Raw genomic sequence first — 57671 nt, 5'->3', positions numbered from 1 at the left:
GGATTTAAGCTGAGCGTAGCTGGCCGGCTCAATTCCTAACACCGGGGTCGAGAACTCGCTTGATCGGCGATCGTGCATAAGACCAGTTTCGGATTTGGGTGCTCCAGTCATGTTGATGGGAATCACGATAGGCCATTCGAGACCTTTCGCCGCATGAACGGTAATCAAAGCAACGGATTGCTCTTCGGCGTCCGGGCGCCCTTCAACCTGGAGAACCTGCTCCTCCCAATTTGCACGCATGTCTCTCGTGAAAGCACGCAATCCGCGTACATCGTACGGGCGCGACATCTCGAGGAATAAATCCAGATTCGCGAGAACACGATCAGCGCTGGCGGGGAACCGGTGACGGAAATGGGCGCGGACGTTAAGCAAGCTGACCGCATCCGAAAGCAGTGCGTAGGGTGTGGTCGAACGCGCTCTTCGCGCGAGAGATTGTAAGACCTTGATTACGTCGCGCGCCAACTCGTGATTGATGTTGTCGGGCTCGGTCCAAAGCGAGAGATTTGGAAGGCGGTCGGAGCGATTGGGGTCGGTGGGAAGACCGTCGGCGATATCGAGCAGCTCAGTTTCCGATAATCCAACCAACGGACCGCGCAATAGCGCCCCTAGGGCGAGGGTATCGCGTGCATCCGCGATCGCGCGAGTGAACGCGATGAGATCCTGAATTTCTTGTCGTCGAAAGAACCCTTTTCCAGCTTGTGTTGAGACTGGAATTCCACATTGTTCTAACGCTTCTTCAAACCGCCAGAGATCGGTTCCTACCGGGGCGAGAAGCGCAATATCTCCGAATCGGCAAGGCCGTAACTCCCCTTTATCTCTGATCTTGAGCTTGCCAACTATTCTTGAGCAGAGCTCCGCGACCCGGTCCGCCTCTGCATCACGCAATTGCTCGGCACTATCCTCGCCAGCCTCGACCGCAATATCGAGTGCCGCGACCGTCAGCGTATTCTTTTCTGGAAGGCGGGTAGCTGCCAGAGCTGTAAAACCGGGCTGCCCTGCTGCCGTGGAGAGTGGGCTTGCGAACGCTTTGTTGACGAATGAGAGAATTGGCTCAACCGAGCGAAAGTTCGCAACGATGTTGACCACCGATGGATTGCCGATTGCCTCTCGTGCCCGAAGATAGGCGTTTACGTCCGCGCCGCGGAATCGATAAATGGCCTGCTTCGGGTCGCCGACAAGAAAAAGGGAGCCCGGGCGAAGGGTTCTGGTCAGAGGATCCCCGTCTTCATCAATTGCGGGATCGCCACACAGGCGCCACAGGATCTCGAGTTGTAGCGGATCTGTGTCCTGAAATTCATCTACCAGGACGTGCCGATAACGCCTCCCAAGCGCCGTCCGCACATCTTCGTTAGCGACCAGAAGGTCCTTGGCCGTGTTCAACAGATCGTCGAAATCAAGCAGCGCGGCAGAGCGCTTGTACTCGCGCCACTCAGCGGAGAGCCGGTCCATCGTGCTGACAACACGAGCCAGAAGCTCGCCGGCCACCATAGCCATCAATTCACTGAGCGCCTGGTGACAGGCGTCATACCTGGCTGCACAGGCCTGAAAGGCCATTGTCCCGTGAGCCTTGCTCTTGCCTGCAGCAGCTGCAGCTTTTTCCCAAGCGCCCTTTGTTCTCAGCTGTCTTTTTCCGCCGCTCTGCGTGAAACAGGCAACATGCCGAGGAATGATCGCGGCTTGAACAAGGGCACGACTGTGAGGCTTGGTGACTAGTAGATCAGTGCCGCCGAGCGCATCTACCATTTCGATGAATGCTGCGCACGCTAGGCCGGTTTGTTCTTCCTGAAACTCGAGCTGAGCCATCTCCCTCTCAAAAGCCGCGGCTGCCGCTGACAGCTTTTTGGCACGGGAGGTTGACCAAGCGTGATTTGGGAGCCTGGCATCACGATTCTTTCTCAGGAAATCTGCAATGCTCCGAATAACGCGTAGGCCGCGAGACTCGTCAGCAATCACGAGTTCGGCGACTATATCGTCGTCGCGTTCGCCTGAGAGGTGCTCTTTAAGCCAATTTAGATATCGCTCGTTGAAGGCGAGGTCTCCCTCGGTCGGATCGACGATCTCGGCGCCAGGATCTATTCCTGACTCTGCCGGGTAGGGCTTAATCAGAACTTGCGCGAACCCGTGTATGGTGGTGCAGAGAAGCTCATCGAGGGATTGCTTCGCGCAGATCAGATTCCGACGTTGACTATCTGATACCCCGCTGGGGAAGGCCCTCGCAATGTCGTCTGGAACCTCGCCGATCGAAAGCGAGCTAACGAACCTTTCAATGCGGATTCGCAATTCGCTTGCAGCGAACTCGGTAAATGTGATCGCCGCTACGTTCTTGGGGCTCACGCCCTGAGCGAACAAGTACGCTACGCGCCCGGCCATGATCGACGTCTTACCTGAGCCCGCGCCGGCCTCCACCAACATGGACCTGTCGATGTGCGTCAGGGCCTCAGTACGGACAGCTAAATCCGGAAGTTCGCGTCCCTTCATCATGGCGCCTCCCAGATCTTGATGGCGTCACCGAGCCGCTTATCGGCAATAGGGCGCTTGCGGGCCAAATAGCTCGGGTTGGCAGGTAGGGCGAAAGAGTAGTCGTTAAAGCTGTCGTCCGCGTCGATACCAGGAAGCGCCAGCCCCTTTTCAAGACTGGCCCGCGCACACGCTATGGCCGTAGCCAGCGTATCCAGAGCTCCATTGATATCGCTAAGCGGAAACAATGCCTGCTCCCCGTCGGCTGCTTTCGGATAGAGCAGAGCTGCTTCGACCTTTACTTTCGGATTAAGCAGCGTTCGGACGGCAAAGGCGTACAGGCAGCGCTGCAGCTCAGTGCCGCCTTTGAGCACCACATCCGCCATGTCCCGGGCCAGACGCCCAGTTTTGTAGTCGATGACCCTTGCCTGGCGCTTGTCGCCCGACAAGTCCAGCCGATCGATCTGACCTTGGATGATGATTCCCGTTCCTGGGATTTCAACAGATAGCGATGGGTCCCACGGGAGCTGACTGCGGCTGCGGCCATCTGCCATTCCGAATGGAATTTCGGTCCAGCTCTTTTGATCTGGCAAGCTATCCAGACGATAAGTTAGAGCCGCTGTCGCTACCTTGCGGGTTGCCTCCGTGGCATTCCGCCAGATTATTGGAGGCGGAACAGGTTGCTCGGTTTCCCATTTCGCGGCCGTCGCACTAACCGCTTCCTCAATGGCTTTGGTGACATCGTCGAGTTTGGCTTTTCCAAACCCGCCATTCGTCTCGAGCGTGCCGACGGCGATCTGGAGGGTTTCGTGAACAAGAAGGCCGAACGTCAGGGGATTCACGCTGAACGGTTCGTCGGTCTCCTCCGGTTGACGCCATCCCAGAGCGTATCGCCAGACAAAGCGAATAGGATCTCGCAATAACATCCGCAACGAAGTCGCGGACATGGGCTGCTGAAATACCTTATAGAGACGCGGGTGCTTTGGGCGAACAAGGCCGTCGTGCGAGTTGATTTGGCGCCTATACCAATCTTGCCACGCAGCTAACCCGGACCGCGCCGTCGGTGTAGCTCGGAATTCCGTCGGCCGAGCGGTTAAACGGTCTGGCTCGCTTGCGGCATGTTCCGGGACCCTGCCGTAACTTAGGTAGGCCTCCTCGAACTCGCCGACTAAAGGCGAACGCCCCAACAGGCGTCCCTCGACGTCACGCCGGCTGAAGGAGATCGTTGCTTGGGTAGCGCTGGCGACAATGGTCGCGAAATCACTGCGGTCCGCTTGTGACACGGGTAGTGGGTCCAGATCCTCGATCGGAATGATGTGATCGGGGATGAGGCGATCCTCTGAAATTCGACGCGGCCACCGACCGGCATTCAGTGCGAGCAAGCGAACGAAAGGTCGGGGGGAGGCCGCAAGTGAAATCGCCGGTGTCCAAATTGGGTGCGAAGCTGGTTCGAGATCGTCGGCAATGCGAAGCCGAGTAAGGGTAACGGGAAGTGCTGTGGCCGGCCCATCCTCAAGTGCGAGCTGCCAGAGCTTCAAAGGCAATTTTGGGAGCAGATTTTCTCCGGCTTCCCGGGCTCCCGCGGGGCCTTTTTCAAGAATCTGCAACACGTCAAGCACCGTCTTGGACCGGTCGACCCCACCCGGCCAAGCGGCAGGCTCAACTGAGGAGAACGCCTGCTTCCAGCGTTCGAGAGTTGAAAGAGGGGCATCGGCAGGAAGAACGCGGGTCCAGTCCCGTGGTAATCCGGCAAGACATTCGGTGCCATCCAGCCGGCGAAGCAAACGCTGAACACGCGCTTGGGAAATCCCGTTCACGAGAACGTCAGCCAACGCTGCAGCGGTTTGACCTGACGGGGTTGCGACGGCTTGGATGCCTCGCACGAAGTGAATCGGAATGTTCGTATCGTGAGATAGCGCCGAGACGTAGTCGTCGTAGTCGGCGGGGCTCGCGGCTGCTATGGCAATATCTTCCGGCTTTGCCTTGCCGTCAGCAAGGAGCGATCGCATCCATCGAAAGGCTTCCAAAACCTCGTGCTGCGGCGTGGCGCAAGAGTAAACATCTGGCGCAATTCCGGATGGCGGACTTTGTCGGATTTCGATGTTCTTGCCGATGACCCAATCCGGAACCAACCGCGGACCAGCTACCCAAACCACGGGCACGCAATTCGCAACCGCGAGAAGCAATCGGCGCCAGCAAGCCGGCATTTCACTATGGCTGTGAATTTCGACTGGGCCCAAGACAGCGTGGGCATGGATAAGCCGGTTGAGCGCGAGATCAACCAATGCCCGCGGTGTCCTCATCGAAGATGGCAGCCGCTGCAAGACTTCGGATTCTAGAGCGGCCAACGCCTGTAGGCGAGGGTGCTCGGAGGCGGAGAGATCGATATCCGCCCGCCAGATCTTGTCGAGAGTGCCGACGGCGGCTCGGACCATCCCGGGCAGGCTCTTTATTGGCTCAAGCTCACCGAGAGAGATGGTGGGCAACGCGTTTCGGACAGCTTCACGCAATGCATCGATATCGATAGGCCCAAGGAAGCCGCCCGCAAGCCGTCCGGCAACTTGCCCCATGCTCATGATCTGCAGCCCGATTTCTCCCCGCCGCGCGGCCGCCACCCGGGCCATGTGGGCTGCAAAATTTGTGTGGACGACAATGGTACGGCGCGTTGGCAATATTGCGCTCACAAGAGCCCCACCCGGCAAAGAAGTCATAGAAAATCAATTGTTCGAAGCACTATTCCTCATCCTAGAAGCCCTGCCAATAGGAAGCCTCAGGTAGAAGGGTTAAGTGCGTCCAAATCTGACGTGCTGCGGTGGAAAACTTCGCCTCTCTTCAGGACTTCAGCTGCTTCCAATGGCCCAAGACAAGATTCGCAAGGCATGCATACGGATTCCAGCCGAATGGGAATCCCACGAGTGTTGCTGGATGGCTTGGGCAGTTCATCGCGAGTGGAGCGCTCGCGACGCCGCCAGAATAAAGCGCGATTTGACTAAAGTCGTGCACGCGATCGCTCGCTTCGAGCCGGTCAGTCTGCTCGCCCCGCCCGGCCACGCATTTCGCGAAGCTTGCAAGCGGTTTTCGGATTGTTCGGCCGTTACCGTCATTGAAGCGCCGGTGGATGATTTCTGGATGCGAGACATCATGCCGACCTTCGCTATCCATACTGATCGCGGTCAGAGACAGGTCGTGGCAATTGATTGGAATTTTAACGGCTGGGGCGGTACGCCCGAGCGCGCTGCGCGGGCTGGTGACCGACTCGCTATGTCCGCAGCTTCAATTTTTGGCGTCCCGCGCGTCGAAACGTCGTTTGTCGCTGAGGGCGGCGCGCTCGCATTCGATGGACGCGGCACGCTGATCACGACGCGGAGCTGTCTGCTCAATCCAAACCGCAATCCCTTGCGAGGGGAGGCCGATCGGCAACTGGCCATCGTGTCAGAATTCAAGAAATTGGGTATTCACAGGACAATTTGGCTCGAGGGGGATCCCTCCGAGCCGATCACAAGCGGCCATATCGACGGATATGTCCTCTGTGCTCCAGGAAACAAAGTCTTAGTCGAAAGTATCGACGATCCAGATAGCGAACCGCCTTTCTGGCGCGAGCACGACGTGCGTCTCCTGAAACAGGCGAGGACGAGCCACGGGCGCAAGTTGAAAGTGGAGCGGGTGCTCGCGCCACGGAAGCGGTACTTGAAGGGATATCCCGATAGTTTCGCTGCCAGCTATCTAAACGTCTATATCGCCAATGGTGCAGTGATCGGTCCGGTGTTCGGCGATAGCGAACGAGATGAACTGGCGGGCAAAGCGCTTGCTAAAGCATTTCCTCGACGCAAGACTATTCTTTTACGAATCGACGCGATCGGAAAGGGAGGCGGTGGTATTCATTGCCTTGCCCAACCGATGCCGGCCTGAAAGGGGCAATACCTTACGATGGTTGAGACAGTCACGACTTTTCTCAAAGAGAAGGGATTTCAGGGCGTTCAGAATCTTGAGGAGATAACGAGTAGGTTCATCGAAGTCGCGCGGCGGATCATGTGCTCACATGAGCTTGTCTACGGTGACCGGGAGCGGCCTTGGCGTATTACCGCTCTTGAGTTGTATCTTCACACCGGCCGTGCATCGGATATTTGGCAGGATCCGTACACGCACGGTGCGCCCGCTCAGCTCGAATCCGGAACATGGTATGTTCACGATAGTGGAGCCCGGGCGCCGTTTTATTCGGGGATCGACATTACTTGCGGCTCGAGCGACCGGCATGGTGGCTTGCTGATACGTGAGTTGGATAATGAACATCGCTGGGTCTTCCAGCGAATTGTGCGGGGAGCGAACGTCAACCGGGAAAGGACGAACAACACTTGGTCTGCGGATGAAAAGCGGATCATTCAGCAATCAATCCACGGAAGCCAAATTGGCTCTGGGCTTTTGAGATTGGTCGAGACGCCCTCGCGCAATGAGCAGTTATTCATTGGGCCACGAATAGGCCTCAATAAGAAGGCTGGAGAGGACGCCTGCTCTCCCGAAAACGTTGCTTATCGAACGGCATCCTTAAGAATCGCTACATCGCCGACGGCATGTTTGAAGACGAGAATGAGGGCACTGGCGAGCACGTAAGCTAGCTTGTTGATCGGTGGCTAACCTCTGGTTGCCTTTTGCAGTTGCTGTCGTAGCAGCGTTCGCAACTGCCTAGGCGCAATGATCTGCACTTGGTCACCCCAGGTAAAAAGGTGCCAGCACATTTCCAAAGCTCCGCCGGCACGGAATCGGACCAGAAGTGAGCCATCATCTTGGTTCTCAAAAGCCTGTGTCGGGTGGAAAAGATACTGACGCGCATCGGCCGCTGCTTGCGGGGTAAACCGCCATGCAACCTCAATAGGGTCTTCCTGAAATACGCCGAACGATCGCTCCGCGAACTTCTGTAGGGCGAAATCCTTTCGTCTGCGAAACGGCGCTTCCTGAACTTCGACCTTTTCGATATTGGCCAGACTAAATAGTCGGTAGTTGCTAATGCCCTCGCTCAGGCTGTAAGCGACGAGATAGTGCCGGTTGCCGTATAGAAATCCATAGGGACAGACCAACTGGCGGCTCAGTTTCCCGGTCCCTCTTGCTCGATAGTGAAGTCGGACCTTTCGACAAGCGAGGATCGCGTTGCGGAGCTCCTCAAGGAGGGTATTCGGGATCGCTAGCCTTGGGCCTGGCCTCAGGGCGATTCCCTCCGCCTCCATTAGCGCCTCGAGATCTGGACTAATCCGTCGTGCCGCGTCGGGACGTATGAGGGATTTAAGTTTCGCGGAGAGCGTCTCAAGCCGTGCCGACAAATCCGTGACATTGTCCCGCTTCGCTAGAAGTGCGGCTGTAGTTAGAGCGGACAATTCCTCAGTTGAGATACCAGCAAGGTTCGCGATTGGCCCGGAACGAATCCGCCATCGCTTAGGTACTTCTCCCGGATTGGCCTGTTCCATTTGCGGGAATACGCGTTCGATGGCATCGCGCATCCTTTCCGCGGTTCGGCGGCTGACCCGATAGCTCTGTTGAATTTCTTCGAGCGAAATTCCTTCCGCGCTGCCTCGCATGTCAAGAGCGACGCGAAGCAGTGCCTCCAATTTCTCATACCGCATTCTGGCCCCCGAGCCCTTCCCAGAGAAGGATATTACGGGGGCGAAGCAGGATTCGCCAAGCGGGCTCACGTAAGATCCGGCAACGACATTTCGACCGGCGGAGGAGCACCTCTGACGCGCCGGCGTCGCGGTCGGGGTCTCCAAGTCAGATTGTCGTTGGCAACGATCTGCGCGATCGAACTTATAACTGCTTCAGAAGGAATCTGAACAGCTTCGAATGCGCTGAGGATCTTATTGTGGTCTTGAGGCTCAAGCTCGGCGTTCTCGGGCCCTTTAACCTCGTCCAGAAACCAACCGAGACGACCGCTTCGGGTGACGGAGCAGGCAGCTTGCAAGCCAGCATCTCGCCAAAGGTAAATTGCACACTGGCCATGCTCTACGTTCCAGACGTAGCTTTCCAAACAGTTGCCCCACTTTTTTCCAAGAGCCCGTAGCTGACGTCCGGAATCAATGCGCTCCGCGTGCTCCACGCGAGCTGGCGGCAGAGCGTCAGGCAGCGGCAGGCTTTCGACGATGGATGTCAGCTTTGCGAGCAGTTGGTTGGGCTGCCGGGCACGTGCCAGCTCAGCGACAAGCTGATCGAAGCTTAGCTTGCCGCTACGCATTGCGATGCATCGTAGCCCTCGCGAGAAAGAGCTCATGTCTCCGATATTTTCATGCATCGAGAAAACGACTCGGCGCAGCGCGTCCGGAACATCGTGCATGGCCCTAATCGTCGAATCACGGATCTCGAAGGTGTGAAAGATCAGCCGCGCTGCATCCGGCTCAGCAAGAAGCTTTACAAGCCCGCGGTAGCTTTCCGCTTCCATCAGGAAACTCGGCATCACGCTCACTGCACGCTTAAGGCCCGATGGCTGGTGACCGACGGTCGCGTCCAGGATCATTTCTGCTGATCCTCTAAAAAGCACCCTCGCTAACTCTGAACTCGGCGTGCCTTCAACGTGTGCGAGGGCCGTTCCGATCAGATGCATCCGAGTTCGGCTGAGGTGGATCAAATCTGATAGGTATTCGGGCTGATCCCGAAGCATGGCTATGAGGTTAGGGATTGCCCATTTAAACGGTTCGAGCAGAAAACCGGGCGGTCTTTCGGCTGAAGCTAAGATACCAAGTTCAATAATCGTGTTCTTCATCACAAGCTCCTGGTGGAGCTTGTGTATCGGTTCTGTACGACAGTTTTGGACGTGTTGGTTCGGCTCAACGGACGTTAGACAGCAAAGCCGTCTGCTGGAGCGACAGCGCTCGTGGCTTGGAACTGCAGGCAGCTTGGCGCAACGCGCGGCCTGTCTCGTGGGGCCTTGGTGGTAGATGCAGGGGTGGGCGCTCATGTCGGGCCGATCGTCCCCGACGGTCCAAACGCTCGTCAGGTTAGCCAAGACGGCTCTTGTCCGAGGTCGACAGCGAAGCTGCTAGCCGCGCCCAGGAGATGGCGAAAAAGGCGCTGATTCTGCAGCTCCTGCGAACTGACCCTATGGGACGTTTCGTGCGTCCGAACGGCGCGCGACGATTAAGGAAATGTTGTCTCGGGCTCCGGCGGCAAACGCCTTGGCTACGAGCTTGCGCGCGGACTGAAGGGGTGTCTTGGTATTTCTCAAGCTGTCATCGATGACCTGATTGAGGACCATATCGGTGAGGCCGTCGCTGCAAAGAAGCAGAGTCTCTCCAGGTGCAAGGGGAGGGTCGACGGAGACGTGCGGTTCGACCTCGACGAGAAACGAGGTTCCTCCCATGGCCTGAGTGAGAGCATGAGATCGGCGGGGCCCGAAGGGATCGTTCCCGCTTTCGGGCACAACTTGTCGTTCGCCTAGCGACGTTCAGGCGCTGGGCTTGTCCGGCGGGAAGCCGAACAACGCGGCCGGCCTCGCGAATCCGGTGGCATCGTGCACCTGCTCGAAGAACGCCAGCAGCGTGCCTTCGACGCCCGCTTCGCCCGCGAGGTCCTGCCGCAGGATGATCTTCTCCTTCCGGATCAGCGGCATTCGGTCCTGATCGACCGCAAGCGCGACGTCGGTCGTTCCGACGAGCCCCATCTCCACCTCGCACGGAAACTTCAGGCTCAGGTGTTGGACGGCGAACGCGACCGCCGCGTGGGCCTTCTCGAAGAAGATCGCTTCGAGACTTACGGCGGAAATGAAGGGGATCGGCACCCATTCGGGCCGGCCGCCACGCTCGCGCACGATCATCGTATTGCTCGCGAGCCAAAGCTCGCCGTTCTGGAATAGTTGCGTGGCCCAGCGCAGCGGTGCCCGCCCGCCGCGGTAGGCGCCGCCGGGATCGTAGGCCATCGCTCCCATGCGGTTCACCGATGTAAAGGCGCCGTACTGCTTCGACTTGAGCAGCGGCGCGTAGCCCGCGACGCCGTTCAGATGGGCGACGGCGATCGGCTCCGCCAATTCGGCGCCTGGGATGATCCGCAGGTACGCGTCCGGCGGAGCCTCGAATAGAAATTCGACCTCGTCGACGTCGGGCACGCCGACCCGCGCCAGAACCTCTCCGGGCCTGTAGAAGGCTCCCTCATTCACCGTCGGATCTAGCGGTCGATGCGCCCTCGCCGCCGTTTTGCTCGGAGTCTCGGCGGGTTTCGCGTCCGCTTTCGCGATATCCGACACCGGAGTGCCGCCGGTCCGCGACGGCACCGGGCTCTGCCTGTTGAGTCTCGCCAGGATCTCGAAAGCGACCGCGCTCGCCGCATCGGCCGCCTTTTCCTGCCAGCCGGCCTGGTCCGCGACCGTCTTCTTGCTCAGGAGATCGGAGATGCCGCGGACGACGGTACCGAGCAGCGAGTGGATGTGTACCGCCTCGAGAAAGCCGCGTCCCTCCATCTCGACCGCAAGGGTGTCGCCGTATTGCTTCTTCAGGAACTTCGCGGTGTCCGATTTCTTGGACGCGACGACCACCTCGCCCGCCGCGATCGGCCCGACGCGCAGCTTCTGGCCTTCCGGCCCGGGAAGGTCCGGATTCAGCCTGTCGCACCACTTCGGCGTCTTCGCCACCGCGCGGGCCCGTTGCTCGAGCGCGTGGGCGCTGTGCTGGAGGTCCGGGCGCGGCGCGAAGCCGGTGGTGGTGTCCTTGCCGCCCTCGTAGCCGTATACCTTGGTGGCGACCACGACGTCCCCGAGCGCCACGTCCTTCACGCCGCCGCCGATGCCTACGAAGAGCGCGATTTCCGGCCGGAAAAGGCCGAATGCGCGGGCGGCTATCGCCGCGACACCGACGTTGCCCGGTCCCGTTTCGACCACGGCCACGTCCCACTCCTGGAATCTGCCGGTGTAGAAGACGGTACCCTGTTCAACGACGTCGTCGCGCCAGTCCACCAAATGCCGAAGGACCGCCTTCGTCTCGAGATCGAGCGCGGTCACGATGACGACCGAGCGGCGCTCGGTTTCGGACAGGGGTTCGGAAATGGTGGCCATGGCTGCTGGATACGCCGAATCGCACCGGGGAACCAGCGTTACGGCCTCGGGGTGAGCGCGTTCGCCAAGGCTCTAGCGCCCGGGCTCCTCGACAGCGATGGCCGGTGCGATCGCTTCGTCCCAGACCGGCAGAACGAACAGGCAGCAGACGCGATACAGCAGCCAGGAGGCATACACGACGTCCGGCGAATAGCACTGGCCGGCGGACAGCTGGCCGTGCGCCACGTCGTGGCGGAGCGTCGGACCGGGCTGAACGTTGAAGATGCGGTTTAGCTCCTCGAGCAGCGGTTCGCCAAAGATCGCAAGCAGTTCGGCGCGATGATTCGTAAAGATCGCATCGATGCTTCGGTCCTCTTCCGTCGCATCGTCGCGACGTTTCGTCGGATCGGCGCCTCGCGCCCTGAGGACATGCCGCAGGCTGGCTTCCAACTGGGGAACGAGCAGGTAGGCCGCCGACGGAAAATCGCCCTGGAAAAAACGGGCGAAGCCCAAGGCGTACAAAGGCGCCTGCAGTTGGGGCACGAAGGGCGAATTCCACACGAGCGCTCCGAAATGACGCTCCTCGATGTCTACCCTGCCTAAGATATGCAGTCGGACCGGCTCGATGCGGTTGGCGACCAACGTGGCGCGACGATGCGACTCGCTCTGGGAGATCATGTGAACGAACCAGTCATCCGGGGGCTCGCCAGAGCCGGCGCCGGACGTGTCGACAACGGTTCGCCCCATGTCGTCCACGTGCTTCGCCGCCATCATGGCGATCAGAGGATCGTTTTCCGCGCGCTGCAGGGCTTCCTTCTTGAGGTCTTCGACATTCGGCGAGCCTTCCAGCATCGCGAACGTCTTGAGGCACGTCGAAAGGTCCATCCCCTCGAAGCGGCTCACGATGTACTCGCGCTCTCCCGCGATACCGACATCGGCCGTGAAGGTCATCATTTCGCGCAGCGATCCGCGCTGCAGGCGGCGCAGTTCGACCTCGAGCGCCTCTTCTAGGGCAACGGCCTCGTCCGAACGGATCGAGTGAAGACGCTGCAGCGCTTCCATCACCCAGAACGCCTTCGCGCTCGCCTGCGAGCACGTATCCCGCATCCGGAGCATCTGCCGCACCGCTCCTATGCGGCAGCGCCGCTCGCCTTCCTGGTCGTCGATGTGGGCGTACAGGGATCCAGCGAAGTCGAGCGCCGTACGGATTGCATCCGGATAGATGTCGGGTCTCGCCGCCGCCACCGCCTCGAGGTCTGCGGCGGCCTCGGCGGCTCCGACCAAGCCGTAATCGAAGCGAAGCTGCGCCATCCTGCTGAAGATGACGGGCTGCGCTTCCAGCAGGCCCTGTCGATAGACGTCCGCCAACGCGGAGACTACGCGATTAGGCATGGGCGAGCGCTTGCCCTTCAATGCCGACGCGATCTGTAGCGCCCGGTGGGCCGGCTTGTGCGCGTCGATGAGGCCGCTTCCCTCCACAGGGACGACGGCCTTCAGCGAGCCGTCCGCCAATCTCTCGATGATCTCGCAGTATGCGTCGATGGCGATCCGGCCCGCAGCGGCACGTCGCTTATCGCCCGACCAGACGACGTCGGCGATGCGCGCCCGGAGCGCCGGGTGCCGCAATCCGGGCAGTATCGCCTCGAGCACGTCCGATTGTTCGCCGCGGACTTCGGCCGGCATGATGGGGCGCCGCCGCGCGAAAGGCGCGCTGCGCTTCCACTTTTCGCCTCGATCCGCGGGATCGAGATGGATACCGGTGACGTCCGAAAGCAGTCCATACACCTCTTTGCAAGGCGATTGGGCCGTCGCCGACGCGAAGGCGTACGCCGTCGAGATTGCGGACATGCCAACATGAACGATGTCCGCGATCGGCCCTTCCGGATCGCAGGTCGCGAAGTCCTCGACGGTGACGACCGAACTCGTGGGTCCCTTCGCTTCCAATGACGGCTCCCGACGACGGCGGTGCCCAGAGCGAGCACCCTGCAGCTCATTGTACCGCTAAAGCACGATTTAGTAGACTCGGTACTCTGTTTCTATGATTTGACAGTTGGTGCTGCTTGGCTCATGTCCTCGCCCGCCGTGGCGCGGCTTCTAGTCAGGACTTCGGCCTCGGCACCGGCCGCTCCGACCTGTTCCAGGCCGGCGCCTATCTGCGTCACGCGCGGCGAGCTTGGCCTGCGCAGCGACAAGTCCTTCGCCATGCAGGACGCCGTCCTAACGCTGCGAGGACGTGCGGCCCGGGCGCACGACTTCAACCCGGACCGTTCGCTCGCGGCCACGTTCCAGGCACTGCCCGGGGCGAGCTTCGTGGTCAACGACGCGGCACAGGCCTCCGACGCCGCGCTCGCCACAGCCTCCGCCGAGATGAAGTGGCTGAACGGCTGGTCGGCGGCGGCCACTTTCGAAGGCGCGTTCTCCGACGTGACGCGATCCTATGCCGGAAGGGCAATCGCTCGATATGCTTGGTGAGAACCACCGCCTTGCGCGCTCATGTCGTGTGATGACCATGCAGGGCGCCGGGATTAGGCTGAACTCTTATCGCCGCTTGAAGTCGCACGGAATTTCAATGCCATTCTGTTCAATGCCGGCGTAGCCCTTCGTGGCCGTACAGAAATCAAAATAGGTGCCGTCCTTTTCAGCGCGCCAACCAAATTTGGCGCAATCTTCGTTTTCCTTAATTCTGTAGGTGGTCCCTTTCCATTCCAGGGTGTTTTGTGCGTCGTCCACCTTCAGCGGAAAAGACTTTCCGTGGTCCTTGCAAACATAGTTGTAGATGTCTGCCTGAGCCGAAGTGGTGGAAATCGCGATTAGCGCGCTGATGATGATGCGTTTCACTTCCTTGCCCTCCCCTTCTTCACCCAGACGATCTTGTCGTCTTCAAAAATGCACACGTCGTCGCACTCGCCCTCTGCTGCCGACTTCCGAAGACGTTGAGCATTTACCTCGACTTTCACTGAGCAGTCAGCGTTCAAATTGCAGACAGACAGAATCCGCTTCGCGTTCTCACTCGACGCATTCCTGATCGAGCACTGATAAATCCCATGCCCTATTTTCGAGCCATGGAGGGCCGGCTGAATCGGCCGAAATGTTCCAAAGCTCGCCCGAGCAGGTAAAGGTCTTTAGTCGAGCTTCACCAGCGACCGCTTCCACCCTTCCGCTCATTATCCCAAGCACGAAAACAAAGGCGAACCAAATGAGTGTCAAAAGTGACAACGACCTTGTTGAGCACACAGTACTTCTCGGACCCATAGTGCTTTCCCTTATCGGCAGATTCTCTTCAGAATTCCGTCAATGTCGCTCCGATATTCGTATTTCCTCGTTTCGTTAGGGAGGATGACGCAAATGGACTTGCGGTTCCATGATGGTCACCGTTTGGTGTTTAAGTTCGCTATCAAGGATTCGACGTCCGCCGCCCGAAGTTGTGGGCGGTCATTGACGTTGACGCGTTCAAGGAGAATGAGGTTACCGTCGTCCTTAAAAAGGAAGTTGAAGGTCACGGTGGCTGGCTTAGTCGCCGGGTGTTCGATGAAGTCCAGCGTACGCTTGCAGCTGAATTGGATGTGCTCCGCATCGATCGTCTGCGTGAAGGTCTTTCCTTTCAACTGAGCGCAATCGGTGTGGAAGTCTCTGACATTTTTGCCAGTGTCGACCAGCCGGCCCAGCTCGTCGCGGATGTTGACTGAGGTCCGGGTATAACGGTCGACGCGAGAACGGTACACCTTGTCTATGAAGTCCGCCGGACGCTGGAAGCCGGTATCGCTTGCGCCGACGAGATCGAAAACAAGCTTGTCGGACGGCTCGAAGGTGAAGTGGTTGAAGTATTCCCAATTGTTGCTGCTGGAGGCCGCGGTACAATTGAGTTCGGCGGTGTTCTTGTCGGAAGACCACGACATGGCCCCGAGACTGCCGTCGGTGCAGGTGTTGGAGAAGTCGACGGTCCGGAGTCCCGTGTTGTAGAAGCCCTTGGTGGTTTTGACGTAGACATTGAAGGAGCCGAAGTCACGGTCGCCAGGCCCGCTGGTGCCGGCGTGGGACGCTGCGATGAAGCCAGCAACTGCGAAAAGGGCTCCGAATATTGCTTGTGGCTTCATGGATATTTCCCCGAGAGATAAGGCGCTACGATCATCGTGGCCGACACGGCCATCGCCATGAGGAGGTCTTTCATCCTGGTTGCCTCACCGCAGCAGCGTCACGTAGTTCTGGCCCGACGCCAACGGCTGGACCTGATAGTTGACGAGAAAATCCTCGAATGTCGGCACGCCTCTTTTCGCGGCGTTCTCCTTCATCTGGGCCAATTCTTCGTCGGTGCTCCGCTGCACCATCTTGGCTAGTACCAAGGCATCCGCTCTGATCAGCACGGAGCACTTGGCTATTTTGCTCTGGTTGTCGACGGATACGGGCGTGGCGCTCCTGTCTTGGGCCGTGAAGGCGCCTTCCGGGGCTTCGATGAACTGTCCAAGTGTCCGTTGCGCGTACAGCTTCTTTACCGTGTTGAGAACCTCCGGATTAGCGCAAAGGTTTTCGGTGCCGCAACCCGCCAGGCTAATTGCGACGAGGATCACGACGGCGGCTGCTATGGGTGCTGAGAATTTGGTTTGCAAGGTGAAGTCCTTCAGGTGAGTTGAAGAAGGGTTTCGCGTCACGCACGGGGGATATTGACCCTGCGAGCAATGATCAGGGAGATGTTGTCTCGTGCGCCGACGCTGAACGCTTTGCCAGCGAGATCACGAACCGCTCGGTTTGGCTCGCTGCTTGTGCTGAGCGTTTGCCCGATGATCTGATCGTCGATCATATCGGTGAGACCATCGGAGCAGAGGAGCAACGTCTCTCCGGGTGCAAGCTGCGCGTCAACGGCGACGTGGGGTTCGATGGCAAGGGGAAACGAAGAGCCGCCCAAGGCCTGAGTGAGGGCATGGGATCGGCGGGGACCGAAGTGGCTGCTCTCGCCTTCGGGTACATCGTCGTGGCTGAGCTGCACCAATTGGCCCGCGCTGAACAGGTAGCAGCGGCTATCGCCGACGTTGAAAGTGATCAGCTGGTCGGCCTTCAAAAGGGCTCCCACGAGCGTCGAGCCCATGCCGAGTGCTTCCTCGTGCTCCTGCATGAGTTCATAGAGGTGTTGATTGGCCTCCTCGATCGCTTCGGCGCAGGAGGCGGGATTTGAAAGCCGATCGATCCCAGCAACCAGATAATCGAGCACGGCTCGGCTGGCCATCGCGCCATGCGCGTGGCCACCCATGCCGTCCGCGATCATCAGGAGGAGGCAGCTATCGCTCGGCGCCTTCATGACCAGTGGCGCGTCCATGTCGTCGGTCAGGATACGAGTACCGATAGCAACGGTGTCCTCGTTGCCGGGACGCACGCGACCGCGATGGGTGAATGCAGCGATAGACCAGCCCATCATGTGAAATGCCTCGACGGAATAGCTCAAGCCTCGATGAGGGTGCACCGTCTCATTGTGACGAGACACCGCCCAGCAGCTTGGCCTTCAGGCCGTCGAATTCAAGCTGGGAAATCGCGCCCCGGACGAGAAGGTCATGAAGGCGTTCCAGCTCCTGCACAGGAGACGTGGCAGGCAGGGGTGGTGGATCGACGACCTGAATCTTCTTCACGTCGTTGATGAACAGGTTGAGGCCGGATTCGCCACCGCTACCGGTGGAGCCCACCCGGTGAGCCGCCCGCATCGCCCAGACCATGGCGATTCCCCATCCGATGATCGTGCCACCGAAAGCGACGTTGATGACCAGGATGATCCAACGGTTCGGGTGGTTGCGCCGGAAGGCCACGATGCTCGGCGCGATGTAGATGATGCCGGCAATCAGAAAACCTATTCCCAGGAAGATTACGAGAGCGGTGTCGTCCGATGGAGGTTGAGAGCCCGGATGCATGTCACGCCGCCCGCAGAATGATCGAGACGATGAACGATGCTATCCAGGCAAAGCCGTAGGTCGGCGTCTGGCGCAAGCGCTGCGCGCGCACGAAGAGATAGACGGGTGCCAGCAGCAGGGCGAATAGCGTCAGCCAACCGGAGCTGTAGCCGGCGCGCTTGAGTTGTTCTGTATCGACAAGGCACAGTACTGCATTCGTCAACACCGGAACGAGCCAACTGAGCGGAGATAGAAACGCCTCGAAGAATGTATCATCTGCCGGGTGGCTGCTCTGGTAGCTGAGCAGGCCGACATTAACGAACACATATGCGATCGGCGCGAAGGCGAGCGACCATACCAAGCCGTTGTTGACATGGTTCGGGGCGATCGGCGGCGGCGTGTCCTTGAGCTGCGCCCCGATTTCGGTAGTGCGAAGCATTTGCCAATCGGCCAGTCCTTTGCGCCAAATCAGGGTCTCGCCGTCGATCGTCTGGGCTGCCAAGAGTTCGCTTAGCTTGTCGGCTGAGACGGGGCCTTTGCGTTGGCCGGCCTGTGCATAAAACCATGCTTCGTCGCTTGCCGCTGTATCGGTCAAATTGCCCCCCAGTCTCGATAGCCCGCTGCGTGGTTTAGATTCGGTTGTTGGTTTGTAATGTTTCTATCGTCGCGAAGTCCAGAATTTTGTCTGTTTAAAGCGGTGGGTTAATAAGCGGTGCCTTGATTGGCTGAGGCATGGACCTCCGCCAAGTCTTTGCTGCGAACCTGCGCCGCTTTCGGCACGCCAAAGGACTGTCCCAAGAGGATTTGGCCTATGAGGCCGGCGTGAATCGAACGTATATGAGCAAGCTGGAAAAGGGTGGGACGTTCGTAGGCCTGGAAATAATCGGAAAGTTGGCAAAGGTACTGGACGTCGATGCTGCCGAGTTTCTGAAGCCGCCTCCCAAGAAAGCGCGGAAAAAAGTAGTCTAAGGAAAAGAGCCCCGGAAGGGGCTCTTTGAGCTTCGCACCTTGCGGTTTCATCGGGCTACGCCACGTTTCCAAAGCCCTTCACGTGACGGTACCCCTAGCCGCTGCTCTAGGGAGATTCGCACTAAGCTCAATTCTGGTTCATCTGGGCATCTTTGAAATTGAGAGCTGAGGGCAACTGCACATTTCCAAGCACGCTCGAATCCCATACAGAAGATCAACTCTAATACGGAGAAATCGATGCCCACAGAAAGGCAAGCCCAAAAGAGCAAACGTATGGAAGAAGCCAAAAGGATTGTAAGGGCTTCGAGGTTGCACTGGCTGCAGCAGATACTTGATTGGCCCCTGGAAGCTGGATCAATAGCGGGCCGGTTAAACGAATCCGAAGTTGCAGTTCTGCGGAAAGCTGCAGAGGATGGAAAGCTATTTTATGGATCTTCGGAGTGACAGTGAATGGCTAGAATTTAGAGCCATGCTTTGAGAGAGGAATGTTGTTCCGAAAGTCTCGCGCTGATTACGTGATTTGCCTCAATCAAGCAGCTTGTCAGGGCGCATGCGGGCGAATACCGGGTGGCGGAATTGGCCGCTGGGGGTGAATTGCATGCAACTCACCTCGATAACTTGCCCGACCAATCTCCCTGCCTTGGCTTCAGCCCACAGAAATTCACGCTCAGCATCTGTGAAGCCCGCCCCGACAGCACCTCTCCTAGTTGTGACGAAGCCGAGCCGGCCGCGGTGCTTGCCCGTCCCTTCTGAGAACCCTGTGATGAGGATGTCATGGGTCTCGAATGGCTTGATCTTGATCCAATCGTCGGCCTTGCGAAGTACGAGACCCTCATAGTTGAGCGCGTTGGCGCGTTTGAGCTGGGCGCGGATGGCCACGGGAGTTGGATTCGTCAAGGTACCCCAACGAAGGCGGGGATCCAGCGGGGCGAGACCATAGAGGTGATGTCGTGTGATTGCGGGCGTGTCTTGTTTGAGGCACCTGGTCCGGGTGGCGCGGATCGTGTCGCGAAAACTGTTGACGAAGACCTCGCAGTCTCTTGGTTCGCCATCTCGCCACGGCGGGATGTTATACAGGGGCTTGTTCGCTCTGCTTATCCAGCCGCGCTTGTCGTGCCAAATTGCGCGGACGCCATCTAGCTTCAATGACACCGCCCAGTCGCCGGCTAGCGCGCTACCGTTCCACGAACGTGGATTGTTGATCGTCGGGGCAGTCATCGTTCCTCACGCAGATTGTGGTTCTCGCGAATTCGGCGGAGGGATCGTTATGTTGTGTGCGCCCGATCCATCTATGGGGGAAGGTTGCCGCGCGCCCTTCTTGGCCTTTCGAATTTGCCCCTCAAAAGTGCCGTCGTCCTTAAGCTTCCATTTCGGGCGTAAAGGGCAGGGAGCTTGGGGTTGGAAGGTAAGGTGGGGAAGTAGGGGAAGGTAGGGGAAGGTAGGGGAAGGTAGGGGAAGGTAGGTGGGGTGGGCGGCGGCGGTGGGTGGGGCAAGAAAATATAGTCGCTTCGTCCGCGTTCGCAGTCGCATTTTTTCGCGCCATTGGTGGAGCGAATGATCAAACTCTCCGTTTATGGCTCTGATACGATTCATGGTTGACGAGCACGTGCGGGCATTTGGTCGGCCAACGTTGGGCCTCACTGCCCGAGGTAATCACATGCGCAAGCTGCGACCTCTTGAGAGTCGACCGGGGACGTATCTGCGCGGCAGTTCGGGCACGCGTCGTCGCAACCGCAGGACCATGTGTCTTCCCACGTGGTCCCGCAGCTTGCGCATTCGTAGAAATTGATGAAGGCAGGCTGACAGTGGGGCTCATGGTCCCACTGGTGATTGCACTGCTTCCTTTTCTTAGGCAACGATGCGGCCTTTGGCTCGGGCTTCAGCGGCGTATGCTGAAATCGGCTTGTCCGCTGTGAAATGAAGGTCTCGTTCCACGGGAAGGCCTAGCTGTCCCCTGACCTCCTTGATTTCCGCGAGACTCACATACCCGAGCTCTGCGCAGCCGAGTCCAAGGTCGCAGAGACCAAATAGGCGGTTCGGATCGTCGATGTCGCATTCGGTGAGGAGCCAAGTCGCGCCCGCGTCAGGAGTGAAGAGCTTGACGACAGGAAAGTGATCGCGCTCGTCTGCGAGGGCGTTGGCGAACAGTCGGATGCGATCTTCCACTGTGAGCAGCTCTGTCTCAGTCATGGCCGGTCTCCGCGGCTTCGGGGGCGTTAGTGGGGTGAGCCGGTGAAGCGCGTTTGGCGCTAGGACTCGCTATTCGAGGACGTTTCTCGTTGTCGGCGGCGCCGGATGAATCTGCGACTGGACCCGGCGTCTCATTGACGGCGGCCTTCGGCGCAATGACCGCAAGGGCGGCATCATAGACGCGCTGGAAGTCGCAATATCGCCGCCACAATCGGTCGGCCGTGTCCCGATCGCCGGCGACGTCAATAGCGTCGATGACAGCTTCGAGTGTGAAGTGTCGGAACTCGACGCGCGTCGGATCTGTGGGATCAACTGGCAGAAGTTCATTCGCATAAACTTTGAACGAAGCTTGGACCCGTCGGTTGAGGCGTGGGCCGATGGCCATAAAGACCGCGCGCGGGACAGCGCCGTTCTTAACCGACAAAGTAGCAAGGCAATGCTCGCGCATGAGCTGCTCTATTGGAGCCGAACGGAGAGTGGGACTCTCCGGGTCTTTGTAGAGTTTGACCTCGCGGAGAGCTTCGTCGTACCGATCGCGCCACCTCGCGACTGGTCCGAGCAAGTCCTCACTCAGCTTCACTTCGACATAGACGACACCCGGCTCCCCTTTGGGTGTGGTGCAATGAATGGCCAAATCGAAAGCCGTCCGATCGGAGAGATAACGAGGATCTTTGCGTCCCGGGCTGTGCTCCCAGACGACACGCTGGACCGAATGGACAAAATCTGGAAGCAATTGACGAAGTACCCTGGATCCGAATTTGGTGTTCAGAGCCATTGGACCGAAGAGGTTCACGGCAAGCGGCATCGAACTCAAGGGGTTTGAGAGCAGCCGGTCTTCATCGACGGCGGCGTCTTCCTCGCGCATGAGCAAAAGCTCTTTGAGTGCGAGTAGATGAAGTTCTCGGGAATGGAAATTGAGGCCAGCGTCTGCCGCGTCAGCACTCAGATGTGACGCAAGATAGGACGCGCGTTCACCATCGGCGCTTCCAGGCTCGATCCCGTGATCGCGCATGTACCATACCGCCAGGAGGCGCTGAGCTTTTCTGTATCGGGAATCGATCTCGCACGCTCCGCCGTGCTCTTGAAGAAGTTTTTGCGGAATCCAGGGAATGCGGTTGATCTGCGCAAACCGTGATCGTCGCTTTCTGGCGCTCGATGAAGGAGCAGCTGGTGTTGTGGGTTTGGTGTTGCTCAATGTGTCTCTCTCTTTGTTGTCGCCGTTGTGGCGAGAGAGATTCAGCGAGCCGATGGTGGAATTGACGTTGGTTGACGGGACGAGAAGTGATCCGATCCTAGATCCAAACCAAGTAATCAGCCGGCCGGCCTCTAAATGATCAGCAAATTCAATTCACGCGATTGTGATAATGCGTTTTTTCGAAGTTCGCTCTTTGTTCCTCTATATATTAGGGGTGCTCCGCGCATGACGTGCCGAGGCCCGAACGCGCGAGAGCTAGAATGACTGACGAATCCGATATCGCAAGAAAAATCAATCGCTTGTATGAACTCTGGGGTTATGAGGGCGCCAATATCGCCGCGACGCCGAAGGTCTCTGAAGCTGCAAATCCAGATCTCGGCGCCCCTGCTGAGCCTGCCGATCCGGCTGTGTCCGAGGTGAGCGTTGCCGATCTGATGGAGACGTGGCCGAACGGTTACTACCGCGGTGACGACCTTGCCGACGACGATGACGACGACGTCGAGTACGTCGATCCCGCCGACCCGGAGCAGGTTGAACGGCTTCGCCTTGAACTTAAAGCAATCGACGACACCGCCGAGCTATCGCAAGCCTTCCTGGACGGGTGCTGGTGGAGGGTACCCGAGCTGCACGATGAGTTCCGTCGCGCGTGTTCTGATTGGCGCGGAATTTCCTATCAGCTCCACCGCATAGCTGGATATGAATTCGTCCGGGGCTTAGCGAAAAGTGCGGCGTTCCGCGGAAGCGGGCCGCTCTCTACGCCCTTGCAGTTCACGTCCTGGGGACCGGACGGGACGGGTTGGGACCAGCGAATCATCAAGCTCAGTGACCTGTATCGTCACGATGCTGTCGAGCTCAGCGCGTGCCATTCTTTTATGATGCACTGACGAGCAACACTCCAGCCATAAACCAGCACGCGGCGGCCAATAACTGGCCGCCGCGTGCTCCATCGAGAACGTCTCTTTGATCGGCAGTGCCTCGCAAAATGGCGCATCCACATGAGCAGCAATGAAGCCGGGAACGCACGTGAAACGTCTTGCCTTGAAATATCGTCCGCAAACGTTCGAAAAAGTTGTTGGCCAGGAATATCCCAAGCGGATCATATCCCAGCTCGTTCTAAACGGGCAGAGCTGTGCAAACTTGCTTCTGCACGGCAGCGTGGGATCCGGTAAAACCACGCTCGTTCGGATTTACGCTGGGGCGCTAAACTGCGAACGCCCGACGAATTCAGGCGACCGTTGTTTCGATTGCGATCGATGCAAAGCCTTGAATGCCGGGGATGATACCGGGTTCTACGAACTGGATACGCCCAAGTTTAGGACGCGAAGAACGCTGCAGAATGAGATCGATCGCGTGCTGGAAGCCGCGAAAGACGGCAAACGCTCGGTGATCTTTCTGGACGAAGCTCACGTCCTGTCGAAGTACCCGGATAGCTTCGAGTTTCTGTTGAAAAGGGTCGAGGAGCCGCCGCCCGGCGTCTCCTTCTGTTTTGCAACCACCGCGGTGGAAAGGATTTCCAAGGCGTTGCGCTCCCGGACCATCAATCTGGAGCTTCGTCCTTTGACTCATGAGCAGAGTGTTGGTCTTCTCGCCCGTACCTCAAACGAAGAGGGTTTGACCTTCCATAACGAAGCGCTTTCGCTCTTGGCAGGCTTGGGCGAACACCAACCGAGGAACATGCTTCAGGCTCTCGACAATATGAGTCTGATCAACGACAAGACTGAAATTACTCGGGATCGGGTCGCTCAGGTTTTCGGTGTCGACTACATCGAACACCTCATTCAGTATTTCGAGGCTCTTGGCTCCGGCGACTTGAGGCTCCAGATGACCAAGTTCCTGCGGTGGCCGGATAACGTCCGCAACAAGGCCCGTCTGATCCAGCTGTTCCTTGTGGGATTGTACTACGTCGATCTCTGTGGATTGGACGTCTCGGTCGAGCCGGTCATCGAATCCATCAGAGAGGAGGAACGCCGCCGCGTAACTGAAGCGTTCACGAAACGGTTGCCCAGCATAGATCTCAAGGCGTTTTTTGGGGGCTTGTTGAATGTCTGGCCTGTGGTTACCAGCGGCTTGAGCGATGAGGCGCTCTTGGCAATCCTGATGCGTTTTCAGGAGGTGGCAAATCACGGCGAGATCGTCGTTCCATCGATCGAGGTCGCGCGCCTCACACCCGAGCCTGTGGCGGAAGCGGACTCGGCAGCCGGGACCCCGCGCGGTCTTCGCAAGCGGGGCGATGAGGATGCGCCGAAAGATCCAGCTTGTTTGAGTCGGGGTCATGTTCGCGAAATTTTCGCTGCGGCGTCATTCCTGGTTCAGCAAGGCCATCCGCCATTTAATGCCAGGATTACAATTCGACACCGTCTGTTTGGACACGAAGAGCAGGCAGAGGCGTCCAGGCATTTCGGCAGGTTCAGCCAAGCTCTGAAAGGACAGCTCGAAAATTGGGGTGGCTCCGGTCTTCGCATATTTGTCCAGGAGCGAGACGAGAAGGAGGGATCCTGTGGCCGGGTAATCGCGCATGTTCCGGATGCAGAGGCGGCTAATCGGTGGTTGAAGAAATGGCACAGAGGTGATCGCGTCGCGGGCAAGGAGGATGACGCGATTACGCTTGTAATGTTGCCTGAGGGCGACAGGCTCGATGGGCATTGGAGCTGTGTTCGATGGCTCTGCGGCGGCTTCAATCCGGCCGATCCGATTTTCAGGAAGCTAGACATCGAGCCGGCGTTCCGCCGTGTGGCCGGGGACATCGTGAAGCGAACGCGGCAGGACTCTTCTGAGTCTCTGGGAGACGCTGCCAGGCGGAAAGCTGAGCTGGAATGCGGGATGGATCTCGTCTCCGCGTTTGATGACGAACAATGGGACCGCTTGTACGACGGCTGGGAACTAGAGGAGTTCAGGTATCGCAAAGAGCAGAAGCTGCTTTGGCAAGCTGCCCTTGCGGACATGAAGGCGCGGTATCCCCTGGATGGCTCGGCCCGCTCGGGAGAAGTGCAGAACTATGAGCTGGAGGAGCTGCGCAAACGCTGGGCGGCAAGCGCTCCAGTGCGACCGTGGGCGATTTGGAGCCGCCCTTGAGTACACCGGTTACGATGACTGACATTGAGTTCGTGCAGCTGCCCGAGCTCACCCAGAGACACTACCTTTATCTTTATCGCGACAATTCGGCGCTGTTGCGCCCCGCGGTGCGCGCCAAAGTAATCCGGCACGCCGAGTTCGAGGGGCGCGAGCTGAGGGATATCTCGACCTGTCCTCAACGCGTTGTGAAGTCGCGCCCGCTCCTTCCGGAAACGCAAGCGAGAGAACCGGACAGGCCTGGCGGCGATGGACGGCCTGACTTCGATAAAAGTGATGCGTCAGCGGAATTGTCGGAGGCCGTAGTCTTGCCCAGCTTGCGGTTGACGGTTGCCGAGCCTTCATTGTTCGGGGAGACGCTTGCCGTGCACGATCTCGGCGATAAGACGCTGAAGCATCCCCAGCTGGATGATGTCAAAGTTGCCCTAGATTTGATTGCAAGAGATGCTGCCATGCAGTCGCTTTGCTTGCTTGTCCCGGAAACCCACGAAATTGTCGGGACTGATGCTTGGCGTGGCGCTGTTCAAGCCGTCGGCCTGATCGAGGAGCCGACGGTCACGCCGGACAATTACCTTGTGGTCGCCCGCAGTTACTTTCCGCAGAGCCGACTTGGTAACCTAACCCATCTCTCCGATGATCGGCGCTTCTTGACCCGATTGAGGAAGTTCGTCGAACAAAAGACGTGCACACCATTCGAACTATCGCTTCAGATTGATTTGATTGTCTTGGGCGAAATGGAGTGCGGCGAGTTCCGTCCAAATGAGGAGGCCGAGACGAAGCGCAGGAAGCGCTGGATCCTGCCTGAGACGCTGAGGCGGTTCTTGGATAATCGAGATGCAGTGTCGTTCTCTGGGCTGATGCAGGTTGTTGACGGTCTGCGTCATGACCGGATGCTTGAGCCCAATGAAATCTTGGTGAGGCTTTATCGGGCAACAACCACAACCCTGGAAAGTCGTGACAAGCGCTATCGCCGGCCTGAAGACCCCCTGCACTGCGTCTGGGCAGCGTTGCTTCTGACAAATGAGGAAAGCTTCTTAAAGGGAGACACCTTCGTTGCGATGGATTCTGTGTGTCAGTGCTATGGTCGAGTTTCGGAAGCGACGTCTTGGTTCGATTCACAGACTGGCTGGCAGGCGATCGCACCCTTGACCGAGATCACCCCCGTAAAGGATCCAGGGCGTCTAGACAGTGCGCGGGCCGAGGTGCAGCGCGCGCTGCGCTCGCGACTGGAGGCAATGACGGGGAACGGCCTCGATTGGTTTCATGGCCTAGTCAGCTCGGCAAGGGGCAGCGAAACGGCTAGTTCGTTGACTTGACAGCCTTAGATGGCGCAATTGGATTCGCATTCAATGAGACAGTCGCTCGACATTTATCTTGAGCAGGAGAGGCCGCGCTCATTCCGGGACATCTTGGGCTATGAACGGTGGCTCGAGCCCCTCCTGTCCAATCTGAAAAGAGAGCGCGGAACAAGTTCGCATCAGCCCATCGCTCTGATTGGCTCGCCGGGCGTCGGAAAGAGAACATTGGCGAGAATTTACGCGCAGGCGCTGCTTTGCGAGCAGGAGCTTGATACTCGCGTTGATGGAGCACCGTGCGGTCACTGCCTCGAGTGCACGGCAATAAAGAAATCAAGTCTGGCCTATGTAGAAAAGGACATGGGCGGCTGTCATGGAGAAGATGATAAAGATGATGAAGATGATGATGTAAGCGCGCTGGAGGAAGCGCAAGTTGAGGCCTTGCATACGCTAATTGAGCGCGACGGAGGCTTGAATACTGCTTCGGTGCGGGTCGTCGTGTTCAATAACTCCGAAGAGCTCACGGGGATGACCGCCGACATCGTCTTGAAGACTCTGGAGCAGGAAGTCTCGTCGAGCCTCTATGTGTTCCTTGTGAATGATGAGGCGCGTTTTTCGGCCGCATTGCGATCGCGGTGCAGTGTGTATCGGGTTGGGCCGATATCGGTGGAGGATTTGGTCGGTCGTTTGTCGCTGATATGCGAGCGGCGGTCGGTGGCGTTCGACGAGGCGGCCTTGCGGGCAGTCGCGGTTGGGGGCAATGGGTCATTTGGCGGTTCGTTGGCTATTCTCGCTCGCGTCGAGCGCCACGGGGATGTCACGGTCCAAAATCTTGTCCGCGAGCCGGAGTTTGGCTGGGGCCCGACGATGCTGGCGTGTTGGCGAGCCGTGCTGAGTGGTCGCCCAGACGAAGCAATGTCGCTGTTTGGGAGTATTGGGACGCACGGTCCCATGCGGGTGAGGGCAATGCAGGCATTTCTCGTCGAATGCCGCATTCGCCACGTGACGGGCGGTCTGCCGGTGGCGACGAGCGTGAGCCCGGCGTTGGGTCTTCTATCGCCCGAAAGCTGGGAGCGCATTTTACGGGATTGGACAGGGAGGTGCCAAGCTCGGGGTCTCGAGCTCGATGAAGCGATCGAACGGGCGCTCGGCTTTTGGGCTTCCGTGAAGGTCGGCGTGCCGTGGAGGGCCAGTTTCCTCAAGGGCTATGAAGACCTAACCGGAACTAGGTCGACTAATGACGTGGAGAGGGCGACCGGAACCGCTCCAATTTAGCCACTCTCGCGTTTGTTGATTTAGAAATGTTGATTTAGCACTTCGATTCCTGTTGGAGCGATCAATTGTTGGCAATTGCGGGGGCGGAACCGAATTGGGTGAACGGCTGGCCAGGTCAGCCCAAGTGGCGGAATAGGCCTGTTCATGGAGTGCTGAGATGAATTCGACAACGCGCGGAAAGCGGGGAGGGAGCCGTGTGGTCAGCCAACCTTTTGTCGAGCGGCCCTTCGCCGGCCGTTGGTCCGAGGAGGCGGCCGCGGCCGCTCGTCGAGCCCCCGGGTTGGTGATCGGGCCTTACGTGCCGAACGTGGATATGAGTGACCCCGCTTCGGTGCGGGCGGCTCTCGCTGACGAACCTTTTGGTCACCTGATTCCGGACGAAGCTATCGAGAAATTGTGTAGCGAGGGGCATGCGGCCGACCTTTTTGCCCGCCGATATCCGACCTGGCGCTATGGGATCGATCCGGTCACCTACCCTTGCTTTCTACTGCCTCCGACGATCGAGGAGCTTGAGGCGATTGAGGACAAGGTCCATCTCGCCTCGCTCATTCGGGATCTTGATATTCGCGGGACCACACCGCGCATTCGGGCATTGATACGTTCAACCGTCGAGCCCGAGTGGTCATGGCTTGGCGAGATTGTCCAAGATCATCTGAATGTCGTGGAGGACAACTAGGCGCTTGGACATCGACCAGCATGAACATGGCGGCTATCCCTTCACGCTCACCTCAACGAAGCTTTCCCTGGAAGCTAACTTGGCATTTGATTCAGCGCCCGCTTTTCGGAATAGAACGAAACAAGCGATCAGCCTCTTCCGGATCGCTGATTGCCTGCCTAAGATCAAACCCGTTGGTTCCGTTCTGCAGATTTGGTTCACGACTTACGCTTGGCTGCGTGAGATGAGGGTCGCGAGCCTCCAGCTTGCGCAATAGTGCGACGAACTCGTCGAGGCCGCGCTCGGGGCGGGCCTCTCGATCGCCATCCATGAAGATCGTCCCTTTGCCCGGATAGAAATTATATGGGCCAACCTTGATTTGATATTCCGATGTTTGTTCATGTCGGACACGTTCGCTGCGAAGCCGTGCCAGAGCAGAGCTCATTTCTCTGCTGTTGCGTCTATTATCCATGCTCATCACCTGTGTGGATGGTTCTTTGCGCAAGTGGAGGGGAAGTGCTCACTGAGGTTCGGTGTTGGAAGGGTGGAAGGGGGAAGGGGTAGGCAGACAGAGCAGACAGAGCAGACAGAGCAGACAGAGCAGACAGAGCAGACAGAGCAGACAGAGCAGGCAGGCAGAGGGGTGAGGGGTGAGGGGTGATATAAAGCGGAGCGGAAAGACGCGTTAGGTGTCGGTTCTCCATCTTGCCGCAGGGGTGGAGCGTTTCGCGTTCGGCCTAGTCGCGCGCACGCTGCAGCGCAGCTTGCAGCCGCTCTCTCTCCTCTTCCCACCGCGCATCCTCGGCGCGTGAGCGCTTCTCGAGAGCCTCGACCTGCGCTTGGATCGCGGCGGCCCTCTCCGCGTGGTCGCGCTGGGCCTTGTCCAGCGCAGCTTGCGCTTTGGCCGTCGCCTTCTCTCGCCGCTCGCGATCCCTTTCTCGCGCGGCCTCTTCCCGCCGGCGCTCGGCTTCGCGGCGTTTCTGCTCCTTCTCGAAGTCGGCCGCGGCCTTTCGGGCTTCTCGCTCGCTGATCTTAGGAGCAGCTCGCTTCGCCAGCTTCGGCCGATGTCTTGCGCGGCGACCTCGATTCTCGCCGGATCCCAGGTCGGACGGGAGATCGGAGTGTTCGGCGAAGCGGCCGTTCGATCCGGCCGGGCGCTTGAGGACCACGCCTGGCTTCGACATCGTTGCGGCGACCACGTCGGGGTCGTCTGTCTCTTTGGCGACACCCTGGTGGAAGAGATTGCTGCCAGCGCCCCAGGCCTCGAGCGCAGCCTTCATAGACGGTGCCGCGATCGCGAGATCGTAGAAGCCCAGTGACGTCTGAAATGTCTTGAGCTTCCTTGCCATGGTTGTCGGCCGCTCGGCGGCTTTGTCCTAGCGCCTGCGTGCGACCCAGGTGCCGAGTAGGAACGCGACGAAGAGCGAGGACAGTGGGGCCTGCATCGTCACCTTGCGCAGCCGCTCGGCCCAGCGCAGCGCCGCCTCGTTTGAAGGCTGGCGCAGCGACCCTCGGATCTCGGCCCGGCCGCTCGGCTGCGGTGCGCCGATAGCGTCCGGGTCGTCGACCAGGCCAGAGGCTTCGGTCATCGCAGAAGCTTCTTTCACATCCATGCGGTCCTCCTATTCCGACCTCAGGCTGATTTCCGCTGCGGTCTGGCCGTCGGCTTCTTCGCCGCCGCCTCCTTGGGCTTCTTGCCTTCAATGGGCATCAGCATCTCTTTCTGGCCGCTCGACGCCTTGCGCGGTTTCTTGGCTGGTTTGGCGGTCTTCGCCGGCGCGGCTTCCCGGCCGACACTCCGCCGCAGCGCCTCCATCAGGTCGACAACGTTGGTCGCGGCGGGCCGCTCCTTCGGCACGATCGGCTTGCCGGCACGCTTCTTGTTGATCAGCTCGATCAGCGCGGATTCGTAGTGGTCCTCGAATTTCTCGGGATCGAAGCGGCCGGCCTTTTGATTCACGATGTGCTTCGCCAGGTCGAGCATGTCCTTGGTGACTTTCACGTTCTGGATCTCGTCGAAATACTCCTGTTCGCCGCGCACTTCGTAGGGGTAGCGGAGCAGCGTGCCGACAAGACCCTTGTCGAGCGGTTCGAGCGCGATGATGTGCTCGCGGTTGGTCAGCACCACCCGGCCGATTGCGACCTTGTCCATCTCGCGGATCGTCTCGCGAATCACCGCGAAGGCGTCGTGGCCGACCTTGCCATCGGGGCGCAGGTAGTACGGTCGGATCAGGTAGCGAGGATCGATTTCGACCTTGTCGACGAACTCGTCGATCTCGATCGTGCGCGTCGACTCCAGCGCGATCTCCTCGAGTTCCTCCTTCGTGACTTCGATGTACTGCCCCTTGTCCAACTCGTATCCCTTGACGATGTCCTCGTTCGGCACCTCGTCGCCGGTGTCGGCGTCGACCTTCATGTACTTGATGCGATGGCCCGTCTGCCGGTTGAGCTGGTTGAAGCTGATCTTCTCTGACTCGGAGGTGGCCGGATAGAGCGCCACGGGGCACGTCACGAGCGACAAACGCAGGAAGCCTTTCCAGTTGGCACGGGGGGCCATGTACGCAGAACTCCGGTTCGAGACGGCCTGGATTCAAGACGAACCGCAGACCATGGTTCCGACAACGACTGCCTCGCCATTAACGCCCAATTTTTCGGTCGGGGACTCGACTCCTTTGTTCATGTTATGTTCTAATTGGACATGACCGATCGACCCGCGAGCTGGCGCATGCCGACCCCCAAGCAAATGGAAAAGATGGCAGCTCTCGTCCGCAAAAGCGTGCCGTCGAAGCCCGGATTGGCTCCGGACGATGATCTGCCGCCGGCATACTGGGAGGCCCTTCTGGCTGACCCCCGCGCCGATACCAAGCCGGCGAGCCCCTCCGGAGGGACGCTGCGGCTGAGCCAAATTCCTCAACATATTCTGAGGGTGGGCTGCCGCCGCTGCGCCAGGGTGGTCGAGATCCAGAAGGTAGACGCTGCCCGCTTCTATGGTCCGGACGCGCTCTGGAAGGATGTCGGCCAGCGGCTATTGGACAATACCTGCACCCAGCGGACCGGGCGCCATGAGGAAGACGGCTGTTGGCCTGCGTTCGAGTAGTCGCCGACGCGTCTCGAACTGGATGCTGTCATGGCACCGAAACATCACCCGACGCCCCTCTCCGGAGGAGACCGCAAAGCGCTCACCAAAGAGCTCGGCCGGGCACGCGCGATGACGACGATCCTCGCAGCACAGGCCGCCGAAGCCCGGGCCAAAGGCGAAGCTCTCATCCGTCAGGCCGACAAATTGCTCTGCGAATCCTGGAACGAGCGCATGTGGGCGGATGGCGGGCCCATTGACCCATCACCGATGGTCGACCAAGCCATCAACGGGGGCTTCGCCTCGCTCGAGATCGAATGCCCGCGCTGCAAGACGAAACGGGACGTCGATCTGGCGGCGCTGCGTCATCCGCCGACCACATTTGTCCACGACTTGGCCAGCCGGCTACGCTGCAGCAAATGTGCTAAGGCCGGCCGTCGGCCGTCCGCCACGCTGTCGCAACTGATGTCGCGGCCCCGCCTGGTCGATCCGGAGACTTGATCGTGTGCAATCTCTACTCGATGACAAAAAACGTCGACGCGATCCGCCGCCTGTTCGGCGCGCTGAACAGCAATGTCGGCAACCTGCCATCGATGCCAGGGATTTTTCCAGACTACCCCGCACCGATCGTGCGCAACGGTGCCGAGGCACGCGAGATCGTCATGGCACGCTGGGGCATGCCGAGCTCGCAACGGGCCCTGATGGACGCGACAAAGAAGCGCGCGGAGAAGCTGCAAGCCAAGGGCAAGACCGTCGATTTCAAGGAATTGCTCCGGATGGAGCCGGACGGCGGCACGACGAACATCAGGAATGTCAGCAGCGCTCACTGGAAGCGATGGCTCGGACCGGAGCATCGCTGCCTGGTGCCGTTCACGTCGTTTTCCGAGTACGACACGATCGATGGCAAGAAAGTGCCGGTCTGGTTCGCGCTGGACGAGACCCGACCTCTGATCGCATTTGCCGGGCTGTGGACCAATTGGACCAGTGTGCGCAAGGCGAAGGAAGGCGAGATCACCACCGACATCTTCGGATTCCTCACCTGTGAGCCGAACGCGGACGTCAAGCGCGTCCATCCCAAGGCGATGCCAGCAATCCTGACGACGACCGAAGAGTACGAGGTCTGGCTCCGCGCCCCTTGGGACGAGGCGAAGTCGCTGCAGCGCCCCCTCCCGGACGGCGCACTGCGGATCGTCGCCACGGGCGAGAAGGAAGACCCGGCGCTGGCCGCGTGAGCGGGGCCATTTGGCGGCAAGCTGCTGCCCGATTGGAATTTGCGGCTGTGCACAGGCCGGCGGAACACGTGGACAAGCGGCGGCTCCAGCGATTTCGAATCTCTGCTCTGTGCTAACCGCCGGGAACGAACCGGGCGGCATAAGGATTCGTCCCGGCGGGAGCGATCTCGATGTTGATGACCAAGGAGAGACGACCGGCGATCCGGACGCTGCGCGGCTGGGCGATCTCCGTGCTGCAGGAAATCGGCGCTATCCGCGAATGCGAGGAGCACGGCTGGATGCAGGATCGCGCCGACCCGCACGCCCGCGATCGCGCCTATGAGATCGCTCGTAGGGATCCGCCGGCAGGCGTTTCTCCCGACGAAGCCACAGATGCGATCACAGAGCTCTTGGATTCGATAGGGGATACCTGCCCCGAGTGTCCGCCCAACGACTGGTCTAACCTGCGACGGCTGGACTGCGAACGTCTATAATCTAGTGATGGTCCGGTCCGATTCGGAGCAAGGCGACTCGAACGCGCCCCACCGCAAGATCATCCATATCGACATGGATGCGTTCTATGCGTCGGTGGAACAGCGCGACAATCCGGACCTGCGCGGAAAGCCGGTCGCGGTGGGCGGCTCAGCGGAGCGTAGGGTCGTCGCGGCTGCGAGCTACGAAGCCCGCAAATTCGGAGTTCGATCTGCAATGCCGTCGGTGACGGCAAAGCGACAATGTCCCGACCTGATCTTCGTCAAGCCGCGCTTCGAGGTCTACAAGGCGATCAGCCGGCAAATCCGCGAGATCTTCGCCGGGCACACGACGATCATCGAACCTCTGTCGCTCGACGAGGCCTATCTGGACGTCACCGAAAACCTTCAAGGCATCCCGCTCGCCAGGGACATCGCGTTGCGCATCCGCGAGAAGATCAAGGCGGAGACTGGCCTCAACGCCTCGGCCGGCATCTCCTACAACAAATTTCTGGCGAAACTCGCGTCCGATCACCGCAAGCCCAATGGTCAGTTCGTCATCTCGCCGGAGATGGGGCCTGCCTTCGTCGAGACGCTGCCTGTCGGCAAGTTCCACGGGATCGGGCCGGCGACGAGCGCGAAGATGAACGCCTTGGGCATCTTCACGGGTCGCGACATTCGCAACCAGACGCTGGACTTCATGAACGCGAATTTTGGCAAGTCGGGCGCCTACTACTATTGGATTTCGCGCGGCGTTGATGAAAGGCCTGTTCGAGCCAACCGCATCCGGAGGTCCGTGGGCGCGGAGAACACGTTCTCGACCGACCTTACCGAAGCCGAGGCCATGATCGCCGAGCTTGAACCGTTGGTCGACAAGGTCTGGCGACATTGCGAATCGGTCGGCACGCGTGGGCGAACGGTGACGCTCAAAGTGAAGTTTGCCGACTTCGAGATCATCACGCGCAGCCGGTCCGCCTCTTCGGGTGTCGCCAACCGAGCTAGTCTCGCTGAACTGGCAATCGGTCTGCTGCAGGACAACATGCCTTTTCCGAAGGCGGTTCGGCTTTTGGGGGTGTCACTGTCTTCCTTGCAGGTCGGAAATGGTGCGGAGCCGCAACTGGATTTCGGGCCTTGATCCGGAATAGAATCACGGCGGTCGCCAAACCCGCTGCGCAGGTGTCCGAAGGGTAGTAAGAATCGAATGCTCGAAGCTGCGGATTCGACCGTAAATTTGCCGAGCGCTACTGGCCGATATTTCAGCGCAAAGCTTGGGGTGTTCGGCGACCGAGATCGAATGGCGAAAGCTCGGTTTCGAGGGCTCGCGCCTCGGCTACCTGCTGAACTGTACCGGTTTCTTTCACCAGGCTCACAGGGCGGTTGACGATTTCCGAGGCCAACATTTCATGGAATGGTAGTCTGCCGCTGGCTAGGGTAATCGCGATACCCTTGGTTGTCCGTCTTCCTATGTCGGCCGGAGTGTGAAAAGTCACGCAGCGCTGTGCGGATGGCCCACGGAACGGCGCATGACAGGCGCCATGGGGCGCTATTTCTTGAAAGGTTTATTGCGCTGTCGTAAGACCTACTTGACAACTAGAAGTTTGGGCAGGGAATGGCTGAAGTAGTCGCTCAAGCGAGGGATTCCGGTTGGAATCCTGAAGTCGCCGAGACCAGAGACCGGTTGCGCGACAGCCTTGGTCGGCAAGGCACGATCACTGGGCGTACCAAGCGGGCTGGAAGTGTTTTCTTGGTCGACCTCGAGCCCAATAACAAGTGCTACGATCGCCCGGAGCCAAGTGGTGAGCGAAAGCACGAACGTTTCATTGCAGTAGGCGAAGCCTCCCGCAGGCGCGAAGCCTATGCCTGATTTTCGTATCTCCCCGATCTCGATCGTCAATCAGATCAAGAGCAATCTGCAGGATCGGTACGATTCCGGTTATCCGATCCTCAAGGAATTACTTCAGAATGCTGACGATGCGGAAGCCCGACACTTCAGACTGGATGGGCTGCCGGGGTGGTCGACCGCTACCAATCCGCTTCTCCGCGGACCGGGACTTCTGGTGGCGAACGATGGCTTCTTTCGCAGGGAAGACGAGAGCGGAATCATATCATTCGGCGAGAGCAGCAAGGCCGCTGACAGCGCGGCGATCGGCAAGTTCGGCTTCGGTCAAAAGGCGGTTTTTCATCTCTGCGACGCCTTCGTTGTCTACGCTCAAAGGGGAAGCGACAGACCATTTAGCACGGTGGTAAATCCGTTCCTGGAAGTCGAAGTCGCCGGCAATATCAGCCGGGGATGGGAGCCGCCTAGCGGGGGTCTCGATCCAGCCGACCTGGATCTCCTCAGGCGCGAGGTCGCTTCCGATTTCCCGGACCGTCACCTCGTTCTCTGGCTGCCCTTGCGCCGGGAAGGTATTCAACCAGCTCCAGGAGTTAGCTTCTCCGGCAACATTCCGTCGATGGCGGCGACGATCAGGGAGCTCAACAGACCCGACGATCTGCGCACTGTACTAACCGCGCTTCGCCATCTGAAATCGATCGAGATTCGAGAGCGCGGTGAGCTTCGCTGCGCGGTCGAACTTGATGATACTCGGGGCCGCTTCCTTGGACCGAACCGTTTAAGCGATGGTGTTCGCCTCTTTGGCGGCACGGTCGGGGCCACAGCAGATGGATCAACTGCGCCATTTGTCGGCCGCGAGGCCATGATCCCTGATGGCCGTCTCGCAAGCTTGAAGCGCACACAGCACTGGCCGCAAACGATCACTGTGCTCAGATCTGAACCCCTGCCGGAAAAGGGAGAACCGCACGGCGCGGCGACGCTGATGCGCGTTCCTGTCGGTGCGACTGACCGGACCGAGAACGCGCAACTGCGTGTTTCCTGGGCGGTCTTCCTGCCGATCTCGGACGCATCCGACATCGTTATCCCGGTCGATGGAAGCGCTGGCGATCGGTTTCACCTCCTGCTGCATGGGTACTTTTTCCTTGATAGCGGCCGACGTCAGATCGAGGGCTTGGATGCCCCGGCTGAGCAAGGCAAACCTACGGACGCTTCATCGTTGCGTCGTGCATGGAATGCTGAGCTTCGCGATTCCGTCGTGTTGCCACTCCTGCCGGCTCTGCTAAGGGACACGCTTGATTGCGCGATGGTGACATCGACGGAACTCGCGCGACTCGTGTCGGCGATCGCACGAGACAAGTGGTTTCGAAGCAATCGGAGAGCCATTTGCCGGGAAAGCGCGCTGGCGCGTGTGTTCGAAACGCCGAGCGGCATCGTCTGGCGTATCGTTCCATCGGCAGATGCTCTGCGTCCGCTGCCGGCTTCAGTGGTGGATGCGCCTCGGCGGATGGAGGAATTGTTCGGCGCCATCGGTTCATGGGCCGAGGCGAGCGGTACGCGCCTTGTCGCCGGCGAAAGCGCCGCGCTGAGCGCGGAGCCCATACGTTGGACCGCCAAGGACTTGGATTCAGTGTTCGCTGGGTTGTCGCCTCGCGCGTTTCAATCACGCGATCTAGCGCGGTTTCTGGTCGACTTCCTTGACGTGGCAGTGCTTGATGACGCCGAGCGTTTGGCCGTCGGACCGCACCTACTCGCGACTCTACGCAAGGCGATTACAGAAACTCAGGCGTTCGCCTCGTCCGAACTCGTCAAGTCGATTCTAAGCCGAGTGCCGCTTGGTATGCTATTTCCGCTACCAGCATCTGTCGAGAACCGGCAAGTCCTGCGCGCACTGGCCTCCGTGCCGACCAATATCTTGCCAGTTCGCCGCGAATGGCTCGACGAAACTCGACGTCCTCCGCAGTTGTCCAACGCGGATCTAAAGTCGCTGCTCAACGCGCTCGAACCATTGATCGGCGGCGACCACGCAGATCAGGCAGCGACGGCCGCGTTAGCGCTACTCACTCAGGGTGGACGGAGTATCTCCGAGTTGGCAGGTGACCTCGAATTGGCATCGATCGAGGTTATCCGTGCGCGGGACATTCGTAGCCAAGAGCCCATCGCGCTGTCGCTCCAGATGCTCGTCGCCCAGTCCCGAGTGGGACGTCTATTTGGAAGCTCGCCTCAAGCTAACTCGCTGCTGCCATTGCTGGCGGAAGCCGTGCCAGACGCAGCCCCTCTGATCGTGGACGGAAAGACGGCGGAGTTTCTCCGAGATTCTCCTGGTTCTATCATTGAACTTCACAGCACAGGGAACGAGTCGATCCTAAAGCTGGTGAACGAGGCGTCGCGCTTCGGGACAAAAGACGCCAGACGCAGGCTGCTTGAACGACTGCGGCCCACGGAAAACGATGATCGGGCCGCTCTTCGACGTCTGTGTACGGGCGTCGAGGCGGCTGGACATGGCGGCGCTACGCTCCATGCGCTCGAAGGAGCACTGAAAGGAATAGAAAGAACGGTCGAGGCAATTCTGAACGCAAGCGAGAGTGCGTTTCTGATCCCGGCCGAGATAGCTGAGGAGCTTACGTCCAGGCTGAGACAACATATCGGAATAACGGGGCTCGATACACCGCGAATGGAGGCGTTGCTCGAACGAGATGTCAACGCGATCGCCCGTATTCAGCTCAGTCCCATCGAGCGTGATGCGTTTTTGTTGACCCAACTGTCCGACCCATTGCTGCGTCGCTTGCCGATCCATGTTCGTTCCGACGGAACGACGGGTAACTCAGAGAATGTGTTTCGTGAGGCCGATTGGCCGATTCCCGAAGCATTGAAGGCCCATGTTCTTACGATCCAGCCTTCCAACAACGGACAGGCACGCCAACGGCAGGAGCGGCTTATTGAGAGATGGTCGCCGCAAAGCCAGATCAAGGTCGCACTTTCTTCTCCTTATCCGTGCCGTTTTTGTACCGAGATACTCGACGCCCTCGCCAAGCTGGCGTCTCAACCGGACGAATGCTTGCTCGAAGCACTTCGCGTCAAGCCTTGGCTTGTTGTGGACGAACAGCCGATCAGGCCGCAGGATGTGCTCGCCCTTCCGCCCTCTGTCGACGAAGAAGCGCGAGCGCTGCTACTAAAGAGCGGCGAGATACCCCCATTCCTGCCTGTCCAAAAACTAGCGATCGAGGTCCGCGAGCATCGCGGGTTTGCTCATCTAGAGGAGTGGGTTTTGCCGGGTCGGAACTCCTCCTTCGCGGCGCTTGCGTTGATGATTGAGGAAGCGAGGATCGTCGGGCGCCTCGGAGGGACAAACGATTATCCGGTCGAGGATTTCACGACCTTGGCCAAGTCCAGCGGTGACGTCGGATTGCCGGGCTGGCCTCTGCTGGCGGCGGTTCTGACGTCACTCGGAGATGGATGCGACGACGCCATGAAGATCGTCGCGGCTTTCACTGCACTCAGCGCCTCCGACGCAAAGTCGGCGGGAGCCCATCTCGACTGTCTGGCAGCACTGGCGGAGGAAAAGGGGCGAAGAAGTGAAGCGGCGCGCAGGGCCTATCGCCACGGATTCGGTGTCGTCGCAGGGTGGCCGGAAGATGCGCGCCGCGAAGTGTTCGGTGGAACGCGCGTTCTCACAGATGCCGGGAATTGGCGGATTGGCCGTGAGGTTGTCCAGGACGGTGATGGTCTCGACCCGAGGCATGTCTTGGCGCGAGACTACGCATCTATGCTGGGAAGGCGTCAGCAGCAGCGCGCGGACGCTCCCAACGCCGAAAACAAATCTCCTGATCCATTCACAGCCGACTGTCACCGAGGACAGATCAGGGACGTCGATCTGGTCGCATTGGAAGCCCGGTCTGCGGATCAGCAGCGATTGTTCCTCGAAAGTTGGAAAGGGCGCCTGCCGTCGGATCTGATTATCGTCTATCTCGGGCTGATTGGTCGCAGTGAGCCGTTTAGGCACCTCGCGAACGAGTGGGCGATCGACGCGACAGTCGATGTCGATACCCTTTGGGCTGACCTCGACAACCACTTTCCAAAAGAAATCCTCTACCCGAATCCGCTCGCGGCTGAGGTCGATCAACGCCGTTTCCTTATCGAGCCAGTCTCGGGCGAGCGCGTACAGGCTATCGCAATGTCGGGCGATTCGTTCGACGCGGCATTGAGCGGTTCCGACAAAGGAATTCTCATTGGGAACCTGCACAAGACTCACGAGGGTATCCGCGCCGCTGACGGCAAGGTGCGGTCATTGATCACACTGCCAATCAGACAAGTCGATCCGAGTCGATATAGTCAGCGTGAAGCCAGCGCAATTTTCCGCCGGTTCGTCGAGACGATCGCGGCGGACTGCTTATGGCTCGGCATGGAACGCCAACGGACGGCGTTGCAAGAGATGTTGGACAAGGCGGTTAAGGTCGATCAATCGACGATCGAGGAAACCGAACGTCTGCTGCGCGACCGATTGCCCACTATACTCGCCGAGCTGAAACTCCCCACCGAATATCTTTCACAGCAAGCGTTGCGCGAATATCAAGCTGAGGAAAGCCGCCTTCATCATCTTTCAGCTCCGGCACAGAAGATTGAGGAGCTCAAGGCGGCGCTTTGGCGAAAGGTATCTGATGGCGCATTGGCGGCTGAACTTCTGTCAGCCGTTCGCAGCAAGATCGGGGATTTCGGATACTCGGCTAGCCGGGTTCTCTTCGAGCTTTTCCAGAACGCGGACGACGCTTACCGGCAGTACGGTGGAGCTGCGACTGACGTTTGTTTCCGTGTCGAGCTGTTTTCGAACGGCTCAAGTGGATTTCGTGTCGTCCATTGGGGTCGTCCCATTAACCACATGGGATGCGACGCCGAAGAGGGGCGTCGTCTCGGTCACGACCGCGACTTGCTCAACATGCTGCTGATGAATTTCTCCGAGAAGCGTCCCGGAGACGATCTGACCGGTAAGTTTGGCCTGGGTTTCAAGAGCGTCCATGTGTTGTCGGACAGCGTAGGCATAGCGAGCGGCTTCATCGCATTACGCACAGTTGGAGGCTTTCTGCCGGCGACTTGGCCGGAAGGTATTGATGCAGGAGAAAATCGAAAGAGCCCCAGCGGCCGAAAGGCTACGGTGATCGACGTTCCGTTCTCGATGACGACTGCCGATAAAGGTGCCGAAGCCATCGCGGCATTCAGGGCCACCGTGACGTGGCTGCCCGCCTTCGCGCGTACTATCCGCCGCGTCGAGATCGAGGCTGACGTACCGGAGAGCATCGATTGCGTCTGCTCTCCGCTTCTGGATAAGAGCGGAATCTACCTCGTTTCCGTTTCCGGTCGGAAGAAGGAGCGAGCCCTGCGGGTCGATCTTTCCAACGGGTATAGCCTCTTGCTCCGCATAGACGCCGCAGGTCCCAGCGCGTTCTCCAGCGATCTGAGGCGCCTCTGGAATCTTGCCCCTCTTGAGGAGGAGCTGCGATCCGGCTGGTTGCTCAATGGTCCCTTCGCAGTCGACCCCGGACGGACGGGATTGGCCGGCTCGATTGCGGAGCGGCAGGAGAAGTTCCGAGGGCTAGGGCGGACGCTCGGAGACCGCCTTTTGGAATTGCAAGATCTTGTGGGCGCGGACTGGTCTCAGTTCGCAAAACGTCTGGATCTTGATGCTTCCGAGCAAACAGCGAGAAATATCTTCTGGTCCCGGTTATTCGACGTCCTTGCGCCGGACTTCGACGACGACCTCGCCCGACACTTGCATGTGGACGGGCATGGATACGCGTGTCTCGCCAGGAGGCACAAGGTCGTGCCGACGCGTTTGCAATCCCCGTTCGATTCATTGGTGCAGGCATCAGAAGTGGACCATTACACTGATGGCGCGTTGTCGGATCCCGCCGCGCTTGCGAAGCTGCGGGACTGGCCTACGCTGACGGAATTGCAAAATCGGATCATTTCATCCGAGGTGGCTGGGCAACTAAGAAAGCTGGGCTTCGGAAACGCCCGCCCGCTTCGCTTTTCGAGCCTCCTTCGTCGCCAAATCGGCAAAGAAAAGCGTATCAACCCCGAGTTGGCCCAAACACTTGGCCGCGCCGTTACGCCCCAATCAATTCGGGAAGCGCCGCTCGACAACGAACTCCATGAGATCCTGGACATCGCCAGGCATGCATTGTTTCTCGCACAGGACGGAACCTGGCGCGTCGCGCAGCTTCCATATCCAGATTCGGCAGCTGACAGCGAAGAGCACAGACTATGCGCATTCGCACCCGCGAGGCATCTGCTCGACAAACGTTATGCCGGCCCGGCCCTTCAGTTCTTCCGAGTCGCCCGCGAAAGATCGGGCTTCGGCCCTCAAGCGCGCGATCTTGCGTCGTGGGTAGCGGAAGTACCGGCCGAAGACCGTAACCGCCAGATGGCGGCGCTCCGCTACCTCATCGAGGGTCGCCAAGGTCGGGACTTGGGTGAAGAGATTCGACACAGTCGGCCCAGTTGGTTGCCCTGGCCCGCGTCGCAGCTGCGGATCAGTCAGTTGTTGTCAGGTTGGACTGAAAAGGAGAAGGACGATCTGCTTTACGCCCTTCAGGGTCGTGACGCGTTTATACCCATGCTGGTCACCCCGCCGCCGGCACCAGCGCCCCAAACGGTATTGACAGCGATCCATGCGTGGTGGAGTTCTGAAGGAACTGATCTTCGGACCTTGTATTCGCAGCGAACGTATCCCGGCACATTCTCACCGTCGCAGCTTCGGGGAGCGAGTGATCGGGCAACGTGGTTCACCATGTTCGCCCTATCCTGCTTCCAATCATTCGGCCGCGCGCAGGACGGACAACACCGAAGCTTCATCGAGGCTGGCTATCGAGAAGGCTGGTGGCTTGAACTCGCAGACTCGCGACCACCTAATGATGTGCAATCCTGGCTTAATCGGCTTGAACGCTGGAGTGCGCCGGAACAATTCGATCAACGATACCTTCCATGGCGACGTACATTTGTTGATCTGTATGCGATCGCCAGATGGCTGGATGAATACCGAGAAATTACCCTCAAGCTGCCTAGAATCATTGAGGAGCACGGCGTCATTTCCCTAAATGGTGCTTTGCAGCCGAGCTACTGGACACCGGCAATGCGTCTTTGCATCGATGCCGCGCCCATAAACCGGTCTCTCGGCATTGGCATGAACTGGATGATCCGCGAGATGTTACGCCATGAGGTGTACGAGTCACGCTATGAGAGCCGTATGGCTCCCTATGGCTGGGCTTCATCCCAGCGTGTTCGCGCGCTGCTGAATGAGCTTGGCGCAGACGTCGGTGAGCGGGCGGACAAGGAAACGAGCCGGACGATCTACGACTTCGTAACGAGCCATCTCGGTGGTAGTCGTGCTCGTTTTGATGGCGATTTCGATCTTCCGCTGCAATTGATCACCCGAGAGGAAAACAAGGCGGCTTTGGTTCAGTGCTTCGAAACGACCGATCGCGATCCACCAGTCTTTTTGGAGCAGTGGCAGGACAGCGAAGACGCGCTTTAGGACGAGGCAGCTAACGGATGACAAACACTAGACCATTGGCAGCGGGCGCCTCCGTTCACCATCCGCGACATGGAAATGGGCGCGTGGTGGTGGATATGGGCGCTACTGTTATCGTTCGATTCGGTGGGAATGTTGAGCAGGTTCTCACTGGCGAGCTTGTCGAGACTGCCTCGCTCCAGTCAGCTCTGCGAGAGGGCTCGGCTGCCGACCCCATCGAGGCGGTGATCCGCGCGCAGGCCCTTACCATCCGGTCCGTCAACGACCAATGGGGGGTGTTTTCACGCTCGCGCGTGCAGTTGCTTCCTCACCAACTATGGGTTTGCCGCAAAGTAACCCAGGAGTGGCCCTTCCGCTGGCTGGTCGCCGACGACGTGGGGCTGGGCAAGACAATCGAATGTGGTCTCGTTCTCTTGCCCTTGATCGCCTCCGGGCGAGTGCGCCGGGTGATGATCCTTGCGCCGGCGAAGCTCGTCCCTCAGTGGCAGTTCCGCCTCAAGGACATGTTCGACATCCGGCTCCAACGCTATGTCACGGAGGCTGACACCGAGCGCGGCGATTTCTGGGCGACCGCTTCCATGGTCGTTGCATCCTTCCACACGTTGCGTGACGATCGTCGTGGGGCACGCCAAAGGCTCCTCGACGCCGATCCCTGGGACTTGGTCATCGTTGATGAAGCTCATCATCTGAGTGTCGATGAAAAAGCCGGCCAAACACTCGCATACAGCCTTGTCTCGGACCTCCAGGAGCGCGGCAAGATCAACTCTCTGCTCTTCTTCACAGGAACTCCCCATCGCGGAAAGGATTACGGCTTCTTCGGTCTGATGCAGCTCGTGCGACCCGATCTCTTCGATGCAGAACGGACCACGACGGAACAACTCTCTCAGCTTCCGAAGGTCATGATCCGAAATAACAAGGCGACGGTCACCGACCTTAAAGGCAACCAGCTCTTCAAGCCGGTCGATGTCTATAGTCGCGAGTACACATATAGTGAGCAAGAGGCCCAGTTTTACCGAACGCTGAGCGAATTCGTGATCGACGGTCGCGCATATGCCGGGACGCTTGACGGTCGCGCACAGACGGCGCGAATGCTCGTGCTCATCACTCTCCAGAAGCTAGCCGCCAGCTCGATCGCAGCGATCCGGAATGCGCTCGGCAAGCGCCGGATGATGCTAGCGGACGCCGTCAGGCGCTCGAGCGAGCCTTCCTCTGTCGCGTTACCCGACGACGATCAAGCGACGCTCGATGATTTGGCCGAAGCCGAAGAGGCGCTCCCCGGCTCCGCCGCTGTCCTGTTGATGGAAGACGAAATCCAGCGTCTTGACGAACTTATCACGCTCGCCGGCGCGATAGCCCAAGAGACGAAGATCGAACGCCTGCTTCGAATGATTGGCGAGGAGTTCGGCCAGAACGAGCCGATCCTGCTTTTTACGGAATACAAGGCCACCCAAGCACTTATAATGAACGCACTTCATCGGCGATTTGGACTCGGTTCTGCCACGTTTATCAATGGGGACGAACGGCTGGATGGGATTGAGCAGGCTTCGGGCGAGCCAAAGACGATCAGCCAACCTCGTGAGCATGCAGCAGACGCTTTCAACTCGGGGAAGGTGCGGTTCCTCGTGTCGACAGAAGCCGGCGGGGAAGGTATCGACCTTCAAGAACGCTGCGCGGTGCTGGTCCACGCGGATATGCCCTGGAATCCAATGCGTCTTCACCAGAGGGTCGGGCGTCTGTCTCGTTACGGCCAGACGCGGCCGGTCTCAGTCTACATTTTGCGGAATCCACAAACTGTCGAGGCTCGCATTTGGGACCTTCTCAACGCGAAGCTGGAACGAATTCAGGTCGCTCTCTCATCAGTAATGGAGGAACAAGAGGACATCTCGCAGTTGGTCATAGGCATGGCTGGCAATTCGCTTTTCAATGAGCTGTTTTCAGGGAGCGAAGGGCTTTCTGGCGAGCGTTTGGGGGCGTGGTTTGATAGAGCCACCGCTACGCTTGGCGGGCGTGATGTGGTTGAAACGGTGCGTGAACTTCTCGGCAATGTGTCGAGGTTCGACTTTCAACAGGTTGGCAAAGATCTGCCACAGGTTGATCTTGCTGATCTTGAAAGGTTCTTCACTCAAACTGTCAGCAGACACGGACGCCGAATTTTCCGACGCGACGATGGTCTAGAAATCAGGACTCCTGATGGCTGGAAGGAGCGCAGCTACGCGCTCCGGGATAAATACGAAGGGCTCGTCTTCGACCGAAGTCTTCGCGGCACGAACGCAGCTTCGCGGGTACTGGGAGTCGGCCACCATCTCTTCGATGTTGCGCTCGAAGACGCGCAAGCTGTTTCAGCGCGCTTAGCCTACGTTGATGGTCTCGGTGGCCCATTGCTGATCATAACAGTTGAGGATGAGGTTACCGGGACCGGCACGCTCGTCCATAGACTGATCTTCGGCGTAATGGAACGAGAAACGAGAATCGAAATTCTACGTGATTGGGAACTATTGCAGGCACTGAACGCCCTCACACCCCGAAACTCTCCAACCGACGGAGGTGTGAGTGAGGATACCGAGTCGGTGCTTGGACGCCTTAAACAGGCATTCGACGCCAATCTTTCCTCCCATGCGTCCACGCTTCGTAGGCCAGTCTCCTGGCCTGAGATGTTCTTCCTTCCGAGCAAGAGGGGATGATGTCGCTATGCTGTCTTGGAGGCGCGCTGGTCGAGCATGCGCCACAAGTGATAAGCGCGCGGTGCCGCGCGTCGACGCGACCAAGCGGCTGCACGATCTCGTAGCAAGGGGCAGCCGCGATTGCTATGTGATCGAGCCAAAGCTCTGGATGAATTCCTCCGAAATCTCGCCGCGAATCAATTCGAGTTCCGCCAGCGCGCTGGGCACCGTCGTCCATGGCGGCGAAGAGTGCCGACCATCACCTCGGCGCCTAGCAGCAATATCTTCGTCCATCGCGCGGCGGTCTACGTCGACGATCAGGTGAGGGGCTTCAAAATAGATCAACCTGCGACCGAGGCGCCTCAGGCGCTGATCCTCGAAACCCTCAACCAGGCGGAGCCGCTCATCCCAACTGCGCGAATGAAACTGCCTGCATAGTTCGCGATCGGCGTCGGAGAAAAAGCCGGCACCGTAGATCTGCAATTCGACGTGCTCGGAGGCCGGGTAGACCATCTCGGAGGCTGCAGCGGCGTTAGTTAGCCGCTCCATGAAATCCGGATCGGCCCTGACCAGCGAAGCCGTCCGCATGAGTTCCTCTTCGGAGGTGTCCCTGAATAGCGGTCGTTCGATGTCCCATAACGGATAAAGCAGTGGGGAGCCGTTGACCTTAAGCCGCCGGATGGGCCGAGGTTCGACCTTCAAGCATTCCGCGAGAGCCTGTTCTTCGAGATTTCTCAATGCTTCGATGTCTCCGGCCAGATCGAGGCAATAGTGAACATTGCGGTCGCGCGGGCTAATGCCCACCCGGGTCAGGAAATGCATGACGCGCGGAGACCCATAGAAATCGAAGTAAGCGAAAGCGTCCTCATCTCTGACGAAATCGATGACAGACGTCTTTGACGAAAAACGGAGGAACGTGGACCACAGTTCGGGTGCGCCACTTCGAACCAGCCGGCACAACTCAAGCATCGCCTCGACGTCGTGGACCGCGTCGTGAGCGCGACCAGCCTTAATTCCATTCGCGGCGGCAAGCGGACCGAGCTTGTAGACATCCGCGCCATCTGCGCCGACGCCCGGACGGATGACTGTCGGATGCAGAGTGCCCGCAGCCCGCATAAGATTGAGAACGTCAGCGCGCGCGTTACGATTGGTGTTGGTCAGAAACACCGGATGAAGGCACTGATAAAAGGCTTGGCGGAGAAATTCCTCGTCGAAGGATATCGAATTGAAGCCGAGGAAAATGGCAGGCGACCATGTTTCGAGAACGCGAGCTATTTCGCAGACCATACTGTAGTGGGTTTGACGCGACATGTCGGACGCTTCCGCGAGCGATGTTCCCGTCAGATGTAGCGCTTTCGGGGAGGGAACGATGTGAGGCATCAGCCGGCATCTGGTTTCGAACCTCTCAGTTTCAACGAGATCGACGTCGGCTCTAACGGCCGCGAATTGAAGAATTTGATCGAAGCGCTTGTTCAGGCCGGTGGTCTCGACATCGTAGAAGACGAAAGCCACGCTGATTGCCGCCTAAATCTGCTCTAATCTGATTTGGAAGGCGGTGAGGCTCACTCTGAATCGCTGCGCGAGGCGGATGAGATAATCATCGTCGTGAAGATCGCCGGCCGATTCGGAAAGTACCTGGCGGACCAATCTGGCCGGCAAGAGCAGTTCGGACGCGAACGCGTTGGCCTGAATTTCTAGGGGATCAATTCCTTGCGCGGATGTCGGATCGCGGGCGATGAAGTTCTTGCTCTTGTCAATCAAGACTGCGTTTTCTAGGTGAGACCGGTGAAGTACTATGTGGCCCAATTCATGCGCGATCGTGAAGCGTTGCCTGTTAGGATGATGCTTCGAGTTGACGCCTATAATGGGCTTGCCGTCGCGTAAAAACGCCATGCCGGACAGCTCGTCATCGAAGGGAGTGTATTCGATCCTGACACCGAGAGCCTTCGCGAGCTTTTCCACCGGAACAGGTGGACCCTTCAGCCCGAGCTTGTCGACGAGCATTCGCGCTTGTTCCTTCGCGGACTCGTTCATTTCCCGCCTCCGGCCTTTCGTCGCACGTATTGCTCGATCTGTGCTTTCTGTTCTTCGCTGACTTCACTGCCCACAATCCGCAGAGGGCCGCTCGCTTGTTCGAACGAGTAGCTCGCTGGGACTAGATCGACGATCGAGTCGACCCTCAACGCGGTCGCCAGTTTGTAGATCTGATGAAGCATAATCTTCTGGCGTCCACTTTCGATGTTCGCGAGGGACGCTCTGGTTAGGCCGATCTGGTCCGCCACTTCCGCTTGCTTCAGCCGCAACTTCTTTCTCCGCGCCGCTATGGCGGCGCCGACGACGCGGTAGATCTCCAAATCAGCCATGTGCGTGAGAGAATCGGAATTCGAGTCGGCCGTCAACGAGGCAAACATAATTGTGCTTAATACAAACATTAACGAAAGTTAATATTTCAATGAAAAATTCTAATCTGTTCCTCTGGTAGAGTTCCACCATGAAACTGATTCACACCCCGACATCAGGAGGATGGCAGTGGCGGCTAAAGCAACTCTCTTCAAGGTCGACAACGGCGACATGATCCTGTTCGAAACCGAGTCGGGGAAACGCATCCTGTGCGACATAAACATCCGCCAGGCTGCCGACGACACGGACGACGATACGCCTGACGTCGCCAAGCAGCTCCGGAAGAGGCTCGATCGAGACGAAAAAGGCCGGCTGTTCGTCGACGCCTTCCTCAACACCCATCCGGACGCCGACCACATCAGGGGCCTGATCAAGCACTTCCATCTGGGCGATCCGTCCACCTGGGTGAAAGCCGACGACAAGATCATCATCCGCGAGATGTGGTCTTCGCCCATCCTGTTTCGCCGAGCGAGAGCAAAGGACGAAGATCACGTCTTGTGCGCGGATGCCGAGGCTTGGCGCGACGAGGCCCGCCGGCGCGCCAACAAGTTCAAGAAGGACCGAATCGCCGCCGATGGCAACCGCATCCTTGTTCTCGGCGAGGATGTCGACGGCAAGACCGACGACCTCGCCGACATCTTGGTGAAGATTGACGAGGTCTTCTCCAAGATCTGTGGCGTGCACGACAGCTCCTTCGAGGCGCGCCTGCTGGCACCGATGCCCGCCCAGGACGAGGAGGACGAGGAAGTTCTGACGAAGAACAATTCGAGCGTCATCATGCGGCTGGACCTGAAGGTCTCCAAGGTCACACGTGGTCGCCTTCTTCTGGGCGGCGACGCCGAGGTCGCGATCTGGGACCGCATCTGGGAGCGCAACAAGAAGTGGCCCGAGCGTCTTCAATACGACGTCCTGATCGCGCCGCATCATTGTTCCTGGCATAGCCTTTCGTACGATAGCTGGTCCGACAAGGGCGAAGAGGCCGAGGTCTCCAAACCCGCCCGCTGCGCCCTCGGCCAGCCGCTCGGCGGCGCGCTGATCGTGGCCAGCAGCAAGCCCATCAAGGACGACGAGAACGACCCGCCGTGTATCCGCGCAAAGCGCGAATATCTCGACATCCTCGACCCGGTGAAGGGCGAATTCAAATGCGTCGCCGGCAGCCCGGGCGACGACCCGCTGATGATAGAGGTCTCCTCAGCCGGACCACGCATCAAGCGCGCCGTCTTCGCGGTCAGCGTCGCGGCCGGCACCGGCATCGGCAGCCAGCCGCTCGCCCACGGATGAGCCGATGGCGGCGATTCCCGCGGTGGACGACATTCCGATACCGGTCCGCCGGGCTATGCGTCTCATCGAGGCGCATCCGTCCGTCGAACGGGTGACTGCTGACCACGACGCAGGTACCGGCGTCACGCTGGCCGTCGTCGATATTCGGACCGAACTTCCGAACGCATGGAGAGCGGCAGGCGTCGGCCCGTCGGGCGTCCGCGAGATTGAGCCGGTCTCTTTCCTCTTCACCGGGGGCTATCCGCTCGGCGCGCCGAAAATCCTGCTCCGGACCGACTTCAACCGGAGCCATCCCCACATCCAGCCCTGCCGGAGCGGCGGCCCGCCCGAGCCTTGTCTGGTGGCGGGGTCGCCGCGCGAGATACTGCGCGTCCGCGGAATCGGAGGGCTATTCGAGCAGCTCGTCGACTGGCTCGACAAGGCGGCGATGGCTCAACTGATCGACCCGCAGCAGGGCTGGGAGCCCGTCCGGCGGGACGGCATCGACGACGTGATTGTCGCCGACGCCGCCTGGCTCACCCGCTTGCCGACGCGCGAAGGCGGCTGCTCGGTCTTTCCGGCGTGGTACTATTCGCACGGCGTGGGACCCGTCACCTACAGGATCGGTCTCTCCGAAGCGGCGCCGGTGCCTCTGGGACCGAACATCGTCGGCGACTGGCGCTTTGTTCCCGTCGGCGACACGGGCTACCGCGGAAACACGCATGCCCTGGTCGCCTGGTCCGGCAAGCTTCCGACCGGACAGCCTTTCGTCGCGGGGCGCTATCTCCCCGAGACTGTCTCCTCAATCGACGAACTCCTAGCCAGAGCCGCTGAGCTCGGGTGCCGCGAATTCCTCGAGCCCAAGCTCAGCATTCTGCAGAGCCGGGTGTCGGCCGCCAAGCTGAGAAGGGAACAGCCGGTCGCGGTCCTGCTGCTGGCGAGGCGTCCCTGCGACGTGATCGGCACCGGCTCGCCGATCGAGATCTGTCCCTACGTGGTCGAACTGCGCGGCAAGGACGCGCTCGCGAATGGCAGCGGCAAGCCGGTCAGGACCGCCACGCATCGCGAGGAGGTGTCGCCGGAACTCCTGAGGCGCGCCGCCGGCGACGACGGAGAGGCGTTGCGGCCCTGGACGCTCGTCGGATGCGGAAGCATCGGATCGAAGATGGCGGTCCACATGGCAAGGTCGGGACGGGCGCCGGCGGCCGTGGTCGACAACGGCGTCATGCAGCCACACAACTTCGCCCGCCACGGCCTCCTGCCTTCGGAAAGCATGGTCGAGAGCTTCTGGGCGATCCCGAAGGCGTTCTACCTGGTGGAGGCGCTAGCGCCCTTCAAGCAGCGGGCGGTACCGCACGACGTGGACATCGTTGCGCACGCGTTCGACAACAAGTCGATCGCCGGGCTCGTCGCGTCGGGCAGTTTCGCGGTCGTTAACACGACCGGTTCGGCGAGCGTGCGCGAGGCGCTGGTGCTGCCGGGCGTTGCGGTCAGCCGTCCACGAGCGATCGAAGCCTGCATGCTCGGGATAGGAAGCGTCGGCCTGATCTCGGTGGAGGGGCCTCAGGCCAACCCGTCGACGACCGATCTGATCTGCGAGGCGTACCGTTCGATCCACGCGGACCCGGATCTGAGGGGCGAAGTCTTCAATACGGAAGCCGAGGCCATCGCGATCGGACAGGGATGCTCCGCGATCACGATGCCGCTGTCCGACGGCCGACTCTCGACGTTCGCGGCGCCCATGGCAGAGCACGTGCTCAAGCTGCAGCGCGACGGACTGCCTGGCGCCGGCGCGCTGCTGATTGGGCGCCTCGGCGCGGACGGCCTGAGCCAGAAGTGGACGCGCACGGAGGTCGCACCGCGCATCGTCGTCTGCGACGGAAGCGCGAGCGTCGTGCGCCTGAGCCCGGAGGTCGACGAGACCATCCGTCGGGAAGTCGCGGCGCGCCCAGGCTCTGAGACGGGCGGAATCCTGATCGGCCGCTTTTCGGACGTCGCCAACGTCTTCCACGTGATCGGGACGATGCCGGCACCGCCCGACAGCAAGTTCTCGCGCGAAGAGTTTGTGCTCGGCACCGAAGGATTGAAGCCCATGCTTCGGTACCTCATCGAAGGGTCGGGCGGCACCCTGTACGCGCTCGGTACCTGGCACAACCATCTCTTCCCGAGCGGGCCGTCCGGACGCGACGTGAAGACCGCCGCAAAGCTCTCGATCAGTCAGTATTTCCCGCTGCTGATGCTGATCCACACGCCTACGGGTTACGTCCACTTCACCGCGGAGGCCCTGTCGGCCGCCGGAGGTCCGGCATCGCCGGACAAGGAGGGTAGGAAATGAACAATCCTCTCGACGCCTACACAATGAAGGCGCGGCTCGTCCCGGCAGTCATCGCCGGTGCGCCTGCTTTCGCATTCGCCGCCATCTTCGTGTCGTGGGGCAGTCTCGGTCTCACGCATCTGATCGCCGCGACTGCGCTCACCGTGCTATTCGCGGCGTTCGCCGATATCGCGCGCCGGCGCGGCAAGGCGATCGAGCCGAAGCTGATTGAAAGGATGGGCGGACTGCCGACCACGACGACGCTTCGGCACCGCGACGACACCTACGACGATGACACCAGGGCCGGATTCCACGCGTTCATCGCAGCCAAGCTCGGCAAGCCGGCTCCCACGGCCGCGGAGGAGGCCGCCGATCCGGTTGCGGCAGACAGCTACTATGCCCGCGGGGCGACCTGGCTGCGCGAGAACACCCGCGACGCGAAGAAGTTCGACATCCTGCTCAACGAGAACATCAGCTACGGATTCCGCCGCAACCTGCTCGGTCTGAAACTGCCCGGATTCGTGCTGAACGCCTTGATCGTCGCGATCTGCCTCGCGATCTTCTGGCGCCGATGGCCGGTCGATCTGTCGAACACATTCGACGCGAAGCTGCTCGCGGTCGTCGTGATTGCCGTGCTGCATGCGATCTATCTGGCGGTCTTCGTGACAGAAGCAGGCGTATTCGAAAGCGCGAGGACATATGCCCGGCAACTACTGCTCTGTACGCAGTCGCCGCACTTCAGCGGGGCGCCGAAGCCGCGTTCGACGGTGGCCCGCACGCCGGCTCGCCGCGGCGGGGCGAAGACCGAAGCAAAGATCCAAGAGCAATGACCGAATGATCCGGAACGTAGGACTGCTGTAGCCCATCGAAGGAGACGCAAGTGGCAGACGATCTGCTCAACGACACCAAGTCCTATCCGCGCATGGCACACTGGTTCGATCCGGTGCTACTGCTCCAGTTGCTGAACAACGTGGTCGTGTCGTCGATATTCGGGCAATACGCGGACAGACGATTGATGATCGCGGCGCTCGACACCGTTCCACCCGAGGAGCACACGAGGCGCGCGGAGGAATTCCGGTCGCGCCTGAAGACGGACGAGAATGGCGCTGTGTGGATCGACTGGGTCGCCGATCTCGGCGACGGATTCGACAGCACCTACGCGGTAGCGAGCCTGCTCGCGCGGAAGGAAGTGAAGGTCGGCGACATTGCTCTGCCGCGCGGCCAAGCGCTCGTCATGGGCGGCGATGAAGTCTACCCAAAGGCCACCCGGCAGGCCTACGCCAATCAGCTCCGGCAGCCCTATGCATGGGCCGCGCCGGATCCCGACAGAAGGGGCGACCAGGGTAGGCCTCTGCTGGCGATCCCCGGCAACCACGACTGGTACGACGGATTGGTGCTCTTCCTCGCGCTCTTCTGCAAGGAGAAGCCATGGCATGTCGGCGCATGGCGATCCTACCAGCGACGCAGCTACTTCGCCGTTCGCCTGACCGAGACCTGGTGGCTGTGGGCGACCGACATCCAGCTCGCCGACGACATGGACCAGCCGCAGGCGGACTACTTCAAGCATATCGCCGCAAGCATGCCGGAGAACTCCAGGATTATCCTGTGCAGCGCCGAGCCCGGCTGGCTGTACACGGACAGCAACCGCAAATCCTGGGAGATCATGGAGTACGCCGCCAGCATCGCGATGAACGCCGGACGCGGACACACCATTCCGGTGCTGCTGTCGGGTGACACGCATCACTACAGCCGCTACGTGGGCAAGGACAACCGCCAGTACGTCACATCTGGTGGAGGAGGAGCCTTCCTCCATCCGACGCACCAGCTCGAACAGGCGGTCTCGGTGAATTTCGTGAATCGCCGCGAGGAGCTGAAACTCGGTAGCATGCCGCACCCCAAAGATCCGAAGAAGACGACGGCCACGGCATACCCATCGTTCGCGACCAGCAAGGCGTTGGCGTTGCGGAACGTCTTCTTTGCCTTCAGCAACTGGGATTTCTCGCTGCTGATGGGCGGGATCTACTTCCTGTTCGCGGCGCTGATCTCGCTGCGAGACCGCCCCGACGTCTACGCGCTGATTGCCGCTGTCTTCGGCGCGTCGCTGATCGGCTACACGATCAAGCAGGAGGTCTCGACCAAGTTCAAGATCTGGTTCTCGGCGGCCGTGCACGCCGCGGCCCACGTTGCCGTCCTTATCTACGCCGCCCGATATGCGATCGCGTACAACAACCAGCATTTCACCTGGAGCGGCGAGTGGTGGGAGGTCTGGAAGTGGTTCGGCCTGCTCGCCGCCGAAATGGTACCGGTCGGCTTCCTGGTCGGCAGCACGCTGTTCGGATTGAACATGCTAATCACGTGCCTGCTGTTCCGGATGAACCGCAACGACGCCTTCAGTTCGCTCCGGATCGGCGCGTACAACAACTTCCTGCGTTTCAGACTCACCGAAGACGGTTTTGACATGTACGTCGTCGGCCTCGAGCACGTGCCCGGGCGGGACGACTGGATCGCCAACGCGAAACACGACAAGAACAAGCCCGATCCGGAGATTCCGGTTTTCGTCTCGAAAGCGGATCTCTCGCCTCATCTGATCGAGAAGGTATCGGTCAAACTTCAGAATTCACGATCATAGGAGATTCCCATCAATGCCACTTAGATGACATCGGCTGCGGCCCGCGCCACGTTCGTTATGGGTGCAGAAGCAGACATCGTCTAAGAGTCGCTGGAAGCCGGGAAATTGGCGCTCGTTCTCGTCGCGATCTTGCCTCGTCGATGCACGATCGATCGCTTCGATTTCAGAGCACGAGAATCGTCACCGCAGGAGTCGTCTTGAAGAAGAAAGCGCTGAAAGGGTTTCTCGTCCCGGATGGCAACGAGATCTTGCGGACAGACATTCCCGCCGTTGCCGAACTCATCGCGCGGACCGCGCGATGGGTACATCCCGAGACGTTTCGCGCCTTGCCCGTCTGGGCGCCGCATGCGGCTCGTGGGATGCCGCTGTTCGATGCCAGTTGGTCACGCCAATACACCAACACGAAAAAGGCTACGGGGATCAAATCAGACAAGTTCGAAGGCAACGTGGCGGCCGCGCATGCTTTGTTCGCCGCGCTGGATGTCGCTTCGCCGAGACCGAAGAACTGGGCAGTCTGTCATATCTGGGGGTACGACGATCCGGCATTTGCGCAGCACAGCGGCGTCGTCCAGGATCGGCGTTACTTCTCGTGCGTCGCCAACATGGTTTGGCTTCCGACATCGTTGAAGGGGTTCACCGATACTCTCCCGGAGATCAAGGCGATGCTGCGGACATGTGCCTTCCATCTATACGGTTGGGCGTGCGAGCATCCTTCCGTTGCTGAGCAGGCCGCCGAAGTCCGGTCCGGACGGATACCGCCCGACTATCCGGCCGAGTGGCCCGACGGAAAAAGCCCGGGACAACTGCCTCCCGGGACCGCGCCGTTTACGGAAAGAGTTCAGCTTGCGATTGCCAAGAGAAAGGCAAAGATCACATCAGATCTCAAAAACGCCGCCTACATCCACTATCCTAAATCCGAGGTCGAGAGGGTTCTGAAGTTCTGGAACGTCGACCTGGGCTAGACGTGGCGGTAGCCGCAGGCTCGAGCCGGACACGTCGTCGATTGTTCGCCGCGCACTCACTCATACAGTTGGTTGTACCGCGAGAAGATATCGCCACCGCGCGCGTTAGATAGGGGTGAGGTGGCGACGGGGGGACGGATGGTCGGACAGTCAAAGGGAGAAAATATTTCTAAACGGATACAGCGCTAAGCCGAACCCGCAGTAGCCGACTTGCGCCCAATATTGGAGCAAGAAACAGATACAAAATGGTACGAAACGAAAGTGTAAATCAGCGCCGAAGCATGACCCCTCCAACGTCGTGTGGATCAGAGGCTTAGCGTGCCGATCGGCGTCGGCACCCCACGCCGATTAACAGCCAAGAGCGCGCCGGAGCCAGAGGAACATGAGAAAGTTGGAGGGTTCGCTCAGGGTGTCGGTCGACTTCCTTGGCGACGATTCGAGAGGATCGCCGAGACCCTGAAGGGGCGGACGCGAAGTCCGTTCGGACGAAGTGAGCCGAGCATCGTCATGGCAGACTGTCCCAAGCCGCTCTTCCAAGCGCAGTCTCTCTGCCCTTGCTGTGAGCGTGGGTTTGCGATCAGCGCAGGGTCGACACGAGCACAGTCCAGTGGTACAAGCATCAAACTGGACGTAGAGGTAAGTGGCTGTTTTTGCTACAGTTTGACGGATCGAGCCCCAATCCTTTCCTGGGCACCACGCTTCGCTCTTCGAGCTTCGCGTGGCGCCGCCGAGCTAAGGCTCGGTTTTGATTTTTCCCCGACATCGCTGTAGCTCCGAAGTCGCCGGACCACGCATCCCGTCGGTCGCAGACACGCTTCGCCGCGCATCGGCGGCTTTCGCCGTGAGCTCCGGTTCGGCCATGCCAACACCTCGTGTCATTCTCGATCTCGCCGCAGCGACGGTCAGATCCCCTCCCCCTTGCGGGGAGGGGTTGGGGGTGGGGGTCCGCACGCTCCGCTGCAAATGAGGCGCACGTCGCTTCTCTTGCTTCAGAGAGGTGGTGCCTGTCGCTTGCTTCATCGCCCGGAGACCCCCACCCCCGACCCCTCCCCGCAAGGGGGAGGGGAGTGGACCGAGACCTTGGTGAGACTTTGATCCGATCGCGTAACGAAGAAAGGCAAGGCGCCTCCTGCACGAAGATGCATCTCGTGTATCAGTCATCCTCATCGTCTCGGATCTCGTGCGCTGATCGGAAATCAGTCTGGACGAGCCTCCTCATCCTCGCGACGCATCCGCGCCCGAGTCATGCTGATCGTCTCGCCCTCCAAATCATGAGGGCGCAGGGAAGGCCGGGTGCCGACCGCACCCATGGCCCGCCAGCGGAAGAAAATGCTGGCGGCAGGAACCACAGGTACGCGCCGGATCATCCGGCCCTCCCTGCGCAACGGTTTTAACGGCTGCTTCGCGTTCTCCCTGGTGCGCCGGGCTTGTTGGCCACCATCACGAGCGCGACACGCCAGGGCATCGCCACCCGCTTGATATCAGCGTCGGGATATCAGGACCGCGCGACTTGACCGTGCGTGCATCGCCGTTCGTCCGCGCGATTAGCTCACGCTGCGTCGACACACGCCCATCGCATCCCACTGCCAACGTCTCGTGACGGTCGCGACACGCCCCTCATGCGGCAGCAGGGACGCGCGGAAATGTGCAGCTGATTTGCCCGACGGTGCAAGCCCGAATGCTGCGACAGACTGGCACGACGGGCAATGAGTGCATGGCGGTCATACTGATAGCTCCGGCGTCCTTGCGAGCGAAGCAATCCCAGGGCTCGGGCGTCGCCCCTGATTGCTTCGTCGCTTCGCTCCTCGCAATCACGGTGGCTGTGGCTGATTTCAAGCGCGGCGACCGGACTGTGTTCGCGCTCGAATTCGTCGGTCCAGGGGCTGGCCAACAAAGTCCGATGTCCAGGTCACTCCGTGCGTGACGCCGCGATCACGCGCGCCAGCACCGGCCAATACAGATCGCCATATCCCGCCTCGATGGCCTCTCCCAATCGTCTGTCGGCGAGATCCGCGCCCGGCAGATCGATCTGCACGGACCTGGCGAGATCGAGGGCATAGCCGATGTCCTTGCGGGCATATTCGGTCGAGAACGCCCGCTCCGGGTATGTGTCGGACAGCATCGCCTTCATGCCGTGGTTGCGCAGCGCGAAGCTGTCGGCAGAGCCTTTGGCGAGGGTCTCGAACAGCAGCTTGGGATCGAGGCCCGCACGCCTGGCGGTCTCCAGCGCCTCGCCGAGCGCCACCACGGTCTGCATCAGCACCATGTTGTTGAGCATCTTCACGACCTGGCCTGCGCCGACGCCGCCGCAATGGGTGATGTCGGTCGCAAACGTCGCGATCAGCGGCCGCAGCCTTTCGAACGTGGCGGCGTCGGCTCCTACCATCACGCTCAGCGTGCCGTCTTCGGCCGCCTGCCGGGTGCGGGCGATCGGCGCATCGGCGAAGGCGGCGCCCCTGGCCGCGAAACGCGAGGCCAACTCCCGGCTGGCCTGCACCGGCGAGGTGCCGAGGTCCACGATGGTGTGACGCGCCTCGACGTGACGGAGCAGGCCGTCGTCGCCGTCGCATACGGCCTGGACGTGCTTGCCGCTCGGCAGCGCCATGAAGATCAATTCGGCCTCCCGCGCCAGCTCCGCGAGCGATGTGGCCCTGATGACGCCGACCGCGGCGAGTCGCTGCAGCGGCGCATCCAGGCGATCGAAGCCGAGCACCGTGGCGCCGGACTTGAGAGCCAGATTGCGGCACATCGGCTCGCCCATGACGCCCAGACCGATGAATCCGATTGCGCCCATTGCAAGCTCCTCTTCATTGGGCCCTGCCATCTCGACGATGGTCGCCAGCGCTGCCGGTTGGCGTAGGCACGCTCGGAATTGTTGTCTGAATCTACGCCGGTGTCGACCGAGCAAACGATTCGCCGCTCATGTCGGCGATGCAGAAGTGGATCGAGAGCAGGGCGCTGCGCGCAGGACCATGACCCGGACCGACGCGGGTCGCAAACCCATGAACCTGACGCGATCAGGGCGACGGCCGACTACTCGGTCTCCGCCTCGCCGCTGACACCCAGCCGGCGCAGCATCACCGTCAGCGCGATTGCCGGCAGCATGATCCACAGCGTGAAATCATCCGGCTGGCGCAGCGCGCCCAGCGTGGCGTGACGGGCGAGGAAGCGTCCGAGCGCCGTGCGGCGCGAGGTCACGCTGCGCAGCACCAGCGGGACGCCAAAGACGAAGGCCAGGATGACGAACGTCATCGCCAGCGGCCATCCGCCGGGAAACCGGTCGACGCCGCGGGCCGCGAAGCCCACCAGCAGCAGCAAGCCGACCAGCGTCACCACGCCGCCGCACAAACCGGAGGC

General features: G+C 59.8%; 44 protein-coding genes and 2 pseudogenes (2 of these 46 running past the window's edge). 20 read left to right on the top strand and 26 right to left on the bottom strand.

What is annotated here, in order from left to right:
* Together ACQR1F_RS13615 and ACQR1F_RS13610 are read right to left on the bottom strand one after the other, a co-directional pair.
* Positions 1–2481: the 5' portion of a UvrD-helicase domain-containing protein gene (locus tag ACQR1F_RS13615; RefSeq protein ID WP_434913277.1), read on the bottom strand. Its footprint begins 870 nt before the window's first position; only the first 2481 of its 3351 coding nucleotides appear in the window; its start codon is at positions 2479–2481; its stop codon lies beyond the left edge, outside the window.
* Positions 2478–5081, bottom strand: a complete 2604-nt coding sequence (locus ACQR1F_RS13610; RefSeq protein ID WP_434913275.1) for a PD-(D/E)XK nuclease family protein — start codon at positions 5079–5081, stop codon at positions 2478–2480. Before ACQR1F_RS13610 ends, ACQR1F_RS13615 begins: the two co-directional genes overlap by 4 nt.
* Positions 5082–5310: 229 nt before the next feature.
* On the opposite strand from ACQR1F_RS13610, the gene ACQR1F_RS13605 reads away from it, so the two are divergent.
* The gene (locus ACQR1F_RS13605) at positions 5311–6366 is read left to right on the top strand and encodes an agmatine deiminase family protein (protein ID WP_434913273.1); all 1056 of its coding nucleotides are present in this window, start codon (positions 5311–5313) and stop codon (positions 6364–6366) included.
* Between the two features lie 719 nt (positions 6367–7085).
* Here the strand turns inward: ACQR1F_RS13605 and ACQR1F_RS13600 are convergent.
* The 5 genes from ACQR1F_RS13600 to ACQR1F_RS13580 all read right to left on the bottom strand — a co-directional run bounded on the left by ACQR1F_RS13600 (position 7086) and on the right by ACQR1F_RS13580 (position 13402).
* The gene (locus ACQR1F_RS13600; protein ID WP_434913271.1) at positions 7086–8069 is read right to left on the bottom strand and encodes a helix-turn-helix transcriptional regulator; all 984 of its coding nucleotides are present in this window, start codon (positions 8067–8069) and stop codon (positions 7086–7088) included.
* Positions 8070–8134: 65 nt separating this feature from the next.
* Positions 8135–9199, bottom strand: coding sequence for a hypothetical protein (locus tag ACQR1F_RS13595; RefSeq protein WP_434913269.1), 1065 nt, complete (start codon positions 9197–9199; stop codon positions 8135–8137).
* Between the two features lie 336 nt (positions 9200–9535).
* On the bottom strand, positions 9536–9796 hold the full coding sequence (locus ACQR1F_RS13590) for a PP2C family protein-serine/threonine phosphatase (protein WP_434913267.1): 261 nt from the start codon (positions 9794–9796) through the stop codon (positions 9536–9538).
* Between the two features lie 84 nt (positions 9797–9880).
* Positions 9881–11479 carry a hypothetical protein gene (locus ACQR1F_RS13585; RefSeq protein WP_434913265.1) on the bottom strand — a complete coding sequence of 533 codons (1599 nt, stop codon included), beginning with the start codon at positions 11477–11479 and terminating at the stop codon, positions 9881–9883.
* A 72-nt stretch (positions 11480–11551) separates the two neighbouring features.
* A complete protein-coding gene (locus ACQR1F_RS13580) occupies positions 11552–13402 on the bottom strand; it encodes a DUF7380 domain-containing protein (RefSeq protein WP_434913263.1) in 1851 nt (616 codons plus the stop codon).
* Between the two features lie 216 nt (positions 13403–13618).
* Between ACQR1F_RS13580 and ACQR1F_RS13575 the strand changes: the two are divergent.
* Positions 13619–13930, top strand: a pseudogene (locus ACQR1F_RS13575) (autotransporter outer membrane beta-barrel domain-containing protein); the annotation flags it as partial.
* 66 nt (positions 13931–13996) lie between these two features.
* Here the strand turns inward: ACQR1F_RS13575 and ACQR1F_RS13570 are convergent.
* From ACQR1F_RS13570 to ACQR1F_RS13525, 10 genes are all read right to left on the bottom strand, one after another.
* Positions 13997–14296 carry a hypothetical protein gene (locus tag ACQR1F_RS13570; RefSeq protein WP_434913262.1) on the bottom strand — a complete coding sequence of 100 codons (300 nt, stop codon included), beginning with the start codon at positions 14294–14296 and terminating at the stop codon, positions 13997–13999.
* Between the two features lie 530 nt (positions 14297–14826).
* Positions 14827–15552 (bottom strand): hypothetical protein, encoded by a 726-nt coding sequence (locus ACQR1F_RS13565; RefSeq protein ID WP_434913260.1) that lies wholly within the window; start codon positions 15550–15552, stop codon positions 14827–14829.
* A gap of 84 nt (positions 15553–15636) precedes the next feature.
* Positions 15637–16062, bottom strand: coding sequence for a hypothetical protein (locus ACQR1F_RS13560; protein ID WP_434913258.1), 426 nt, complete (start codon positions 16060–16062; stop codon positions 15637–15639).
* A 38-nt stretch (positions 16063–16100) separates the two neighbouring features.
* Positions 16101–16892: a PP2C family protein-serine/threonine phosphatase gene (locus ACQR1F_RS13555; RefSeq protein WP_434913256.1), complete on the bottom strand. Its 792-nt coding sequence runs from the start codon at positions 16890–16892 to the stop codon at positions 16101–16103.
* A gap of 22 nt (positions 16893–16914) precedes the next feature.
* Positions 16915–17349 (bottom strand): superinfection immunity protein, encoded by a 435-nt coding sequence (locus ACQR1F_RS13550; protein ID WP_434913254.1) that lies wholly within the window; start codon positions 17347–17349, stop codon positions 16915–16917.
* Position 17350: 1 nt separating this feature from the next.
* The gene (locus tag ACQR1F_RS13545; protein WP_434913252.1) at positions 17351–17923 is read right to left on the bottom strand and encodes a DUF4339 domain-containing protein; all 573 of its coding nucleotides are present in this window, start codon (positions 17921–17923) and stop codon (positions 17351–17353) included.
* Positions 17924–18030: 107 nt separating this feature from the next.
* Positions 18031–18348, bottom strand: coding sequence for a hypothetical protein (locus ACQR1F_RS13540; protein WP_434913250.1), 318 nt, complete (start codon positions 18346–18348; stop codon positions 18031–18033).
* Between the two features lie 474 nt (positions 18349–18822).
* Positions 18823–19515 (bottom strand): hypothetical protein, encoded by a 693-nt coding sequence (locus tag ACQR1F_RS13535; protein ID WP_434913249.1) that lies wholly within the window; start codon positions 19513–19515, stop codon positions 18823–18825.
* Between the two features lie 630 nt (positions 19516–20145).
* Positions 20146–20487: a DUF2958 domain-containing protein gene (locus tag ACQR1F_RS13530; protein WP_434913247.1), complete on the bottom strand. Its 342-nt coding sequence runs from the start codon at positions 20485–20487 to the stop codon at positions 20146–20148.
* Positions 20480–21682, bottom strand: coding sequence for a PGN_0703 family putative restriction endonuclease (locus tag ACQR1F_RS13525; RefSeq protein WP_434913245.1), 1203 nt, complete (start codon positions 21680–21682; stop codon positions 20480–20482). Before ACQR1F_RS13525 ends, ACQR1F_RS13530 begins: the two co-directional genes overlap by 8 nt.
* A gap of 260 nt (positions 21683–21942) precedes the next feature.
* On the opposite strand from ACQR1F_RS13525, the gene ACQR1F_RS13520 reads away from it, so the two are divergent.
* From ACQR1F_RS13520 to ACQR1F_RS13500, 5 genes are all read left to right on the top strand, one after another.
* Positions 21943–22566: a hypothetical protein gene (locus ACQR1F_RS13520; protein ID WP_434913243.1), complete on the top strand. Its 624-nt coding sequence runs from the start codon at positions 21943–21945 to the stop codon at positions 22564–22566.
* Positions 22567–22705: 139 nt separating this feature from the next.
* The gene (locus ACQR1F_RS13515; RefSeq protein ID WP_434913241.1) at positions 22706–24754 is read left to right on the top strand and encodes an AAA family ATPase; all 2049 of its coding nucleotides are present in this window, start codon (positions 22706–22708) and stop codon (positions 24752–24754) included.
* On the top strand, positions 24751–26067 hold the full coding sequence (locus tag ACQR1F_RS13510; RefSeq protein ID WP_434913240.1) for a hypothetical protein: 1317 nt from the start codon (positions 24751–24753) through the stop codon (positions 26065–26067). The genes ACQR1F_RS13515 and ACQR1F_RS13510 overlap by 4 nt, the downstream gene beginning before the upstream one ends.
* A 33-nt stretch (positions 26068–26100) precedes the next feature.
* Positions 26101–27321 carry a hypothetical protein gene (locus tag ACQR1F_RS13505; protein WP_434913238.1) on the top strand — a complete coding sequence of 407 codons (1221 nt, stop codon included), beginning with the start codon at positions 26101–26103 and terminating at the stop codon, positions 27319–27321.
* A 157-nt stretch (positions 27322–27478) separates the two neighbouring features.
* Positions 27479–27997 carry a hypothetical protein gene (locus ACQR1F_RS13500; RefSeq protein WP_434913237.1) on the top strand — a complete coding sequence of 173 codons (519 nt, stop codon included), beginning with the start codon at positions 27479–27481 and terminating at the stop codon, positions 27995–27997.
* Positions 27998–28088: 91 nt separating this feature from the next.
* On the opposite strand, the gene ACQR1F_RS13495 is transcribed toward ACQR1F_RS13500, so the two are convergent.
* The 4 genes from ACQR1F_RS13495 to ACQR1F_RS13480 all read right to left on the bottom strand — a co-directional run bounded on the left by ACQR1F_RS13495 (position 28089) and on the right by ACQR1F_RS13480 (position 30533).
* Complete coding sequence (locus tag ACQR1F_RS13495) at positions 28089–28448, bottom strand: hypothetical protein (RefSeq protein ID WP_434913235.1); 360 nt, start codon at positions 28446–28448, stop codon at positions 28089–28091.
* Between the two features lie 265 nt (positions 28449–28713).
* Positions 28714–29325 carry a cell envelope biogenesis protein TolA gene (locus ACQR1F_RS13490; protein WP_434913233.1) on the bottom strand — a complete coding sequence of 204 codons (612 nt, stop codon included), beginning with the start codon at positions 29323–29325 and terminating at the stop codon, positions 28714–28716.
* A 27-nt stretch (positions 29326–29352) separates the two neighbouring features.
* Positions 29353–29589 carry a hypothetical protein gene (locus ACQR1F_RS13485; protein ID WP_434913232.1) on the bottom strand — a complete coding sequence of 79 codons (237 nt, stop codon included), beginning with the start codon at positions 29587–29589 and terminating at the stop codon, positions 29353–29355.
* Positions 29590–29609: 20 nt separating this feature from the next.
* Positions 29610–30533, bottom strand: coding sequence for a Ku protein (locus tag ACQR1F_RS13480; protein ID WP_434913230.1), 924 nt, complete (start codon positions 30531–30533; stop codon positions 29610–29612).
* A gap of 141 nt (positions 30534–30674) precedes the next feature.
* On the opposite strand from ACQR1F_RS13480, the gene ACQR1F_RS13475 reads away from it, so the two are divergent.
* The 8 genes and pseudogenes from ACQR1F_RS13475 to ACQR1F_RS13440 all read left to right on the top strand — a co-directional run bounded on the left by ACQR1F_RS13475 (position 30675) and on the right by ACQR1F_RS13440 (position 44770).
* Positions 30675–31073 (top strand): hypothetical protein, encoded by a 399-nt coding sequence (locus ACQR1F_RS13475; RefSeq protein ID WP_434913228.1) that lies wholly within the window; start codon positions 30675–30677, stop codon positions 31071–31073.
* Positions 31074–31103: 30 nt separating this feature from the next.
* A complete protein-coding gene (locus ACQR1F_RS13470) occupies positions 31104–31553 on the top strand; it encodes a hypothetical protein (RefSeq protein WP_434913226.1) in 450 nt (149 codons plus the stop codon).
* Positions 31554–31555: 2 nt separating this feature from the next.
* Positions 31556–32284, top strand: coding sequence for an SOS response-associated peptidase (locus ACQR1F_RS13465; protein WP_434913225.1), 729 nt, complete (start codon positions 31556–31558; stop codon positions 32282–32284).
* Between the two features lie 170 nt (positions 32285–32454).
* Positions 32455–32757, top strand: coding sequence for a hypothetical protein (locus ACQR1F_RS13460; protein ID WP_434913223.1), 303 nt, complete (start codon positions 32455–32457; stop codon positions 32755–32757).
* Positions 32758–32764: 7 nt separating this feature from the next.
* Positions 32765–33868 carry a DNA polymerase IV gene (gene dinB, locus ACQR1F_RS13455; protein ID WP_434913221.1) on the top strand — a complete coding sequence of 368 codons (1104 nt, stop codon included), beginning with the start codon at positions 32765–32767 and terminating at the stop codon, positions 33866–33868.
* A 68-nt stretch (positions 33869–33936) separates the two neighbouring features.
* A pseudogene (locus ACQR1F_RS13450) lies at positions 33937–34118 on the top strand (3'-5' exonuclease); the annotation flags it as partial.
* 471 nt (positions 34119–34589) lie between these two features.
* Positions 34590–42092, top strand: coding sequence for a sacsin N-terminal ATP-binding-like domain-containing protein (locus ACQR1F_RS13445; protein WP_434913219.1), 7503 nt, complete (start codon positions 34590–34592; stop codon positions 42090–42092).
* An 83-nt stretch (positions 42093–42175) separates the two neighbouring features.
* Complete coding sequence (locus ACQR1F_RS13440; RefSeq protein WP_434913217.1) at positions 42176–44770, top strand: DEAD/DEAH box helicase; 2595 nt, start codon at positions 42176–42178, stop codon at positions 44768–44770.
* Between the two features lie 123 nt (positions 44771–44893).
* Here the strand turns inward: ACQR1F_RS13440 and ACQR1F_RS13435 are convergent, their stop codons facing one another.
* Genes ACQR1F_RS13435 through ACQR1F_RS13425 form a run of 3 tightly spaced genes read right to left on the bottom strand, consistent with a single transcriptional unit; the run spans position 44894 to position 47112 of the window.
* Complete coding sequence (locus ACQR1F_RS13435) at positions 44894–46261, bottom strand: exonuclease domain-containing protein (protein WP_434913216.1); 1368 nt, start codon at positions 46259–46261, stop codon at positions 44894–44896.
* A 12-nt stretch (positions 46262–46273) separates the two neighbouring features.
* A complete protein-coding gene (locus tag ACQR1F_RS13430) occupies positions 46274–46783 on the bottom strand; it encodes an ImmA/IrrE family metallo-endopeptidase (RefSeq protein WP_434913214.1) in 510 nt (169 codons plus the stop codon).
* Positions 46780–47112 (bottom strand): helix-turn-helix domain-containing protein, encoded by a 333-nt coding sequence (locus ACQR1F_RS13425; protein ID WP_434913212.1) that lies wholly within the window; start codon positions 47110–47112, stop codon positions 46780–46782. The genes ACQR1F_RS13430 and ACQR1F_RS13425 overlap by 4 nt, the downstream gene beginning before the upstream one ends.
* A gap of 160 nt (positions 47113–47272) precedes the next feature.
* Between ACQR1F_RS13425 and ACQR1F_RS13420 the strand changes: the two genes are divergently transcribed.
* The 5 genes from ACQR1F_RS13420 to ACQR1F_RS13400 all read left to right on the top strand — a co-directional run bounded on the left by ACQR1F_RS13420 (position 47273) and on the right by ACQR1F_RS13400 (position 54314).
* Positions 47273–48430, top strand: coding sequence for a metallohydrolase (locus ACQR1F_RS13420; RefSeq protein WP_434913211.1), 1158 nt, complete (start codon positions 47273–47275; stop codon positions 48428–48430).
* Between the two features lie 4 nt (positions 48431–48434).
* The gene (locus ACQR1F_RS13415; RefSeq protein ID WP_434913209.1) at positions 48435–50744 is read left to right on the top strand and encodes a ThiF family adenylyltransferase; all 2310 of its coding nucleotides are present in this window, start codon (positions 48435–48437) and stop codon (positions 50742–50744) included.
* A complete protein-coding gene (locus ACQR1F_RS13410) occupies positions 50741–51553 on the top strand; it encodes a hypothetical protein (RefSeq protein WP_434913208.1) in 813 nt (270 codons plus the stop codon). Before ACQR1F_RS13415 ends, ACQR1F_RS13410 begins: the two co-directional genes overlap by 4 nt.
* Positions 51554–51603: 50 nt before the next feature.
* Positions 51604–53352, top strand: a complete 1749-nt coding sequence (locus ACQR1F_RS13405) for a metallophosphoesterase (protein WP_434913206.1) — start codon at positions 51604–51606, stop codon at positions 53350–53352.
* Positions 53353–53549: 197 nt separating this feature from the next.
* Positions 53550–54314: a hypothetical protein gene (locus ACQR1F_RS13400; RefSeq protein ID WP_434913205.1), complete on the top strand. Its 765-nt coding sequence runs from the start codon at positions 53550–53552 to the stop codon at positions 54312–54314.
* 1909 nt (positions 54315–56223) lie between these two features.
* Here the strand turns inward: ACQR1F_RS13400 and ACQR1F_RS13395 are convergent.
* Both ACQR1F_RS13395 and ACQR1F_RS13390 read right to left on the bottom strand, forming a co-directional pair.
* On the bottom strand, positions 56224–57138 hold the full coding sequence (locus ACQR1F_RS13395) for an NAD(P)-dependent oxidoreductase (RefSeq protein ID WP_434913204.1): 915 nt from the start codon (positions 57136–57138) through the stop codon (positions 56224–56226).
* A gap of 209 nt (positions 57139–57347) precedes the next feature.
* A protein-coding gene (locus tag ACQR1F_RS13390; protein WP_434913202.1) for a hypothetical protein crosses the window boundary here: on the bottom strand, positions 57348–57671 show its 3' portion. 63 nt of this gene lie beyond the right edge of the window; only the last 324 of its 387 coding nucleotides appear in the window; the start codon falls outside the window, past its right edge; the stop codon is at positions 57348–57350.

It is taken from the genome of Bradyrhizobium sp. HKCCYLS3013, from assembly GCF_051167615.1.
In the GTDB taxonomy this organism is placed as follows: Bacteria; Pseudomonadota; Alphaproteobacteria; order Rhizobiales; family Xanthobacteraceae; genus Bradyrhizobium.
This window is presented reverse-complemented; position numbering and strand designations above follow the sequence as displayed.

What these genes read in the sequence shown, in the direction of transcription:
- ACQR1F_RS13610 (WP_434913275.1), bottom strand. Translation starts at nt 5,081, where the DNA reads ATGGCCCGGGTGGCGGCCGCGCGGCGGGGAGAAATCGGGCTGCAGATC.
- ACQR1F_RS13605 (WP_434913273.1), top strand. Translation starts at nt 5,311, where the DNA reads ATGGCCCAAGACAAGATTCGCAAGGCATGCATACGGATTCCAGCCGAA.
- ACQR1F_RS13600 (WP_434913271.1), bottom strand. Translation starts at nt 8,069, where the DNA reads ATGCGGTATGAGAAATTGGAGGCACTGCTTCGCGTCGCTCTTGACATG.
- ACQR1F_RS13595 (WP_434913269.1), bottom strand. Translation starts at nt 9,199, where the DNA reads ATGAAGAACACGATTATTGAACTTGGTATCTTAGCTTCAGCCGAAAGA.
- ACQR1F_RS13590 (WP_434913267.1), bottom strand. Translation starts at nt 9,796, where the DNA reads ATGGGAGGAACCTCGTTTCTCGTCGAGGTCGAACCGCACGTCTCCGTC.
- ACQR1F_RS13585 (WP_434913265.1), bottom strand. Translation starts at nt 11,479, where the DNA reads ATGGCCACCATTTCCGAACCCCTGTCCGAAACCGAGCGCCGCTCGGTC.
- ACQR1F_RS13565 (WP_434913260.1), bottom strand. Translation starts at nt 15,552, where the DNA reads ATGAAGCCACAAGCAATATTCGGAGCCCTTTTCGCAGTTGCTGGCTTC.
- ACQR1F_RS13550 (WP_434913254.1), bottom strand. Translation starts at nt 17,349, where the DNA reads ATGCATCCGGGCTCTCAACCTCCATCGGACGACACCGCTCTCGTAATC.
- ACQR1F_RS13540 (WP_434913250.1), bottom strand. Translation starts at nt 18,348, where the DNA reads ATGAAACCGCAAGGTGCGAAGCTCAAAGAGCCCCTTCCGGGGCTCTTT.
- ACQR1F_RS13535 (WP_434913249.1), bottom strand. Translation starts at nt 19,515, where the DNA reads ATGACTGCCCCGACGATCAACAATCCACGTTCGTGGAACGGTAGCGCG.
- ACQR1F_RS13530 (WP_434913247.1), bottom strand. Translation starts at nt 20,487, where the DNA reads ATGACTGAGACAGAGCTGCTCACAGTGGAAGATCGCATCCGACTGTTC.
- ACQR1F_RS13520 (WP_434913243.1), top strand. Translation starts at nt 21,943, where the DNA reads ATGACTGACGAATCCGATATCGCAAGAAAAATCAATCGCTTGTATGAA.
- ACQR1F_RS13505 (WP_434913238.1), top strand. Translation starts at nt 26,101, where the DNA reads ATGAGACAGTCGCTCGACATTTATCTTGAGCAGGAGAGGCCGCGCTCA.
- ACQR1F_RS13500 (WP_434913237.1), top strand. Translation starts at nt 27,479, where the DNA reads ATGAATTCGACAACGCGCGGAAAGCGGGGAGGGAGCCGTGTGGTCAGC.
- ACQR1F_RS13495 (WP_434913235.1), bottom strand. Translation starts at nt 28,448, where the DNA reads ATGGATAATAGACGCAACAGCAGAGAAATGAGCTCTGCTCTGGCACGG.
- ACQR1F_RS13490 (WP_434913233.1), bottom strand. Translation starts at nt 29,325, where the DNA reads ATGGCAAGGAAGCTCAAGACATTTCAGACGTCACTGGGCTTCTACGAT.
- ACQR1F_RS13485 (WP_434913232.1), bottom strand. Translation starts at nt 29,589, where the DNA reads ATGGATGTGAAAGAAGCTTCTGCGATGACCGAAGCCTCTGGCCTGGTC.
- ACQR1F_RS13480 (WP_434913230.1), bottom strand. Translation starts at nt 30,533, where the DNA reads ATGGCCCCCCGTGCCAACTGGAAAGGCTTCCTGCGTTTGTCGCTCGTG.
- ACQR1F_RS13475 (WP_434913228.1), top strand. Translation starts at nt 30,675, where the DNA reads ATGACCGATCGACCCGCGAGCTGGCGCATGCCGACCCCCAAGCAAATG.
- ACQR1F_RS13470 (WP_434913226.1), top strand. Translation starts at nt 31,104, where the DNA reads ATGGCACCGAAACATCACCCGACGCCCCTCTCCGGAGGAGACCGCAAA.
- ACQR1F_RS13460 (WP_434913223.1), top strand. Translation starts at nt 32,455, where the DNA reads ATGTTGATGACCAAGGAGAGACGACCGGCGATCCGGACGCTGCGCGGC.
- dinB (WP_434913221.1), top strand. Translation starts at nt 32,765, where the DNA reads ATGGTCCGGTCCGATTCGGAGCAAGGCGACTCGAACGCGCCCCACCGC.
- ACQR1F_RS13445 (WP_434913219.1), top strand. Translation starts at nt 34,590, where the DNA reads ATGCCTGATTTTCGTATCTCCCCGATCTCGATCGTCAATCAGATCAAG.
- ACQR1F_RS13430 (WP_434913214.1), bottom strand. Translation starts at nt 46,783, where the DNA reads ATGAACGAGTCCGCGAAGGAACAAGCGCGAATGCTCGTCGACAAGCTC.
- ACQR1F_RS13425 (WP_434913212.1), bottom strand. Translation starts at nt 47,112, where the DNA reads ATGGCTGATTTGGAGATCTACCGCGTCGTCGGCGCCGCCATAGCGGCG.
- ACQR1F_RS13420 (WP_434913211.1), top strand. Translation starts at nt 47,273, where the DNA reads ATGGCAGTGGCGGCTAAAGCAACTCTCTTCAAGGTCGACAACGGCGAC.
- ACQR1F_RS13415 (WP_434913209.1), top strand. Translation starts at nt 48,435, where the DNA reads ATGGCGGCGATTCCCGCGGTGGACGACATTCCGATACCGGTCCGCCGG.
- ACQR1F_RS13410 (WP_434913208.1), top strand. Translation starts at nt 50,741, where the DNA reads ATGAACAATCCTCTCGACGCCTACACAATGAAGGCGCGGCTCGTCCCG.
- ACQR1F_RS13395 (WP_434913204.1), bottom strand. Translation starts at nt 57,138, where the DNA reads ATGGCAGGGCCCAATGAAGAGGAGCTTGCAATGGGCGCAATCGGATTC.